Consider the following 57,671-nt stretch of genomic DNA (forward strand, 5'->3'; position numbering starts at 1 on the left):
TTCGCTCAAACAGTAGGAATTCATTGCTCATCAATCACAAAAAAGCGGTCAAAATTAGTTTTTGACCGCTTTTTTGTGATTTTAAAATTCGGGATTACTCATGTTTATTTCAAAACTCGGAATGATTCATCTTGTTTTAATGTCAATGAATACTTACTTCCCCAACTGACTAGCTATTTGCTTTAAAGTAATCTCTGCAATTTTGGCTGTGTAGCTTAAATTATTTAAGCGATAGCCAGAGTTTTCAAAACTTTGTTGTGCTTGTTTTACGTCGATGATAGTGGCTTGTCCTAATTGAAAACGTTGATTCATCAATTTCAATAATCTATCTGCCAACTCATAATTTTGTTTTTCGGCTTCAATCAATTGCAAAGTATTGCTATAAGCTTCCCAAGATTTTGCCGCAGTATTTTCAAAATTTTGAATAATTACTTCTTTCTGTAAACGAGCTGTTTCTGTATTAATTTTTGCTACTTGTACTTGGCGAGTATTAACTGTTCCTGCATAGATTGGAATACTGGCATTAATTCCTAAAAAAGGCCCATAAGTCTGGTTTAATAAAGTAAAACCTGCACCACTTTGGTTACGTCCGTAGTTATAACCAGTGTTCAAATTGACGGTTGGGTAACGTCTGGCATTGGCTTCTCTTTCTAACAAAAGATTCACATTGACTTGGGCTTCTGCTGATAAAATACTTGGATGTTTTTTGATATTAGTTTCTATGCTTTCCCATTGAAGGCTTTTATCTAACTCAATTGTATCTGTAATCGTAATTACTGTTTTGGGATTCAAAACCAAGCTACGAAGTAAATCTGCTTTGCTTTGTTCAATCACAATTTTTTGTGTTTGTAAAGCTTGCGTTTGTGCATTCAAATCTAAACTCGCCTGTAAGAATTCCGCTTCGTTGGATAAACCAACACTTTTACGAGCTTCAATCAATGAAAGTTTTTGTTTTGACACTTCTATGGATTGAAGTAAAGTAGTAACAAAATTTTGCTGTTGAACTACTGCAAAATACTTCAACATCACATCCGCAATGACATTCTGAACACTTGTATTAAGCTGTTCTTGACTTAGTTTTTGTAATTCTTCCAAACGCTTTTGAGTAGCCATTACTCTACCCCCATTATACAACATCATAGTAGCCGTAACACTCATATTGGTATTGTTCGACACTACGCCTGTTCTATTGGTACTTGTTCCATTACTTAATTCTTGGTTCAAACCAGTTACTTGCTCGTTGGTATTGAACGTACCTGTAACTGTTGGCAAGCCACCTGCCACACCAATGTAATTATTGATCGTACTGGCGTTAAGCGTATTCTTTGAAATCTGAATATCTAAATTGTTTTTTAAGGCAGTTTCAATGGCTTGGCTTAGTGTAATTTGTTGTTGAGCTACACTTGTACGAATGCCTGTAACCAACAAACAGCACGCTAAAGGAACAGTATATTTAAGAAAGATTCTCATGTTTTTTCGTTGATTTTCAAATTATGGGCTTAACAGTTTAAGCCTTTCTTGTAGTTAGATTAAGCTATTCCTTAATCTAACTCTTCTGCCAATTTTGATTCTTCCGTTTTGTAAGTTTTGCTAGAAATAAATGTGTAAACCGCTGGAATCACGATTAAAGTAAGGATTAAAGAGAATAAAATCCCTCCCACAACAACAGTTCCCAAAGGAATACGGCTTGTTGAGGCAGCACCTAAACTTAGAGCAATCGGTAATGCTCCTAATGAAGTAGCCAAACTTGTCATCAAAATCGGACGTAAACGTTGAGCCGAAGCTTCCACTACCGCATCAATTCTTGACAGTCCTTCGGCACGCTTATGGTTAGCAAATTCTACAATCAAAATACCATTTTTCGTTACCAAACCAATCAACATAATCATCCCGATTTGCGAGAAGATATTCAACGTTTGTCCGAACATCCAAAGACTACCTAACGCACCCGCTAAAGCCAAAGGTACAGTAATCATGATAGTGAATGGGTCTTTGAAACTTTCAAACTGAGCGGCTAATAACAAGTAAATCAAAGCCAAAGCTAAACCAAAAGCAAAAGCTGTGTTTGAAGAACTTTCAGAATAATCTCTTGAAGGTCCACTCAATGCTGTTTGGAAAGATTTATCTAATACTTTATCAGCAATGGCTTGCATCGCTTTTACACCATCACCAATTGTTTTTCCATCAGCTAATGAAGCCGAAACCGTAGCCGATTTCAAACGATTAAAGTGAAATAATGTAGAAGGATTACTACTCTCTTCCAATTTTACCACCGCACTCAAAGGAATTCTTTCACCACGAGCGTTAGTCACAAAAAGGTTTTCAATGTCTGTTGGTTCTTTTCTTTCTTTGCGTTCTACTTGTGCAATTACTTCGTATTGACGCCCATTCATCGTAAAATAAGCTAATCTTCTACCACTGAATGCACCTTGAACAGCACTTACAACATCTTGTGTGGTTAAACCTAAATCCTTGATTTTAATGCGGTCGAAAGTCATTAAAATTTCAGGTTTGTTGAATTTTAAGTTTACGTCAACATTTTGGAAAGTTTTATCATTACGAGCTTCCTCCAAAAACTTAGGAATCGCTTCTTTAATTTTCGCAAAATCAATGTTTTGTAATACGAATTGTACTGGTAAACTACCTCTCGAACCTAAGCCTACCGAAATAGTTTGTTCTTGAATTCCAAATACACGAGCGTTATTAAAACGGCTCATTTTTTTGTTCAATAACTTCGTCAATTCATCTTGGCTTCTTGTTCTTTGGTCTGGGTCAACCAAACCAATACGAGCAGCAGAAGAGTTTGTACCTCCGTTTCCGCCAAAACCTGGCACAGCATTAAACACGAAGTCTTTTTCAGGAATAGAATCATTCAAGAAATTAGTCACTTCATCTGAAACCTTCTGAGTAAATAAATAACTTGAACCTTCGGCAGTACTTACCGTAAAACGAATACTGCTTTTATCTTCCATTGGGGCAATTTCACTTTGTAGATTTTTACCAGCAAGCCAAATCAACACGCCACAAGCCACAACAATTATCCACGCAACCCAACGAACTTTCATGAAGCCTTTCAGAATGTTTTTGTAGCCACTTTCCATACCCGTAAAGAATGGTTCAGTTTTGTCGTAAAGCCAACCGTGTCCTGCTTTTTTACGAGTTAAATACACATTCAGTACTGGTGTAATCGTCAGGGAAACAAAAGCAGAAATCAATACCGCCGCAGCTACCACAATCCCAAATTCACGGAATAAGCTTCCTACGAAACCTTCTAAGAAAATAACAGGAAGAAATACCACCGCAAGTGTTAATGAAGTAGAAATTACGGCAAAGAAAATTTCTTTACTTCCTTCCAAAGCCGCTTTCCGAATAGGCAAACCTTGCTCTAATTTTCGGAAAATGTTTTCAGTAACAACAATCCCATCATCTACTACCAAACCTGTTGCCAGTACGATTCCGAGTAATGTCAAAACATTAATCGTAAATCCGCAAATGTACATGATAAAGAAAGTAGCAATCAGAGAGATTGGAATATCAATCAATGGACGAATGGCAATTAACCAATTTCGGAAGAAGAAGAAAATTACCAACACAACCAAACCAAATGAAATCACCAAAGTTTCTTCTACTTCTTTCAAAGAACGACGAACGTTTTTGGTGTTATCAATCAATAATTTAAACTGAATATCAGATTTGTTTTCCTTCTGAATTTCTTCTAAACGTTTATTGAACTCGTCGGCAATTTTAATATAATTCGCTCCAGGTTGGGGAACAACTGCCAAACCCACAGAGTAAACGCCATTATATTTCCAACTTTGTTCAAGTGTTTCAGGACCTAATTCTACATCTGCAATATCGCCCAAGCGAACAATTCCTGTATTACTTTCACGGATAATTAAATCACGAAATTGTTTTTCAGTGGTTAATCTTCCTATGGCACGAATCGTCATTTCGGTATTGCTACCATAAATTTTACCTGCTGGCAATTCTACGTTTTCACGTGCCAAAGCTGTTTGAATATCCGTAAACGATAAAGCATAAGCATTCATGCGGTCGGTTTTCAACCAGATACGCATGGCATAACGTTTCTGTCCTAAAATATTTACACCACTTACGTTATTGATGGTTTGGAAACGTTGCTGCAAAACGTTTTCGGCATAATCACTCAGTTCCAATAAACTTTTACTTCTACTTTGGATTGCCAAAAGCAAAATAAAATCACTGTTAGCATCTGCCTTAGAAACAACTGGCGGAGCGTCAATATCTTGAGGTAAACCTCTCACGGCTTGTGCTACTTTGTCACGCACATCACTGGCTGCCGCTTCTAAAGGTACATCCAAATTGAACTCCACCGTAATAGAGCTACTACCAAGCGTACTTGATGAAGTAATTGAACGAATACCCGGAATACCATTAATTTGTTTTTCGAGCGGTTCAGTAATTTGGTTTTCGATAATATCAGGGTTCGCACCAGTGTAGGAAGTCCTTACGGTAACAATGGGCGGGTCGATGGCAGGGTAATCTCGTACTGCCAAAAATGAAAATCCCACTACCCCAAAAAGGATAATCAAGACGTTCATCACCGTGGCAAATACGGGTCTTTTAAGAGATAATTCTGAAATATTCATGAATAATGCTGATTAAACTAATCTCGTCTCTACTAAAAGCTTGATTAATTTTATGAAATCTTTTGAATGATAATTTTGAATGAAGAAAGTAGAGTGCTTATTGTTTTCTTACACCTCTTACTTTAACAGGTTTATCTTGACGAGCAAATAAAACACCATCAACAACAACAGAATCACCTTCACTCAATCCACTCGTAATTTCAACAACATCTTCTTGTCTGAAACCCGTTTCTACTGTTACGTAGCTTGCCTTTCCATCTTTCACAACGACCAATTTTTTAGTTTTGTCATCTGGAATAATAGCATTTGTCGGAATCAAAATACTGTTTTGGGCAGCGCCAGCACTGAAATATACTTTAGCGAAAGTTCCCGGATTAGCAGTGCAATTTGATAACAAAGCACGCACCAATAAATTACGAGTAGTTTGGTTGATTTGTGGCTCACGAGCAATCACAACAGCTTTACAACGAGCATTCTTTTGTCCTTCCACTTCTACTTCCACAACTGTTCCTTTGCGGATAAGTTGCGTGTATTCTTCAGGAACAGTAAAATCAACTTTTAATTTATTGACTTGCTGAATGGTAGCAATAATGGTAGTAGGTGCAACATAAGCACCTTGACTGATTTGACGCAAACCCAATACGCCAGTAAACGGAGCTTTCAGTACTGTTTTTTCAATCAATACTTCTGTGTAGGCTAAATCTGCTTTTAAGCTATTTACTTGGTTCAAAGCAGTATCGTATTCACCTTGATTAATCCCATTAATTGATAAAAGTTTAGCCAAACGTTTTTCTGTTTTCTCGGCTAAATCAAGCTGAACTTTGGTTTTATTTAATTGAGCTTGTAAATCCGCATCGTTGATTCTTGCCAAAACTGTTCCTTGGTTTACAGTAGTACCTTCAGCAATATTCAAATAAGTAATTCTTCCGCTAACTTCAGTATGAAGTTCAACGAATTCATTAGCAACGATAGAACCATTGGCTTCAACATCCGAGCTAATGCTTTGTTTTTTGGCAATAACTACATCAACGATGGCAGGTTGTTCTTCCTTTTTATTAGTGTCTTGAGGTTTCTTACTATGGCAACTAGCCAAAGCTAAACAGATTGATGCTCCAACAGATACCATTGAGAGCGTATTTTTTTGGTTCATATTGTAAGTTTGTATGAATAATTTTCTTGCTAATTTTTTATAAAGGTACTTTATAAAGAATAACCTTTTGTCCAGATTTACTTCGTAATCTTAATATATTTCGACTAACTTATCATTTCCATAGATAAGTGAATTAAATATACCAATTAACTACCTAGTAATGAGTAATTCTTGTTTCATGAAGTTTTAAAATTGGAGGGATAAAAAGCAAATATATATAACTCTCCAATACTGAGTCTTAACTCACTAAAACTGCATTGTAACTCAGATTTTCTGTATTAGCTTACAGATTTATCGAGCTGGAATACGGAAAATCGGAGTTGAAGCTCGTCAAAACTGTATTGAAGCTCCCAAAATCTGAGTACCAGCTCACTCCTACTGAGTTAGTACTCAATAAATACGAGTTAAAGCTCTGTCAAACTGAGTTGATAGTCAGTTTGACTGTATTAGAACTCAATTTTTGTGTATTGGTAGATTTATGAACATTTTCGACGTTTTTTTCACCCGTGGCTGGTCTCCCGACCAGCCACCAAGCAACATTATTTTTTTGCAAATACTGCTCAGAATAGCGTTCAGGATAATCAATGTGGACTGGTCGGGAGACCAGCCACGGAAACAAAGTCCCCCAAAATCCATTTAAGCCTGCCGCAAACCATTCTTCACAAAACGGAATAATTTCATTAGGTTTTCTACAAATTTGGTTCATGAACTTAAACATCTGAGTTCATGAATCAACCAAAACATACACAAAAAAAATGGAAATCTCTATTACCACCGTTATCAGCATAGCAATTCCTTTGCTTTGTTTAGTTTTCTACAAATTTATTTTTCGTTTACTGGGTATTATCATTATTCCAGAAGACAAAATTGGTTTAGTCACGAAGAAGTTTGTACTCTTTGGCGAAAAAAAATCTCTCCCCGAAGGACGTATCATCGCCACCGAAGGCGAAGCGGGTTATCAAGCTAAACCTTTAGCACCGGGTATTTACTTTTGGTATTGGATTTGGCAATACGACATTACACTTCAGCCACTTACCATTATTCCAACGGGTAAAATTGGTTTAATCTTGGCAAAAGATGGGAAAGAACTTGAAACAGGTTCGATTTTAGCCAGAAAAATTGAATGTGATGGTTTTCAAGATACAGAATCTTTTTTAAAAAATGGCGGAAGAAAAGGACGACAAACAGCCGTCATTACTGCGGGTTCGTACAGAATTAATACTTTTTTGTTTGAAGTAGTGATTACTGATATTACCGAAATCCATGAAAATATGGTTGGGATTATTACCACGATGGACGGTGCTTCTATTGAAGCAGGACAAATTGCTGGTAAGTCAATTGACGGTCATAATAATTTTCAAGATGCTGATACTTTCTTGAATAAAGGAGGCAACAGAGGTTTACAGCAACAAGTAATTTTAGCAGGTTCGTATAACTTGAATCCTTGGTTTGTGAAAGTAGAAGAAATACACATGACTGAAATTCCGATTGGTAATGTAGGCGTTGTGATTTCTTATGTAGGCGAAGAAGGCGTAGATATAAGTGGTTCAGAATTCAAACACGGAAACATTGTTTCAAAAGGCTACAAAGGCGTTTGGGCAGAAGCTTTTGGACCGGGCAAATATCCAGTAAATACTTATGTTCAGAAAATAGAAGTTGTGCCTACAACCAATTTAGTATTGAACTGGGCAAGTGCAAGGTCGGAGTCGCATCAATTGGATAAAAACCTATCAACCATTACGGTTCGTTCAAAAGATGGTTTCCCATTCAATTTAGATGTTTCGCAGATTATTCACATTCCGAATTACGAAGCTCCAAAGGTAATTGCCCGTTTCGGGAATATGAACAATCTTGTCAGCCAAGTACTTGAGCCAACGATTGGTAATTACTTTAGAAACTCCGCTCAAGATTCAGACGTAATTTCTTTTTTGGGTTCAAGAAAGGAACGTCAGGAAACAGCCAGACGCTACATTGGAGAAGTACTTTCGCAATACAATGTAAACGCAGTGGATACTTTGATTGGTGATATTGTTCCGCCAGAATCATTAATGAAAACTTTGACTGATAGAAAATTAGCCGAAGAACAAAAGGTTACTTATGAAACCCAGAAAATGGCACAAGAAACTCGCCAAGCTTTGGAAAAAGAAACAGCGATTGCCGACATTCAAAAAGACATTGTAAAAGCCGACCAAGGTGTTGTGATTGCAGAAAGAGTAGCCGATGCTTCGGTGAAAAAAGCACAAGGTGAAGCACAAAGTTTGAAATTGCAAGCAGGGGCAGAAGCTGAAAGAGTAAGAGTACAAGCCAGTGCGGAGTCTGAAAGAATTAAGTTAATTGCCAATGCCGAAGCTGAAAAAATCAGTAAAACGGGTACTGCCGAAGCTGAGAAAATTTTAGCGATTGGTAAAGCTGACGCAGAAGCCTACAAATTGGCTGTTTCGGCAATGGGCGAAGGCAACTTTACACAATTGAAAATCACCGAAAGTATTGGTAAAGAGAAAATAAAAGTAATGCCTGATATTTTAATTACAGGTGGCTCGAACGACCAAAACGGAGCTTTGAGTGGTTTGTTAGGACTACGATTGATGGAAGAAGTAGGTAAAAAAGTAGAGAAAAATTCTGTTGGTGTTCAAACTGATAAAAAAGAGTAATCCGGAATCCTCATAGTTTTACCCAAAGGTTTTTTTTGTATTGCCTTTGGGTAAATTACCCCATCTAAAGCCATTACTTATGAATCTACGCAATGGTTGTTCTAAAAAGAAATAACTTAAAGCAGATACAATACATAAACATAAAAGGTACGAATAAAATCCGTCTGGAATTCCCATGCGTTTACAAATTGCTGGAGAATAGACAATTACTGGATATTGAAGAATGTAAATACCATAACTAATTTCTCCTAAAAAAATAGAAAGCTTACTTGTAAGTATTGGCATTGACTTTTCAACTAACGATAGAGAAAGGATAATTGGCACAAATAATATTGCAAGTAAGCCATTGTGGAAATTTACTGGCGGGGGATACTTTAATAATAAGTAAAGCAAAATCAGTAAAAAAATCAATAATAAGTGATAAAAATCAGAGTGCCGTTTTTTTTCTACTAGATATAAATAAAAAATACCTGTTGCATTGCCAACAAGAAAGCTACTCAAGTGCATAGAGGGAAAATAAAAAAGTAAATCGTGACTAAAAGATGAATCACTCTTATAATAGGTATTTAAACTGTAATGAAAAAATAACTGCGTTACGAGCCAAACAAGAATCACACTTATAAGGATTTCTTTCTTATGAAACTTTTGATAAAAGTAATGTAGTAGGATTGGAAAGCACAAATAGAAAAAAACTTCTACAGAAAGAGACCAACCTGTAAAATTAAAACTTGTAGCATAACCTGGAAACCATGCCTGTATAGCAAATACATTTAATAAAAAAGCCCTCCAATTAATTGGGAAATGATGAACAATTTGAAAAAAGAGAATGAGTAGCAAAGAAAAAAAGTACGCAGGAAATATTCTTGCAAATCGGTTAAGGTAGTACTGTTTAAAATCTATTTTTTTGTGTGAATAAGCAATCATCATAACAAAACCAGAAAGAATGAAGAAATAACTTACTCCAAGGTTTGCTTGCTTAACAATAGGGGCGGTGATATTACTAGAAGCTAAAATTGTATTATTCCCAAAATGAAAAAATACAATTAAGATGGCTGCAATGAATCTAGTAAACGTCAATTGGTTTAATTTCATCCTTAGGTTAAGAATCTTATTAATTAATAACAATGTAAAAATATTTACAAAGGTATTTTAAAACATGCTATTATTCCAATCTATCTGATTGGAATAATGTTAATTAATTGGTAATTCTAAAAGATTAATTAAGGAATAACCTATTAAATTATATGCTTTCTTATAAACAATCATCTTTTCACAAATATCATGAACTATTCTAAAGTATTTTTTCGTTATATTTTTCCCCATCTAAAAACTAATGAAAATATACCGAATAAACTGATATGCAGAAACTTAATTTAACAATCACCCTCGAAACATACAATAACGACACTGAGCTGTCGGTATTAGAAAATAAATTATTAAACGAAGCTCGCAAAGCTACTTACAAATCGTATGCGCCTTACTCTAATTTCCATGTGGGTGCTGCCATTTTATTAGACAATAACGAAATCATTACTGCTAATAACCAAGAAAATGCGGCTTTCCCTTCGGGTTCTTGTGCTGAACAATCAGCAATTTTTTGGGTCGGGGCAAATCATCCTGAACGAATCATTAAAGCGATTGCAGTAATTGCTCGTCCCGGGAAAGAAGATATTTTCAGAGGTGTTCCGCCTTGTGGAGCTTGCCGACAAGCGATGTTGGAGTATGAAGTCAGACAAAAATCACCAATTCGTTTTATTATGGTGGGAGCAAATCAGCAAATTTTGATTACCGAATCTGTGGGCGATTTACTCCCAATTAAATTCACTGATTTCTAAGTTTTTTGTAGAATGCTGTTACGGCTTCTATCTTTGTAAAATGTTAGATTTCCTCCAGAAAAATACTTTTTCAATAGTTTATACTTTTTTTTTAGGCTTGATGCCCATTTTTGCTAGCTCCAGTATAAGCTATTGGCTCATTATGCACGAGCAGGAAGTCCAACATTTTAAAATACTTCAATGGGTTTTGGTTTACGTGGCTTCATGTTTTAGCATGGCATTTGCTCTTACTCCTACTACTTTTATTGCATTATTGAGTGGCTATTTCTTGGCTTGGAATGCCTTCGCTCCTATTGCTATTAGTTATTGGGTAGCTTCATACTTGGGTTTTAAAGTAGCGAAATTGATAGACGGTGGAAGATTCCTAAACAAACTTTCAGAAAAACCTAAAGTAAAACAAGTATTGGATAATCTTCAAAAAGACGAATTCAAGATTATTTTATTGGCTCGTCTTTCGCCTGTTTTGCCTTTTGCCGTTACCAATGTGTTGTTTTCCTTCTCTGGAACAAAGCTAAAAAACTTTCTAACCGCAGGTTTTATCGGAATGCTTCCAAGAACTATTCTATCAATTTGGTTAGGAACTCAAGCACAAGAAATCCGTAAACTGATAGAACACCCAAGTCAAGGCAGTGGCATTCAGTTTTTTGTTTTTGGTTTGATTCTAGTGTCGATGTTGGGATTGGGATATTTTATTAAGAAAGCTTTTTAGGTTTCGGCTATCGGACTTCGGATGTCAGATGAAAAAATCAGCGTCAATCTTCGGTTTTAAATTTCCACAAATCAGTGGCTAAAAACAAAAAATGGTGATATTGGAAATCTCCAAAGCCACCATTTCAAATTATTCTATTTTAAGTATTCTACTCTATATCAATCACAACGCCAGCCGTTTTAGGATGCGCCACACAAGTAAGAATATAACCTTGTTGTAATTCTTTATCGGTAAGTCCGTCTTCTTCGTCCATGTGTACTTTTCCAGAAATACATTTTCCTAAACAAGCAGTACACATCCCTGCCTGACAAGAATAAGGTAAATCAATATCCTCACGTAAAGCCGCTTCTAAAATTGTTTCATGCGGTTTTACTAACACTTCGTACTCGTTGCCTTCGTATTGAATCGTTACAGTTTGTGGTTTGATAGAATCATCTTCGTCTTCTACAAGAATTTCACTTGATGTACTTCCGCCAAAATGTTCTTTATGAATATTGTCCGTAGAAACATTAAACATTTTCAAAGCAGTTTCTACTTGTTCCATCATTCCTTCTGGTCCACATAAATAATACTCTGCTTTAGCAATATCAATCGCAAAATCTTGTTTCAAGAAAATTACTGCTGAAGCTTGATTGATACGAGTTTTGTAGCCCGTCCAAGTATAAGAAGGTTGTGTCAGTACGTGCAATACTTTAAAACGGCCTTCATATTTTAACTCTAATTCAGTTAACTGTTTCTTGAAAATTATATCTTCTTCACTTCTTGAACCATACACTAAACATACTTTTGTACCTTGTTCAACGGGTAAAACAGACTTTAAAATAGACATTAAAGGAGTAATTCCTGAACCACCACCAAATAAAACGATAGTACGTTCTTTCATTGGGTTGGGTTCAATGATAAAATGCCCCATCGGTTCCATTACTTCGATGGCATCACCAACTTTAACCGAATCACACAAATAATTAGATACTAATCCGTTTGGTACTCTTTTTACAGTTACAGCAATGGAAGCATCTTTATTAGGCGAGCTTGACATTGAATAACTTCTACGCACTTTTTGTCCGTTGATTTCTGGAATTAAGGTAAGAAATTGACCAGCTTTATAACTTACAGATTGATGTACTGGATGCCAAAAAGTAAATGTTTTAGTATCGTGCGTTTCGTCGATGATTTCTTTTACTGTGAGATGAAAATATTTTACAGACATTTTATGATTACGAAATATTTTATGGAATGATATAAATCTAATTAGATAACGAAAAATAAGCCTTAGGGTTTTCCGAAGACTTGGTTATAGCGACACAAAGGTAATGAAGAAAATACTTTTGGACACGTTTCGAGCTGATAATCACACAAAACAATAAATCTTATTTTATGATTTTGATGTAAAAAAAAACCGTACTTTTCGACGTTTTCATGAATCATATCCTTATTTCCCGTTTAAATTTTTGATACTTATGATGCGTATTATTACTCCTTTCTTGTTTTTGGTGACACTTGTCCTTTCATCTTGCAATACCAATAAAGTATCGTTGAAATCTGCGGCTAAATTAATTCAGCAATCAACAACTTTTGCTCAGAACCAAACTGGAATTGTTTTTTATGATATTTCCGAACAAAAAACGATTTTTGAACAAGAGGCAAATCGCTATTTCATGCCCGCATCCAATACAAAATTATTTACTTTCTATGCGAGCTTGAAAACTTTGGGCGATTCTATTCCTGCTTTTCATTATCAAGTATTAGGTGATTCATTGATTTTGTGGGGAACTGGCGACCCGTCTTTTCTTAATCCAGATTTAGCAACAAGTAAAGTATATGATTTTTTGAAAAATAGTTCTGAAAAAATCTATTTTTCAAATGATAATTTCACAGGAACTTTCTTCGGGCAAGGTTGGGCTTGGGACGATTATAATGATTATTATGCCGCTGAAATTTCAGGATTTCCAATTCATGGAAATGTGGTTAGATTCAAAGCAAATTCCCCAAAAGGCTTGACTGTTACACCTAAACTTTTCGAGAATAAAGTTTACGATTGGTCGAATGAAAATACTTTTTCCATTCAGCGGGATTTAGGAGCGAATTTATTTAGCCATCCGAGCACTCAAAAAATGAAAGCAAATTTTGTACAAGATGTTCCCTTCAAAACTGGCGTAGAAATTACCGTTGCTTTATTAAGCGATACTTTGAAAAAAGAAGTAACGATGATTAACAAAGCACTGGATAAATCAGCCAAAGTATTTTATAGTTTGCCAGCAGACAGTTTATATAAAAGAATGTTGCACGTCAGCGATAACATGATTGCCGAACATTTAATGTTATTAAATGCCGATATTTTAACGGGCGAATTGAATGTTAGTAAAGGAATTGAAGCAGCAAAAAAACAATTGATGAGTGATTTACCAGATGCTTCAAGATGGGTAGATGGCTCTGGACTTTCACGCTATAATTTATTTACGCCAAGAAGTATCGTGAAACTTTTGCAAAATATTTACCAAACAGTTCCACAAGAAAGACTATTTAAACTACTTCCTGCTGCTGGAAAATCGGGAACTTTGAAGAGTTTACCATCCAACGAAGAACCTTTTATTTTTGCCAAATCAGGTTCTTTTAGTAATAATTATAACCTGAGCGGTTACTTAATTACTAAAAAAGGGAAAGTATTAATTTTCAGCATCATGAATAATAGTTTCTTGAAACCAATGTCAGAAATCAGAAAAGAAGTAACGAAGATTCTGACTGAAGTACATGAGAAAAATTAATCACTTCAATTCATATACAATTTCAGAGTATCGTCTGGCTACAGGAATCACAAAATCGCTTTCGTTCAAGTGTAATTTATAGCCTTGTGCATTGCCTGTTACTTTGTCAACTTTATTAAGATTAACGATAAACGAGCGGTGACAACGAACAATTTGTGTTTGAGAAATCTGATTTTCAAGTCTTGTTAAACTACTTCTGATTAATTCTTTTTGAAAAACATTTTCATTCAGAAATACAACGGTCGAATAATTATCGCTTGATTCTATGTAGAAAAATGAATCAGGCTTTAACATAATGCTGTCTTTTCCGTTCTCGGCAATTAATATTATTTCGTTATTTGTAGATACTTCTTCAAGATGTTTTTCTGGAAGATGACTTGGCTGAGGAGGTTTACTGTACTGTTTTAAGTAAAAAATATAGTTGATTAAAATTATGCCTGTAGCTGGAAATACGCCCAACACGAGCGTATAAATTACCATTGAAACCAGATTCAGCATATTAAAACCATTCGAGATATAATATTGTGTATAAAGTACATTGATTGTCATGATTGAAAGTACATTCAAGGCAACCATTCCTATTTCTCTGCCAACCGTCCATTGTTCTTCCTTAAAGTAATTTGGAAAAAGACTTTGAACACCAAAATAAATAAAAAGCATGGTGTCAGAAGTAATTATTCCAAAACCCATTAAGATGTAAACCTTGGCATCATCGTGCCAATTCGCAATGTCAAAAGGTTGAAAAAATAATAAAAAAGCACTGATAAAAATACCCGCAGCGAATGAAAGAAAGAGTTTTCGACGTGTAGAGTCGTTGTGTGGATATGGTTGTTGAAGTACTTTTAGCATTTATGATAAGCCAATGTTATTTAGAAACCAATCATTGGATTACACGAAATTAATAAGAAGACTGCCAAAACAAGAAAATGGTGAAAGATTAATCAAAAAAATCCCCAACATAATTTTATGCTGGGGACTCATTTAAGCGATTGGATATTCCTTTAATACTTCTCTGGCAATTACAATTTTCTGAATTTCAGAAGTACCTTCGCCGATGGTACAAAGTTTTGCATCTCGGTAAAATTTTTCAACGGGGAAATCTTTGGTATAACCATATCCTCCAAAAATCTGAACAGCATCCGTTGCTACTTCTACCGCTACTTCCGACGCATAATATTTTGCCATCGCAGCTTCTTTTGTGAGATGCGTTCCTTCCATTTTAAGGTCAGCAGCGTGAAGTGTCATCAATTCAGCTCCATGAATTTTGGTCGCCATTTCAGCCAATTTAAAGCTGATTCCTTGAAAATTAGCGATTGCTTGTCCAAATTGATGACGTTCTTGTGCATAACGAGCGGCGGCTTTCATCGCACCTTTGGCAATTCCTAAAGAAAGTGCTGCGATGGAAATACGTCCACCATCCAAAATTTTCATGGCTTGTTTAAAGCCTTCTCCTTCATTTCCTAAACGAGCCGAAAGTGGTACAACACAATCTTCTAAAATTACTTCTGCCGTTTCAGAAGCACGCATTCCTAATTTATTTTCTTTTTTACCAAATTTCAAACCAGTATTTGAACGTTCTACAATAAAAGCTGTAGCATTATCTCTTGTTCCTAATTCGCCAGTTCTTGTCATTATCACCAAAACATCGCTTGATTTTCCATGAGTAATCCAGCATTTTGAACCATTAATGACATAATTATCGCCTTCTCGACGAGCAATGCACTGCATTCTGGCAGAATCTGAACCTGTATTGGCTTCGGTCAAAGCCCATGCTCCGATAGAATTACCTGAGGCTAATTGTGGCAAATATTGTTGTTTTTGGTTTTCTGAACCAAATTGTAAAATATGGTTGGTACACAAAGAGTTATGTGCCGCCACCGATAAACCGATTGAACCACAAACCTGAGCGATTTCATCGATAATTGCCACGTATTCATGATAGCCTAAGCCTGCTCCGCCATATTCTTCTGGTACGAGTACGCCTAGAAAGCCTTGTTCGCCTAATTGTTTCATTAAATCAATCGGGAAAATTTGGGCTTCGTCCCATTCCATGATATGTGGACGAATTTTACGTTCTGCAAACTCTTTAGCACTTTGTCGGACTAAAGTTAATTGTTCTGATTTGTACATTTTCAAGTTGAATTGTTTGTTGAGATTGTTTAATTTACGACAATGGCATCATATTTTTCTTTTCAAATGAGCCATTTATAATAGCGTACATTTTATATTATTCTATTAATTATTTGTAATTTAATGTTATTAAAATAAAAATAGTACTGTTATATATAAAAATAATTTTATTATGGAGAATAAAAAAGAACATTCCATTCAAACGATATTGAATAATGAAGGTGTGGCAAGGTTAATATTTGGAAATCCGCCTACCAACTCAATGTCTATTGTACTTTTGGAAGAATTGGCATTGACCATACAAAAATTAGGAGAACAAGAAGAAGTACGAATCATTATTTTGCAAAGTGAGGGAGATAGAACTTTTTGTTCGGGAGCAGATTTTACAGAATTGATGGCGATTGATGATGAAGAGTCTGGAAGAATCTTTTTTTCGGGTTTTGCCAAAGTAATAAATGCTTGTCGAAAATCTCCCAAAATAATACTTGGCCGCATTCAAGGAAAGGCTGTTGGCGGTGGTGTAGGCTTGGCTGCCGCCACTGATTATTGTTTTGCAACCCAATTTGCTGCTATTAAATTAAGCGAACTAAGTATCGGAATTATTCCCGCAGTAATTGAACCTGCCGTGGAACGTAAAGTTGGACTTTCCTCATTTTCGATACTTGCTTTAAAAGCAACAGAATTTTTTTCTGCGGATTGGGCAAAAGAAAAAGGTTTGTACATGGATGTATTTGAAACAGCTACAGAAATGGATGAAGCTATTCTTAGTTTGGCAAGAAGGTTATCAAAATATAATCCAGAAGGATTGAAAGAACTTAAAAGAATACTCTGGAAAAACACAGATCATTGGGAAGAACTCTTACTTGAAAGAGCAGAAATCAGTGGAAAGCTTGTACTAAGTAATTTTACTAAAGAAACTTTACAAGCTTTTAAAGCCAAGAATGGATAGATGTTTATTTCAAATTGCAACATTTTCAGTTTGAATTGAGCATTTTTGATTTTACAAAGTAATATATAACCGAAAAGTATTTACAGTCATTAATTATCTCAGTTTTATACTTAGTGCCTATTTTTGAAGATGAGAAATATTACTCATGAGCATCTTTTGTATTTTGTAAAAATAATTACTTAAATCCATCTTGCATCTTAGTGGAAAATTTGTAATATTAGAAGAAAGAGTATGACTTCCTAGTCGTCAATAACAGCAGATTCTTTCTATCGTAATAGAGTTTTAAGGAGCTTTTTTTGTAAAAAAATAATTGAATTGACGAAAATCCCCTAAAACTCCAAATATTAAATTTTCAAAAAAAAATCTACCAAATTTTCAATTCTTAGGATATTACAATAAATTTGAATGGCGGAAGTATTTTGCCCTTAAATAATTATATAACACTTTTTTACATTTAATTTTGGAATTTTACATGGATTTATTAGTTTTGTCCAAAATTAAATGCTCTATAATTCCAATTACCCAAATTTCGATGCAAAATGGAAGATTATAATAAGATAATTGAATCGCTAGGCGTGAAGTTTATCAAGTCACGTAACATTAGAATATTACAACCTATCCGTATCAAAAACTTTTATGATGTAGAAAATACACTCTTGATTTTGTACAACGGAGAGGTTTCTTTTGGAGAAGAGGCTGTTCATGCAGAGGTTGGTGATATGCTTTTTATCCCTGGTGGTAAAATGCTTTCAATAACCTATGGTAATGCTGACAAGCCAAAAGCTATATCAAATGAGGAATTTATGACTCACAGAGAGTCTTATTTTGAATATAACCTTGAGCCTTCAAGAATCGGGCAAATGGAGAATTCATTTGGTATGGTTGCTTTTGAGGCAAAAGTTTTTGATTCGGTAAACTTCTTTACTTCTTTAGATATTCCACCATTCTTAATCAAAAGAGACGACAAACTAGCACACATGCTAGCGGAGATTTTGAAAGAAGATATGACGGATATTCTTGGTAAAGGTCGTGTCATCAAAATTAAAACGGAAGAGATTGTTATCGAAATTATTCGTTATATCATCAAAAACCGTTTGTTTGTTGAACAATTAGCTACCAACAGTACTTATTTCAAAGATCCACGTTTGATTGATATTTTTGCTTATATCAAAGATAATATCGGTGGAGACTTATCAAATAAAGTATTAGCGAACGTAGCAAACGTTTCTGAAGACTACGTTGGTCAGTACTTCAAAATGTTGACAGGTATTAATCCACAAGATTATATCGAATACCAAAGAATGGAAGCGGCTGTAGGTTTGTTAAGAACTTCTAAGAAATCTATCCGTGCCATTGGTGCTGATGTAGGTTATAAAGATACTGCGTACTTCTGCCGTCGTTTCAAAATGATGTTTGGTATTCCTGCAGGAAAAATGAGACGCAGAGAGTCGTTGATGAATTTGTAATTAGTAGCTGTTAGCTTTGAGCGACGAGCTTCGAGATTATGTTTATAAAATTGTTTTGATATTAGAAAAGCCGCTGAATTTCAGTGGCTTTTTTGATTTTTGTCTATTTTATCGCCAAATGAATGTTTATTCGACCGAAAAACAAATAAAAAAGCTCCGCAGAAATAAATTCCACGAAGCTTTTTTACAATTTTGTAAATGATAACAGAGTAACTTGAGAATAAAGCTGAAAGCTTAAAGCCGACATCCGAAGTCTGAAAGCTATCTATTTAAAAAACTTCAACTTCACCACTTCTCTTTCTGACAAGAAACGCCAAGTACCTCTTGGTAAATCCTTTTTGTTTAAGCCAGCAAAAGTAGTTCTATCTAGTTTTAATACTTCGTATCCTAATGATTCAAAAATACGTCTAACAATTCTGTTACGACCCGAGTGAATTTTGATACCAATTACCATTCCATCTGGAGTAACCATTCCTAGTTCATCAGCTTTGATTTCACCGTCTTCTAAAGTAACGCCCGCTTTGATTTTCTCGAAATGTTCTTCTGTCAAAGGTTTATCCAATTCTACTTGGTATAACTTTTCGATTTCGTTAGAAGGGTGAGTCAATTTATCCGCTAATTCACCATCGTTCGTCAATAATAAAAGACCTGTCGTGTTTCTGTCCAAACGACCTACTGGATAGATACGTTCTTCACAAGCATTTTTCACTAAATCCATTACTGTTTTACGGTCGTTCGGGTCTTCAGTCGTGGTGATAAAATCTTTTGGTTTGTTCACCAAAACATACACCATTTTCTCACGATTCAATTTCTTAGTACCATACTTAACAATGTCACCAGGTTTTACTTGATAACCCATTTCAGTAACAACTTCGCCATTTACTTTAATTGCACCCGCTTTGATTAAATCATCTGCTTCACGACGAGAACAAACGCCTGAATTAGCAATATAGCGGTTCAAACGTACTTCTGAAGTAGATTTATGCTCAGATTTTTCAATCAATTTCTGAACTTTTCTTGGGGCAGTATCTTTGTACTTATCAAGTTTGTAGTTCGGTGTCCATTTATCAGACTGTTCTACTGGTCTGTGGGCTTTGAAAAGATTATCTCCTCCGAAATTTGCTTTGGCAGAACCAAAAGTTTTTTCGGGTCTATCGTCTCTACTTTTTTTTTCAAAACTTCCTGCATCTGGACGAGGTTTGTTAAAGTCTCCTTTATCAAATCTCTTGCCAAGAGGCTTTCTTTTATCTACAAACTCTTTGCGTTCAAAAGCTGGCTTATCACCTTGTGGTTTAAAGTCACGACGCTCTGAGTTAAATTCTCTTCTTTCTCCTTGAGGTTTGAAATCACGACGTTCTGAGTTAAATTCTCTTCTTTCTCCTTGAGGTTTGAACTCACGACGTTCTGAGTTGAATTCTCTTCTTTCTCCTTGTGGTTTGAACTCACGACGTTCTGAGTTGAATTCTCTTCTTTCGCCTTGTGGTTTGAACTCACGACGTTCTGAGTTAAATTCTCTTCTTTCTCCTTGAGGTTTGAACTCACGACGTTCTGAATTGAACTCTCTTCTTTCACCTTGTGGTTTGAAATCACGACGTTCACCTGAGTTAAATTCTCTTCTTTCGCCTTGTGGTTTGAACTCACGACGTTCTCCTGAGTTGAATTCTCTTCTTTCGCCTTGAGGTTTAAATTCACGACGTTCACCTGAATTGAATTCTCTTCTTTCTCCTTGAGGTTTGAACTCACGACGCTCTCCCGAATTAAATTCTCTTCTTTCTCCTTGTGGTTTGAAATCACGACGTTCGCCAGCGTTGAATTCTCTTCTTTCGCCCTGTGGTTTGAAATCACGACGTTCACCTGAGTTAAATTCTCTTCTTTCTCCTTGAGGTTTGAACTCACGACGTTCGCCAGCGTTGAATTCTCTTCTTTCTCCTTGAGGTTTGAACTCACGACGTTCGCCTGAGTTGAATTCTCTTCTTTCGCCTTGAGGTTTGAACTCACGACGTTCACCTGAATTGAACTCTCTTCTTTCTCCTTGAGGTCTCTCGCCTCCGAAAGGCTTTCTTGCAGGCACTTCACGTCCTAATTCACGGCTTAACTCGTCTTTTCTGTCACGAGTTTGTTGTCTTCTCTCGAAGCCCAAATCTTCTTTTTCGATTCGCTTTCTCATTGTTAATTTTATCAACGATTCTAGAAATTATCTGTTCATAAATCGCAGATGTCTTAGTTAAAATATTGCAACATCACTGCTGTAAAATATTTTTCTCAAATTTCTGATTGAATAAATAAAATATTTAAAATTTGAAAATAAGTTATTCACTTTCAGAAACTTAAAAAAATCCTTTTAATAAAAGGCTCGCAAAGGTACGATAAAATTTATATTTAAAATACTTATTAAAGTACAAATTTTGAAATATTTTTTTACCGTATTTTTTTGTAAAATTTTACTCATTTGAAGCCACGTTTATTTCAACAAAACCAGCCATCAAAAATTGTATGAGTCATTGATTTTATCTTCCTGAGGTTTTAAGCCTAAATTAAAATCTATCAAGTACAATCATTTTAGGCAAAAACACGTTTATAAAATGGTTATATTTACCGTATCTGAGCAAAAAATATTCTTTTTATGATTTCAATAAAATTTTAAAGAATACACTTTCAAGTTTCTCAGATTAATCAAATCAATTCTCTTAAAGAAAACTATGCAAAAATTTCGTCAACTTATAGCTCTTTTTGCAGCGATTATCTTGTTGAATAGTTGTAATTCAGCACTTCAATCGTTTAAAAAAGGACAGAAAAAATTTGACAATGGTGAATTTGAATTAGCCATTAAAGAATTAAAAAAGGCATCTGCTGCAAATTATGAATTGGCTAAAACAAGTTATTTAATAGCAGAGTCATATCGTTTATCGAATCGAAGCATTCTGGCGGGAGAGTATTATGAAAAAGCATTGGCTGCTGGAAGCAGAGAGAACGATTTGCGTTATCATTTAGCGACCACCCAAAAAATGCAAGGAAAGTATCAAGAAGCTGCCAAAAATTTGGAAAAGTATCTTTCTGGCGTACCAAGTAAATTGTTCAAAAGCAAAGCTCAAGCTGAAATCGACCAATTAGAAGAAGTGGAAGCTTTAGCCAATAAAAAAACGTACATCGAATTAAAACCTTTGAATATTAATTCTACTGGGGCTGAATTTGCACCAATTATTCAAGGAAACGATTTGATTTTTACAGCTTCACGCAAAGATATTGTCTATAAAAATAATGGTTTGCCTTACTTGGGTTTATACAGAGCGGCTTTGAATAGCCCAACAGAATTGGGGAATCCAACACTTTTCAGCACAACAATCTTTAAAAGTAATGCTAACGAAGGCACGCCAACCTTTTCGAAAGATGGGAAAATGATGGTTTTTGCAAGAGGAAATGCGGGAAAACGTTCAGATGAATCTCCAGATGTAGATTTATACATTTCAAGAAATATTGACGGCGTTTGGACAGAACCTGAAATGATTTCAGTATCAGATTCATTGGCTTGGGATGGTTGTCCATCTTTTTCGGCAGATAATAAAACACTCTACTTTGGTTCAAATCGCTTGGGTGGAAAAGGTGGAATAGATTTGTATCGTGCTAATATTGACAATGCTGGCAGATTTGGCAGAGCTATTAATTTAGGAGCAGACATTAATACTGCTGGCGATGAAATGTTTCCTTATGTTTCGGCAGATGGAAAATTATATTTTTCTTCGGATGGACACGCAGGTTTAGGAGGGTTAGATTTATTTGTGGCAACTCGTAAGAATGGTGAAATTTCAGTAGAACATTTAGGTATTCCATTAAATTCTCGTTTTGATGATTTTGGTCTGGTTGCGATAGATTCTACCAAAGGATATTTTGCTTCCAATCGTGATTCAGGAAAAGGAGATGACGATATTTATTATTTCGAGAATACTCAGCCAGATAAAAAGTACGATGTACCAGTAATTGCTAAAGAAACGCCAAAAAAGAAAATTATTCGTTATTTCTTAGCTGGAAGTATTACTGATATGAACAATCAGCCATTGGATGAAGTAAAAGTGGCAATTATTGATAATTCAACGAACCAAGCCATTGAGGAAATTTACACAAAATCGGAAGGCACTTTTGGCAAAGTAAAAATGGAAGAAGATAAATCTTATACGATTGTCACTGAAAAAAATGGTTACTTCACCAAACGTGAACCTTTTACGATGCTTGGGAAATCGGTACCATTAGAGCTTCTCACAAAAGCAGAAACAGATACTACTTTTTATGCAAGTATTAAATTAGATAAACCAGAAGTAGGGAAAGAAATCACAAAAATCTTTCAAATCGCTCCAATTTATTATGATTTAGATAAAGCTGATATTAGAAGCGATGCTTCGCCAGAATTGGATAAAATCGTTCAGATTTTGAATGATAATCCAACCATTAGGTTAGAATTAGGTTCACATACCGATTCAAGAGCGACGACAGAGTATAATGCCAAATTATCACAAAGAAGAGCAGATGCGGCAGTTGCTTATATTATCTCAAAAGGAATTGCTGCTGCTAGAATTGTAGCAAAAGGTTATGGTGAAAGTCAATTAGTAAACAAATGTGCTGACGGAGTAAATTGTACAGAAGAAGAACATCAGCTAAATCGTAGAACAGAGTTTAAAGTATTATCGGTGAAGTAAGTAACTGAGTAAACAACATAAACATGAGTCATCCCGAATTTTCTCTTGAAAAAGTGAATTTTAAAAGATTTCAATGTTTTTTGGATTGGTTCTCGTCCTTACTTTTTGCCTTGATGCAAAAAGTAACAAAAAAATCAAGAATTCCTAAACTCGCTTCGCTCAAACAGTAGGAATTCGTTGTTCATCAATCACAAAAAAGCGGTCGAAATTAGTTTTTCGACCGCTTTTTTGTGATTTTAAAATTCGGGATGACTCATGTTTATGACTAATTTAAAATTGCTTCTCGCTTATCTTCAGGAAAAATAAAATTGATTGGCTTTGAAACCTTTTCTTCCATCAAGGCAATTTTCAGTACTTCATCTACCATATCTACATAATGGAAAGTAAGATCTGAAATATAAGACGGCGTGATTTCTTCGATGTCTTTTCTGTTTTTATGACACAAAATAATCTCTTGAATTCCTGCACGTTTAGCCGCTAAAATCTTTTCTTTGATACCGCCAACTGGCAATACTTTTCCACGTAAGGTTACTTCGCCAGTCATAGCTAAATTAGGCTTTACTTTACGCTGTGTTAAAGCTGAAGCGATAGACGTTGTCATCGTTATACCTGCCGAAGGGCCATCTTTAGGAACTGCTCCAGCTGGTACGTGAATATGAAGGTTATAATAATCGAAAATACGATAGTCAATATCATATTCTTCTGCATGAGCTCTCAAATATGAAAGTGCAGCCATCGCTGATTCTTTCATTACATCACCTAACTGACCCGATAAAGTAACGCCACCTTTTCCACGATTCAAGATTGATTCAATGAATAAAATATCGCCCCCAACGGGAGTCCAAGCCAAACCTGTAACAACACCAGCAGTATCATTTGTTTCGTATAAATCTTTATCGAAATACTCTTGTCCAAGCAATTTCACCACTTCCTCTGGTTTAATCACCTTTGGATATTCTTCTTGCATGGCAATTGATTTCGTTACTTTTCTAATCAATTTACCGACTTGCTGTTCCAGTTTTCTAACGCCAGATTCACGAGTGTAGCCTTCAATTAATTTTTGTAAAGCGGCATCCGTAATATTCAAAGTTTTATTTTCTAAACCATGTTCTTCTTTTTGTTTTGGAACAAGGTGTTTTTTGGCAATCTGTACTTTCTCCTCCATCGTATAACCGCTGATGTCAATGATTTCCATACGGTCACGAAGAGCTGGATGAATACTATCTAAAGAGTTTGCAGTAGCAATAAACAATACTTTAGAAAGGTCATATTCAACCTCCAAGTAATTATCCATGAACGCATTGTTTTGCTCTGGGTCAAGTACTTCTAATAAAGCTGAAGACGGGTCTCCACGATGGTCTGAACCAACTTTATCAATTTCGTCCAAAATAAAAACTGGATTTGCAGAACCTGCTTTTTTAATATTTTGGATTAATTTTCCCGGCATAGCACCGATATAAGTTTTACGATGTCCTCTGATTTCAGATTCATCATGCAAACCGCCCAATGCCATTCTTACATATTTTCTACCTAAAGCTTTCGCAACAGATTTCCCTAATGAAGTTTTTCCAACACCTGGAGGGCCGTATAAACATAAAATTGGGGCTTTCATATTGCCTTTCATTTTTAATACGGCTAAGTATTCTATGATTCTTTCTTTTACTTTTTCTAGTCCGAAATGGTCAGAATCAAGTACTTTTTGGGCTTTCTTGAGGTCGAAATTATCTTTTGTAATTTCGTTCCAAGGTAAATCAACCAATAATTCAACATAATTCATCAACATCGGATATTCTGCCGACATCGAATTAGTACGTTGTAATTTGGCTAATTCTTTTTGGAAATGATCACTGATTTCTTTGCTCCACTTCTTATTCGCTCCTTTTGCTCTGATTTTATCAAGTTCTGCTTCTGGACTATCAACGCCCAATTCTTCTTGCAAAACTTTAATTTGCTGACGCAAATAATAATCACGCTGTTGTTGGTCAATATCGCTACTTGCCTTACTTTGAATTTCACGCTTGATTTCCAATAAATCAATATCGGTCATCATCAATTCAAGTAATTTTCTAGCCTGCTCAAGTCCATTAATTGTTTCTAACAATTGCTGTTTTTCAGCTAATTCAGCATTGACATTGGCAGAAAGGAAGTGAATCAGAAAGCTTGGAGATTCAATATTATCTAAAGCGATTTGTGCTTCACGAGGAATTTCTGGGTTCAAGAATAAAATTCTTGTAGCCATTTCTCGCAAAGACTGAATCAAGGCTTTGTTTTCTTTATTGAGTTTAGCAGGTAAATTATCTTCTAAATACTTTACTTTCGCAATAAGATTTGGCTCTGTTTTGATGTAATTCTCTACTTCAAAACGCTTACGTCCTTGAACAATAATTGTTGTATTTCCACCCGGTAATACAATCATTTTGATGATATGTGCTACCGTTCCAACTTTATACAAGTCTTCGCCAACGGGTTCTTCTTTATTCGGATTAGCTTGTGTGATTACACCAATGGTTCTATTTCCTTTGTAAGCTTTTTTGACAAGTCTAACAGATTTTTGTCTTCCAACAGTAATTGGAATTACCATTCCCGGGAATAAAATAACATTTCGAATAGGTAATATTGGTAATTCGTCAGTAAGTTTTCCAAGTTTTTCATCATCAACTCCTTCTGAACCAAGAGGAATCAATTCAATGCCATCGAAATCAGAAATTTCGGCAAGCTTAAGGTTATTTAAAAAGTTTTTATCTAGACTCATATTATGTATTATGCAAATTTGGAAATATGTAATGTGATGATGTAGCCAAAGCTTATCAAATACTATTTAATTTAAGTGGAGAATAGTTTAAAATTGTGTGCCGACTATTTCCAAATTCAAATGAAATGTTCTGCCACAATGACAGAAGTTATAAAATTACACTTAAAAATTATACAAACAAATTTCATTTATTAAACGGTCAAACCTTATGCCAATTGACATATTGGCATGGGTTTAATAGGATGTACAAAGGTTTTTATACTCTTTTACTGCTTTTTGTTAAAAATTATGCTGAAAGACTAAAGCCAAAATCCTTTCGTTATGATTGAAACAAAAAACAATCATTTAAAATCTCATATTGATTATTTTAAATTAGCGATAAAGTAGTGGTTTTATGTGGAACCTCTTATGCTATTTATGATGAAGATGATTTTGAAATGTTTGGGATTCGATTCATTTGAAATAATTACCTGACCACTTTTACAAAATCCCGATTCAGCAATGGACGGGATTTTTGTTTTTCATCAGAAAAAGGCTATGTTTAATGAGTAATTCGGTACTTCAAAAACAATCTAAAATCATTGTTGATAATTCAATAATGAACCTTAAAACATGAAAAAGATTAAACTGATAGAATGCCCACGAGATGCCATGCAAGGCTGGGAAAGGCAAATTCCAACTGAACAAAAAATTACTTATCTCAAGCAATTATTACAAGTTGGTTTTGATACACTTGATTTCGGCAGTTTTGTTTCACCCAAAGCCATTCCTCAAATGGCAGATACAGAGTTAGTGTATCGTGCTTTGGAAGAAAGTAATTCTCCGACAAAATTACTGGCAATCATCGCAAATTTACGTGGAGCAGAAAAAGCTGTTACATTTGAAAAAATCAAATACTTAGGTTTTCCATTTTCTATTTCAGAAACCTTCCAACAACGCAACACGAATATTTCTGTTGAAGAAGCTTTTAAAACTGTAGAAGCCATTCAAGCACTTTGTTTGAAGAATAATAAAGAATTGGTTGTATATTTTTCAATGGCTTTTGGGAATCCTTATCAAGATGCTTATGATGTTGAAATTGTAACGAATTGGGCGGAAAAGATGGCAAATATTGGTATTAAAATTATTGCACTTTCGGATACCGTAGGCTTGGCAAATGCTGAAATTATTTCATCAATTTTCAATACTTTAATTCCTGCCTATCCGAATATTGAATTTGGCGGACATTTTCATGCCCGTGCTGATGCTTGGTTACCCAAAATACAAGCGGCTTATGAAGCAGGTTGTACTCGTTTTGATGGAGCCATTGGCGGTTTTGGCGGTTGTCCGATGGCGGAAGATGAATTAGTTGGTAATATCAACACTCAAAACTTGATTGACTTTTTCGAAAATCAACAAATTGATATGGGACTAAATCTATCAGCTTTTAAGAAAGCTGTTCAAGAAAGCTGGCGTATTTTTGTTTGAGATTTTGGAAATCTACAACATGATAATTACCTTGTTTACATTATTTTTCTATAACAATTTATACATACCTTTCTATGAAAAAGCTACTATTTATTCTACTACTTTTACAAAGTACATTTTCTTTTTCCCAAAAATTTGGAGCAAGAATTGGATTGAGTTTTTCTGACCAAATTATTAGTTTGCCCAACATCGGTTTTTTGTATGAAATACCACTATCAAACAAATTATCACTTAGTACTGAGTTAAATAGAACTGTGAGAGGGCATATTGTTAAGGTAACCTATTTAGATGGTATAGGTAGGGCTTTAGCTTATGGAGATGAAGGAATAGTTAATTCCTTTGTTGAATTGCCATTACATTTGAAGCTTCATCTTAACAAAAACAATAACCCGAACACTGGCTTTTCATTAAAAGCAGGTCCATATATTGGTTATTCACTAAAAAGAACGCTTTTTTTAAAAAGTGGTATAATGGATAGTGACTGGTTGAGGGATAGAGCAAAAGAATTTGATGGTTCTACGATTGGTGCCTCAAAAATTGACTATGGAATAAATCTGGGATTAGTATATGGCTTAAAGAAAATTTCGTTAAATTTTGAATTGAGATATTACAAAGGCTTTTCTAAACAAGAGCGACAAAATTTGTATTTTTATGATAAGTTTCAACCAAATGACCCTTTTGACAATGGTTTGAAAGATTATGTTGATGGACCCAAAATAAATGATATTGGTGGCTTTGAATGGGCTGTAGGATACAGGTTTTAATGTATATCCTAACATTCCGTCGCACTCAAAGCTAAACCAGCTTCTGAAGTTTCTTTGTATTTTTTAGACATATCTTTTCCAGTTGCTTTCATTACTTTAATCACGCTGTCTAAAGAAATTTTCTGTAAAGAACTATCGCCAGCAGTTGCCAGTAAAAAAGCATTATAAGACTTTACGGCTCCCATCGCATTGCGTTCGATACAAGGAATCTGGACATAACCACCGATTGGGTCGCAAGTCATGCCTAAATGGTGTTCAATACCAATTTCAGCAGCCGATTCCATAGCGTTAATATCTTTTGTCGCACAATAAGTCAACATCGCTGCAGCCATTGCCGATGCCGAACCGATTTCTCCCATGCAACCCATTTCCGCACCTGAAATACTGGCATTATGTTTTACCAAAAAACCAACTGCCGCCGCCGCCCACATGCCATCACGCATTAAGGAAGGAGCATAATGAAAATGATTTTTAATCAAATAAGTAATGCCGGGAATTACACCAGATGCACCAGAAGTTGGTGCGGTAACCACAATATTTCCAGCCGCATTTTCTTCGGAAGCTGCCAGACAATAGGCATTTAAAAAAATCAAAAAACTATCGCTCGTAATTGCTAAATTCTTGGCTCTTTGATAAAGTAAAGGAGCTTTCCTACGTAATTTGATCGTACCGGGTAATACTCGATTATCCTTCAAACCACGTTTTACAGCTTTGTGCATAAAATCTAAAATGGTATCAATCTTTTGTTCAATTTCTTTTTTTGAAGCACCTGTCAAAGCCATTTCATTCGCTAACATGAGTTCCGTTAAAGTAATTTTTTCACGACTTAAATGTGATTTTAATTCCTTCATACTGGTGTATGGAAAAGGAAGTATTACAGTACTTTTTGTATTTTGTTTCTCTCCTTTTCGATAAATAAATCCGCCACCGATTGAATAATATTCATGCTCAAGTATCAATTGCTCTTCATCTTTCAATTTTAAGACCATCGTATTAGCATGAGGAGAATCGTATTTTTCTTTGTGAAAGAAAAAACTATCGGCATTTACTTCAATAATATATTCATGGAATTTGACTGGATATTTTTCAGTAGGATTTTTCAGAATTTTCAGAAATTTAATTGGGTCGCAAGCATCTGGCTTCCAGCCCAATAATCCCGCAACGATGGCTCTGTCGGTGCCATGTCCTTTACCTGTAGCACTTAGCGAGCCGTATAAATGAATTTCTATCGTAAGGTTTTCGGAAGATATTGGTGCTGATAAAAGATTGATTTCTTTCAGGAAATCGAAAGATGCTTTCATCGGCCCAATTGTATGTGAGCTTGATGGCCCAGGGCCAACTTTGAATAAATCAAAAATGGAAGTAGTAATCGCTTGAGAAGACATAAGTTTGTTGAAGTATTGAATTTTGATGTTAAATATACATCTTTTTAATAATCCAGATACTTATTCATCAACTAGGTTTATTAATTGCTCAGAAAGAGTAACACAAAAAAAACATTCAAACAAATAGAACCCAAAAAGTTAAGTTGCATCGTGTGTTTGTAATCAGCTAATTGTTCATTTTTTAATACTTTCAAAAACCAAACATTGAAGAAAATTAAGACCGGAGACATTACAAGTAAATAAACAATAAAAGCAGAGAAGTCAAAGATTTCCTTTTCCTGAAAAAAGAAGAAAAAACCAGCAGTAACCAATAAAAAAATACCTGCAGTGAATAGAAACGTACCTCTGATTCCCAGTAACCTACTCATTGTTAAATCACCTCGTTTGGCATCTTCTTCGTGTTGGTAAATTTGTGTCATTGGGTAAAATCCTAATAAATTAAAGCTACTTAACACAGCAGGAAACAAGTATTTTTCTTGCATTAAATCTCTTAACGAAACATTATCTAAGGCTTGAATAACGGTTAAATAAGTAAAAGCTCCTTGAAAAATACCGACAGTAATCCAGCTTAGAATGGGATATTTTTTGAGTCTGATTTTATCGTTAGAATAAGCTTTTGAAATACTGCTGTAAATAAACAAAGCCAAAGCTAAAATCCAACCAGAAAGAAAGTAGGCAATAATTATCGCCAAAATATCCAAAGCCCAAGCTACATAAAAAAGTTCTTTGCTGACAGGCGGCGGATTTTCTAAACCACCAATTGAGCCTTCATCTTTATCGTAATAACTGTTGTAAGCGTTTGAAGCTGGATAAATCAGTAAATGCAAAAGGATGAAAACGCCAATGCTAATTCCTGTATTTGCATGATTTGTTTGGCTTAAAGCAAACCAATAAACGGGCATGAGGAAAAAAGAAAATGGAATCCTGAGATGCAAAAGAATATTTTTCATACTTTGATTATTGCGTGATTGAGCGAGTTAGTGAATGAGTGATTTTAATATTCCAGCTGAGCATAATCTGTAAATTCCTTGATTCTCGTCGACAACCGAGATGATTACTAAAAATTTTATAATCACTCCGAAATCAGAAATCGAACATCATCAAGTGTTTTTCCAGAAATTACGACTATAGATTCGCTCAAAAGTCCAGCCTTTGGCTTTTAAGCCAGCTGGAATGTAGGCAAAAGTCTCTTTTGGAGAAATATGTTCATAATACAAATCATCGTCAGTCAAGATAAGTGATTCGTATTTTTCTCCCGTTTTTACCGTAATATCAGCAAATGGCAATTCTTTAACATGTTGCTGATTGTATTTGGCAATCTGTTCTTTCAATAACCAATTTGCTTGATAATTGGTTGAAGAAAATGGTTTCGGTTTATAGTTTCCTTCCGACACCGATAAAGCATATTCTAAATAGCTTTTCAATAATTTTGGTCCTTCGTTGAGCGTATCGCCAACATTTAATTGATGTGGCAAAATACTGCTGACAATCAATATTTTTTCTTTGGCACGAGTAATCGCCACATTCAAACGGTTTTCGCCTCCTTGCTGATTCAGTGAACCAAATTGCATACTCATTTTTCCGTTCACGTCAGGTGCATAAGCAATTGAAAAAATGATAATGTCTCGTTCATCGCCTTGTACATTTTCGATGTTTTTTACAAAAATTGGTGCAATATCATCAGCTGAATAATTCAACGTAAAAGCCTTTGTTTCTAATAAATCCTGAATTAAACCTTGTTGTTTAAAATTAAAAGTAACAATGCCAATTGATTTTTGTGGAAAATCATTTTTGAGGTTTTCAACCAAATTAATAATCGTTTCGGCTTCTTCAAGATTACTGTTATTTTCCCAAATACCATTTACTTTTAAGTATCGAATCGCAGGTTCTGCTTTGTTGATTTCATGAAAATCTGGCAAAAGTTGGAGTGTATTGTTATAAAAATACTCATTTGAAAAATCAATTAAATCCAACGAACGACTACGATAATGCCCACGCAACTGCGTTTGTGGCAAGTACTGACAAGCCAAATCTAACAAAGAGTCAATTTCTAAAGCTGGCGAATCATCCGTGTCATTTTCAAACTTTAGTCTGTATAAATCATTCGGTTGTAATTGTTTTGAATCGCCCGCAATCACTACTTGTTTCCCTCTGAAAAGTGCAGGAATTCCTTGTTCGGCAAAACATTGTGAGGCTTCGTCAAAAATGATTAAATCGAAAAATGGTTTTTCAGTTTCCATCGGGAAAATAGCTGAAACTGTTTCGGGAGAAGCCAACCAACAAGGAACTAATCTGAAAATTTCATCTGAATAAGCCGTAATTAGTTTTCGAATCGCCCAAAGTTTACGTTTCTTCGCTACTTGATGTTTCAACTCTCGATAAGTAACTACATTTTGTAATCGATTTTTTTCTAAATTCTGATAGCTGAGTGTGCGTAATTTGAGTAATAAAATCTCTTTACTCAACTGCTGTTTTTGAAGTACAGCATCTTGTAATTGACTTTCTAATTGGCCAATTTTCAAAGAACTTACTCCTCTTAAAATCGGATTTTTAATTTCAATATCTTTAATCCAAGCCAGTTTTAAACTATTTAGAAAACACTCCAATGGATTTTCCTCATCAACAAATAAGTGAATAACCGCTAATTCTGTATGGCCGCAATCGGCTTTCAAAGCGTCCAATTCTTGCATATCGTCAAAATGTTCTTGCAAGTATTTTATCACCAAAGTTCCTTGCTGTAAATGAGCTAATTCATTGATTTGAATCTGTGATAAATTTACTTGCCAAAGTACTTGCTGTTCTTCTAATTGATTTGATTTTTCAATCAAGAATTTTACTTTTTGCTGAAAATCTGACCATGAAAAACTCGTCCATTCATTCAGCGGAACATTTTTGATACTTCTAAAAATCGTTTCTGCTTTGGCTACTTGATACAACATTTGAAAATGACGTTCAAACCAACGATAACCTTTTCTGAGCCAAGTAACTTCTTCGCTACTCTCTGCATTTTTTGAAAAGTCATTTCCGAATAAATACGCCCATTCCTTCCACCATTTTTCTAAACCTATTCTATTTTGAATTCTTTCTTGCAGTTTTTTCAAATCATCTAGCCCAATACTTAACCCGTTGGCGATGGCAAGATGCTGAATGTCTTTTTTTTCTTTTGAAAATATCGACCAATAAATACTTTCAAAAGTATTGCTTTTGGCATGGATGGCTTTGCTTATTTTTCCAGAAAACGTCAATAAATCTGCACTTGGCAAAGTGATTTCTATGCCTTGTCCCGCAAAAAGTTGGGCAACTTCTGCTTCTAAACTTGAAATTTTAGTCGTATTGATCTTGATTTTCTGCGACAAATTTCTGCGAAGAAGTTGATATACTTTGTCTGTTGAAATACCATTTAACAGATTTTGTAGTTTTACTTTTTCCAGTGAAATGTTTTGCAGTGATTCAAAGGATAAATTTATATCAAACTGCTTCTTCGCTTGGAGTTCGAATTCTTGCACAAAAGTTACTAAATCCTGAATCGTCTTAATGATTAAAGAAATATCTGAAGGCTGACGATGCTGAAATGAAAGGCGATTTTGCCAAAAAAGACTAACATCATTATTTCCCAACTTTTCTTGATAAGCGAAGTACAACTTAAATTTCTCAACAAAATCTTTGATTTCGGTGAAATTGAAATATTTGTAATAAGCTTCTAAATCAACAAAAGTATCGTTTGGAGCACTTGTTAGATACAATTCTTTGACAGAAATGCCACATTCATTTACGGCAAATAAAGCGTCTTTAAAAGTCTGTAATTCTTCTGAAGTTTTATCAATTTGTTTACTCTGCTGGCTGAAATTTCTTTCAATAAAAATAGCATCTAAGCTCTGATTTTGCTTTTGATATGTATCGACTTGCTCAATCTGATGCAAAATTTGTTCATAAAGTGCTTTTCTGTCATTTTTAAAATCATGAACATTGCCAACAAAAGCACGCATTCCAACTTTTGCGAGGCGTTCCTGCACAACATCCAAAGCGGCTCGTTTCTGACAAACCACCAAAACCTTTTTGCCACGAGCCGTAAAATCCGCAACGAGATTGCAGATTAATTGAGATTTCCCCGTTCCCGGAGGACCTTGAACGACTAAAGATTGTCCAGCTTTTACTTCTCGCAAAGCTTTTTCCTGAGAAATATCAATTTCGAAAGGCGTTAGCAATTGTTCTTCTCTAATCTGAATTACTTCTTCAAAAGCATTAGGAAAAAGATTTTCAACAGTTTTATTTTCACTTTGGGCAAAAGTATCTATCAAAAATTGATAATCTGGCACTAAAAAAGAACCCGCTTGCGGGAAAATTCCTAAAACAGCTTGGGGAAATAAAGTAAGTTCACCATTGCGTTCGGTACTTTCTAAAGTCGTTTTAGCAATCTTTTCAAAATGCGTTAATTGATTGGTAAAATTATCTTTGTTGAAATTGATTTTCAGGGGAGAGTTTTTCAAATACTCATACAATTGTGTTCTAAATTCAAGTGCATTTTTTGAAAAATCTTCTAAAGTATTATCCAAAAATTCATCTTGAATCTGTATTTCATTGAAATAAGAGTATGCCAGCAAAAAACTACGATTAATCGCAAGCGGTTCATCTCGCTGTTTAATTTGCCAAAACTCACTGAGTGATTCATCTGTTCCAGCATTTTTCTGAGGAAGCAACACACAATCAAGATGAACTGGAAAAAAGAGTAAAGGACAACGAACCACAGTTCCATCAGAAAACTTACCTTTTACAATCGGATAACCAATGTATAAATCTTCCGAACCACGCTCTTCTTCAATCAGTTTTTCATGCCTTGAAATCTTACGTAATTTCTTACTGATTTCATTTACTTTTTCAAAACGTGGGTCATGTTTTTCGCAAAGCGTAATGGTATTTTTTTGAGCAATTAGCTGCTCAATAAGTTGAAAAGAAGGAGTATTTTGCAGAAAATCAAGTTCGTGAATATCCAAAAATTGCTCAGTAGCCGACAAAAGCAACAAAGATTTATTCCTAGTACTCAGGTTAGTAAGTCTTTTTTGATATGATTTCAGGATAGAATGTAAAGTATTTTCTTCCACGATGCTTATTAGATGAACAGATTTATTCAAATTTACAGGAAAATCTGGAAATTAATATGAAAACAGCGATAATCATCGGTGCTACTGGCTTGGTAGGTAGTACATTGGTCAAACAAATACTTGATAACCCCAATTACTCAAAAGTAACGTTGCTACTTCGCAAACCATTGGATATTCAACATCCAAAATTGCAACAAGAAATCGTCGATTTCGATAAACCTGATGCCACAAAAATAGTTGGCGACGATTTGTTTTGTGCAATGGGAACAACTTTAAGTAAAGCTGGTTCAAAAGAAGCACAATACAAAATTGACTGTACTTATCCTTATGAATTTGGAAAAATTGCTAAATCTAATGGCGTAAAACAGTACATTTTGGTTTCATCCATTGGCTCGGATGCCAATTCAAATACTTTTTATTTGAGAACAAAAGGAGATTTAGAACAGAAAATTAAAGCACTCGACTTTGAAAGTTTCATCAGCGTTCGACCATCTTTTATTTTGGGTGATAGACAAGAATTTCGTTTAGGCGAAAAAATTGGCATTGTGTTAGCCAAAGCAATTTCACCACTTTTAATTGGAAGTTTGAAAAAATACAGAGGAATTGAAGCCACACAAATTGCCAAAGCGATGCAAATATTAGCTAATAACAATTTAAAAGCTGTACATTTTTTTGAATCGGATGAGCTACAAGCATTCTAAGCTTTTGAAGATGTTCAAAGCTCATTGAGTATCTTTGTGAAAAAATATTGTTTATGACACCACTCGAAACTTTTCAATCTCGAAAAATTCATTTCCAAAACCTTGCCGAGCAATTCCAAAAACAGTACAATCAATGGGCTGTTTTTAGGGCTATTGTGTTTGTGGCAGTTGCTTCAATTGGCTATTTCTGCTACGAGTTTTACGATATTGCTTACACGCTTTTAGTACTCATTATTGGCATTGCTTTATTTTTATTTTCTGTAACAAAACATTTAAAAATAAAGCATTTAAGAGATAAAAATAGAATTTTAAGTACGCTGAATGAAGACGAAATCCAGCGTTCAGAAAACCGTTTTACTCGTACAGAAACAGGAGAAATATTTGCAGAAGAGAATCATTTTTATGCAAGTGATTTAGATATTTTCGGGAAGCAATCTCTCTATAAATTACTAAATCGTACGCATACTTTTGGTGGGGCGAAAATATTGGCAAATTGGCTTTTGCATCCAGCAGAAACGAATGAAATTATCAATCGACAAAAAGCTATACAAGAATTATCGGAGAAAATAGATTGGCGACAAGATTTAGAAGCCTCCGCCATGTTGATTGAAGAAATATCCGAACCAACTCATCAATTACTGGCTTGGAACGATGCACCAGCCAATCAAAAAATCCAACAATCTTTATTTCAAATTGCTCGCTTTCTGCCATATATCACCATTCCTGTGGTATTGGCTTGGATTTTGGGATTTGTGCCTATTTACATCGTGTTGGTTTTGATGGGAATTCATGGTTTGATTTTAAAACAAATATTTAATGAAGTAAGCGTTGCACTCGACCAAACAACTCGTATTGCTGGAGCGATGAAAGCCTATTCAGCTTTATCAGAATTGATTGTTAGTGAAGATTTTCAAGAAGAAAAACTACAAAACCTAAAAAGTAAAATAGCCGAAGCTAGCACTGCAATTCTTGCTTTAGAAGATATTCTAAACAAAATGGCAAATAGAGTAAATCCTTTTTTCGCTTTCGTGGTGGGCATTCCAACTTTGTGGGATATTCAGTATTTTATCAAATTAGAAAATTGGAAAGAAAAACACCGAAAAAATTTGCCTACTTGGTTGGCTGTTATTGCCGAATTTGAGACCTTGAATAGTTTGGCGGGCTATCATTTTGCTAATCCCACCTTTATTCAACCAAGTGTAATATCGGGTGGAGTATTCCTAAAAGCAAAAGCATTGGGGCATCCGATGATTCGCCACAACAAAAGAGTTTCAAACGATATTGAACTGATTGGCGGAGGAAAAACCATTATCATTACAGGGTCGAATATGTCGGGTAAAAGTACTTTCCAAAGAACGGTTGCGATTAATGTTGTTTTGGCACTAACGGGAGCTGTTGTTTGTGCTGAAAGCTTTCAATGTTCGCCTCTCCAAGTATTTACCAGTATGCGAAGCAATGATTCTTTGGAAGAAGGGACTTCGTCTTTTTATGCTGAACTAAAACGCTTGAAACAATTAATTGATGAAGTAGGAAAAGATGATAAGAATACCACTTCGATACTCTACTTTTTAGATGAGATTCTGAAAGGAACAAACTCAAAAGACCGCCATGAAGGAGCTAGAGCTTTGATGTTACAATTGCACAAAACCTCAGCATCTGGTTTTATTTCTACACACGACGTAGCATTAGGAGATGAATTTGATGAACAAGATTTTGTAAAGAATTATAGCTTTTCATCCGAAGTAATCAACGATGATTTAGTATTCGATTATAAACTCCGCCAAGGCGTTTGTCATAGTTTCAATGCGAGCGAGTTGATGAAGAGAATTGGGATTGAGATGTGAGGGGAAGGTATTACTTCACATCCCCCATCTTCATAAAAACAGGAAAATTCACCTTGAAAATATCTGAACTTTTATAGATAGCTTTTAAACTTTCTATAAAATCATCTACAGGATTTTTATGGTGAATTTTGATGTACTTCTGTACACTCGACCAAGTATTCAAATATCCTTCCAATTCAGCAAGCGTCCATTGATAGTTCATCGCAAATGTTGGACTTTCTTTCATCTCAAAAGGGAAAGGAATACTTCTGTATTCTTCATCAATAAACCTACGTTCCGCATCCCAATATTCACCAATTTGTTCTTGATAAAAATCCTGAAACAGCACATTGGCTTTTTCATTATCTATCGTCAAAGTACCATAACCCCAAGCCGCAAAAATAGCTTCTGGCTTAGCAACACGATGTACTTCTTGGAAAAATCGCTCAAAATCAAACCAATGAATGGCTTGTCCGACAGTAATTAAATCAAAAGTATTATCTGGGAAATCTGTCTTCTCTGCCTGAGCAATCGAATAATGAATATTATCCGCCTGATGAGCATTATCTAACTGCTTTTGCGAAATATCCGTCGCAAAAACTTCTTGAAATATTGTTGATAAATGCGAAGCCACTTGTCCATTTCCCGTGGCACAATCCCAAGCAGTTTCAAAGCTTTTCACCTTTGTCAAAACAAAGTCATATAATTCAGCAGGATATTTAGGACGAAATTTAGCATAAAGTGCTGCTTGTGTCGAGAAATTATCTTTAGGCATAATGCTTATTGTTTAGGTTTAAGCTGTTTATGATTAGAATTGATTGGATAAAAGTGTTTCTATACTGTTTTATGTAGGAAATGATTAGATACAAATGTTTCTATGCCGTTTTATGTAGGAAATGATTAGATACAGATGTTTCTATACTGTTTTATGTAGGAAATGATTAGATACAAATGTTTCTATGCTGTTTTATGTAGGAAATGATTAGATACAAATGTTTCTATACTGTTTCATATAGGAAATGATTAGATACAGATGTTTCTGTAGTGTTTCTTACAGTAATTTATTGGATACAAAAAATACTGTGTTCCACCACATTGAAGGAAGGTGCTAGCTTCATCAAACTTGCAAAAAACCTTTGAAAAATCTTTTGTAAGCTACATACTTTCAATCATTCTGCATAAATGTGAATTCTATACATAGTTAATTCCCCTCGTATTTTTCTAAAATCAACAATATACCAGCATCATTCATTGTTGTTTCTTCTATTAATGATTTTAATTCAGGCTTACTTTTTGTAATTTGTTTGAGCTTATTTCTGTAACTATTAAATTCTCCCATCTTAACTTCTTCACCCAATTCATTTTTGAGGTAATCGGTATTTATTTTTGAATAATTGTATTGATAAGATTCTCTAAGCCAAGTTATTTTACCATTATACTTCAGTTCTGCCAACTTACCTGAGTTTTGCACAAAGGTTCTTTTTTTTCCATTGAGGTCAACAAACTTCATTTGTTTTATGAAATCGGCATCTATTTTATGTTTATTCCCATCTCCGTCCAAAATACGAACGGATTTATAGAAATTAAGCTCATTATTAAAAAAACCATTATCTATCACCGTTGCGTAAATTCTAATTTTTGTCCTGAGGGTATCATTGCTAGTTAGAATAATTTCTGTATCAAGTGTTTTTTGAGCATAAGAAATAAAAGAATAGGTAAAACTTAGGATAATAAACAATGTTTTTGTTTTCATGGGGTGATTATTTTATAATTCGGATATAAGGACTTTAATATTTATAATTGATTACAAAATTCTAAAGACTTCATGATTTTTTCAAGTTTAACACTTTTTATTTAAAAATAATCTCTGAACCTTTTTTTGTCGCATATCCGTCTTCAACTAAAATAGCTCCAAGTATATAGGCAATCTGACTTGTTTTTAAGTTTTTTATAATCCATTCTCCCACACTCCCCATTGGCGGTTTATCAAGACTCGTTCCTATTGGAACCGTTTTCCCCTTAAACTCTTTAATCAGTTTTTCATAATCTTTTTTAGAAAGTTCAACTTTCCACTTTAAATCAGTACCATAATAAATGCTAATTTTTGAACTATCAGAATCCTCATATTCAAAGAAGGTTCTTTTCCCCCAAGTTTTAAGTCTTTTCATATTAGATTTTAGGCTTTACAATATATCAGCTAAAAAGTATCTATTCAAAAATTACCGCATTTCCATTTGTCCTTAAAAACTGACCAAATGCAAAAAAAGCTTCATCAACATTTTTTAAATTATAACCTGTTAATCCATCTACAAACTCTAAATAAGTACCAAAGTAAAATTGCTCTTTTTCTTTACCTGAAATTGTATTTGATATTGTGTAGTAATCAAGTTCACAAATAAAATTATATGCTCGGTGTACATGTTGATCATAAATTGGATATCGATTTGGCTTGATTATGTGAAGTAAAAATATTTTCCAAACTGCTGATACATTATTAAAACTTTCTCTGAAATTTACAATATTAACTTCATTGCTACTTTTAAGAGTATTTATAAGATTCAACTTACTTTTAATTTTATTATCAAGAGAATTTTGTTTTAACTGACTTAACTCCATTCCATTTTTCCATGTAAAAAGTTGTTGTAAGTCTGCTTCGTTAAATTGTTCTTTATAAATAATATCCTTATACAGATTTTCTGATGGATAAGAGTATAATCTTGACCAAAAGTCAACAAAACTTCTAAAATCACTGGTTTCTATTCTAAGTATCGGAAATTGTTTCATGTCATTTACTATTATTGATTCATCATTTACTGTATATCCACGCTACAAAAGTTCACAGATAAGTTCTTGTGAAATTCCTCTAATTTCCTCAAAACACCAAAGAAACAGCCTTATCTTTTTAGAAAAATTATTATCTGGTAAAAGCATCATTTTGATGAGATTTAATGAATAAAGTATTTCTTAAAACTCTAATCATTTATTATTAAATTTGAATCAATAAGACCAATAATGATATGGAAGCAGCATCAAAACTTAATTCAATGCAACTCTTCATGCTGAAAATATTTGAAAGACCTATCAGTAATCAGCAAGAAGAAGATATTAAACAATTGTTGGTAGATTACTTTGCCAGACAAATTGATATAGAGATGGAAAGAATTTGGGATGAAAAAGCAATGACTCTGGAAGACTTAGATAAAGCATTAGTTACTCATAAAAGAACTAAATATCAGTAATGCGATTAGTCATTGATACCAATTGCTTAATGGTGAGCATTCCAAAATCATCAAAAACAAGGTGGTTATTTGAAGCAATGATTGCTGGATTGTTTGAGGTAGGGATTACCACTGAAATATTAGAAGAGTATGAAGAGATAATAGGTGATTTTTACAGTCCTACTTTAGCAAGTAACGTACTTGAGTTACTACCCAATTTGAAAAATACTATTTGGGTAACAACTTATTATCATTGGGAATTAATGCTTAATGATGTTGATGATAATAAGTTTGTTGATTGTGCTATTGCTTGTCAGGCTGATTATATCGTTACTCATGATAAGCATTTCAAAATTTTAGAGAATATCCCTTTTCCTAAAGTACGAGTAATTAGCATGGATGCTCTAAAACAGCTTTTATGAAATTGTAAAGTAACATATTTCATTTGTCACAATAACTTTTCAAAGACCAACAAAACCAAAAATCAATTTCTATCAGTAAAAATTTAACAATATTTTTTGAATCTAATTTTTTAATACTAAGTTTGTACAAATAAAAATCAGACAATGACAACAAATTTCAAAAATACTTCATGGTGGTGGCAACTGACGAACGTCCGTTGAACAGAATCATAATGTATTTTCGATAAAGATATATTTCTTCACGAAGAGGCTTACTGTTCAACCAGTAAGCCTTTTTCTTTGCTCTTTAAAATCACTAAAAATAAGCATGACTTTTTCAGTAAAAACCACCCAAAAGAAACGTTTAGCCGATACCATTACGCCCGTTGGAATCTTTCTGAAATTGCGTAATAAATTCAAAAATTCGGTCATTTTAGAAAGTGCCGATTATCACGGAAAGGAACATGGTTATAGCCATATCGCCTGCGACCCTGTGGCAAGTATTATCATTGATAATGATATTGTTACACAGACTTTTCCTGATGGAAGTATCGAAACTTTTACACTGGCACATCGAAAAGATGCCGTAAAAGCTTTGATGGATTTCGCCAAACGCTTTGAGTGGGAACGTCAGCCTGATTATGCTCCGATGGCAAACGGAATGTTTGGTCATATTGCTTATGATGCCGTTGAGTATTTTGAAGACATCGAAATTCAAGAGAAAAACGAAAACACAGAAATGCCTTCTATCATTTACTATGTGTATCGTTATGTGATTGCCATCAATCATTTCAAAGATGAAATGTACTTGTACGAGCATCAGTATAGTGGAGAAAAAGAAAAAGAATCTGACAAAGTAAAAGGCTTAGAAGTGCTTGAGATGTTGTTGGATATGCCACATTATGCTACGAAATCTTTCAAACTGACGGACGAAGAAGCGACAAATTATACGGATGATGAAATGCGAGTAATTATTCAGGAATGTATCAAACATTGTTTGCGTGGTGATGTTTTCCAGATTGTACCTTCTCGTCGTTTTAGTCGTACTTTTGAAGGCGACGATTTCCAAGTCTATCGTGCTTTGCGTTCTATCAATCCATCGCCTTATATGTTCTATTTCGATTACGAAAATTATAGAATATTTGGTGCTTCGCCTGAAAAACAAATCGGAATCAAGAACGGAATGGCTGAAATTCATCCTATTGCTGGTACTTTCAGAAGAACTGGCGATGATGAAAAAGATGCAGAATTGGCTCGTGAACTCTTGGCTGACCCAAAAGAATCAGCTGAACACGTGATGTTGGTTGACTTAGCCAGAAACGATTTGTCAAGAAGTTCGGATGTGGTAAAAGTGGAGACGTTTAAAGAAGTACAGTTTTATTCACACGTAATTCACTTGGTTTCTAAAGTAACAGGAAAAATGACGGCAGGAACAAATCCGCTACAATTGGTGGCTGATACTTTCCCTGCTGGAACGCTTTCGGGTTCGCCAAAACACAATGCGATGAGTATCATCAACCGTTTAGAAAACGTAAATCGTCATATTTACGGCGGAGCAATTGGCTACATGGATTTTGTCGGAAACTTCAATCATGCCATTGCTATTCGTACTTTTATGAGTAAAAACAATACGCTTTATTACCAAGCAGGTATGGGCGTAGTAGCCAAATCGGTGATTGAAAACGAAATGCAAGAAATCAAATTGAAATTAGGTGCATTAAGAAAAGCCTTGGATATGGCAGAAAGCATTTAGCCGATAGCTATCAGCTTTGAGCTGAGGATTATCAACATTCTGTCAAATTAAAATATAAATGATTAATAAAGCTCAAGGCTCATTGCTCAAAGCTGACAGCTCAATACAACCATGAAAATATTAGTCCTTGATAATTACGATTCATTCGTGTATAATTTAGTCTATATCTTGAAAGATTTAGGCAACGATGTGGATGTATTCCGCAACGATAAAATTTCATTAGAAGCCGTAGGGAAGTATGATAAAATCTTGCTTTCGCCTGGCCCAGGAATTCCAGAAGAAGCAGGTGTTTTATTAGATGTAATTCGTGAATATGCTCCTACAAAATCTATCTTTGGGGTATGTCTGGGTCATCAAGCCATTGGTGAAGCCTTCGGAGCGAAATTGCACAACATGGGCGATGTATTGCATGGCGTAACGACGAAATGTATCATCACCAACCCAACAGAAGTACTTTTTCAAGGCGTACCCAATGAAGTAAATGTCTGCCGTTATCACTCGTGGACAGTTGTAAAAGATACGATGCCCGCTGAATTGAAAGTAACCGCTCTCGACGAACAAGGTTATGTAATGGCAGAAGCACATAGTAAATATGATGTAAGAGGTGTTCAGTTTCATCCAGAAGCCTATTTAACAGAGTACGGTGTGAAAATGGTAGAAAACTGGGTTAAAATCTAGTAGCAACAAAAACACTACTTACCGAACACAAAAATGAAAAATTACTTACAAAAAAGAACCGAAGGTAATTCCCTGACGCAAGAAGAAGCCCAAGCAGCATTGGGAATCATTGCCAGAGGAGAAGCCAATAATAGTCATATCGCAGCATTTCTAACAACCTATATGATGAAGCCGATTACTTCGGAAGAATTAGCTGGTTTCCGAGACGCTATGTTGGATTTAGCCTTAATTATCGACCTTTCTGCCTACGACCCAATGGATGTTTGCGGAACAGGTGGCGACGGCAAAGATACTTTCAATATCTCTACAACATCCTCTTTTGTAGTGGCTGGTGCTGGACAAAGAATTGCCAAACACGGAAATCATGGTGTTTCTTCGTCGGTGGGTTCTTCAACTGTTTTGGAGTACTTGGGCGTAAAATTCAGAAATGAAGAAGATTACCTTCGTCAGAAAATAGAAACTTCTGGAATATGTTTTTTACACGCTCCGCTGTTTCATCCTGCTATGCGTTTTGTAGGGCCAATTCGTAAAGAATTGGGCATGAAAACTTTTTTCAATATGTTGGGGCCAATTCTGAATCCTGCTAAAGTTGAAAAACAAATTACAGGTGTATATAATCAGGATGTTTTGAAACTTTACGGAGAATTATTACAGAAATCGTACAAAAATTTTGGTGTAGTTTACGCTTTAGACGGCTACGATGAAATTTCGCTTACTTCTGATTTTAAACTGATTACTGCCAAAGGAGAAGAAACGTATTCGCCAGAACAATTAGGCTTTACAAGGTGTAAACAAGAAGATTTACATGGCGGAAGTACCGTAGAAGAATCAGCGAAAATCTTATTTAATATTCTTGAAAACAAAGGAACACAAGCCCAAACACAAGCAGTTTTGGCGAATGCAGCCGTGGCATTGTATTGTGCCGACGATACTTTAAGTTTGTCGGATGCCGTTTTGAAAGCCAAAGAGTCTTTAGAAAGTGGTAAGGCATTAGCAGGTTTCAAGCAATTTATTCAGTAAAATACTTAAAGAGAAATGACAATTTTAGATAAAATCATTGCCCATAAAGCACAAGAAGTCGCCCAACGCAAAGAGCAAGTTTCTGTAAAGGAATTAGAAAAAAGTGGCTTTTTTGCTAAAACAAACAATTCACTAAAGACAAGTTTACTGAATCCTGCTTCTTCTGGAATCATTGCTGAATTTAAAAGAAAATCGCCTTCAAAAGGCATCATCAACGGAAATGTAACGGTAGAAGAAGTAACGGCGGGTTATGTAAAAGCTGGTGCAGCTTGTCTTTCAGTACTGACGGATTTTGAGTTTTTTGGTGGTACAAGTGAAGATTTTCTAAAGGCTCGTCGCACCAATCCAACGATTCCGATGATTCGTAAAGATTTTATGATTGATGAGTACCAAATCATTGAAGCTAAATCTTTGGGAGCAGACGTAATTTTATTAATTGCTGCCAATTTAACACCACAACGCATCAAGGATTTAGGCAAACTCACTAAAGAGTTAGGCATGGAAACATTGTTAGAAATCCATGACGAAGAAGAGTTGAATCGTAGTTTGAATCAGTACATTGACGTTGTGGGCGTGAACAATCGTAACTTGAAAAACTTTGCTGAACAAAATGTAGATGCTTCTTTAGAATTAGCTGAAAAAATTCCAGCAGAATGTATCAAAATTTCAGAAAGCTGTATTTCTCAAGCAGCAACGATTAAATTATTAAAGTCAGTTGGCTACAAAGGCTTTTTAATCGGTGAAACCTTTATGAAAACCGAAAATCCTGCGGAGGCTTTGAAGAATTTTATTGATGAGGTTAGGAAATAGCTATTTAAACATAGATGAAGTACTTTAGTATAGGTAAAGTTTTATTAGGAGTCTAAATATACAGAAAATGATTACAAGAGTCTTAATTAATAATTTTAAGAAATTAGAAAATGTAGAGTTTCCTTTGTCTCAGTCATTAGTAATTATTGGTCCCAATAATTCTGGAAAATCTACAATCTTTCAAGCTTTATGCTTGTGGGAAATCGGTGTCACTAATTATATTATTGCACATAAGAAAAATGATTTAGACAGACGTGGTTTTGTTGTTATCAATAGGAAAGATTTATTGAATAGCCCCATTTCAGATGCCAGATTTCTGTGGAAAAATAAAAAAGTAACTGAGCATTTAGATAAAAAAACTCAGCATATCAAATTAGAGATAGAACTTCAAGGTGAAAATGATGGGGCAAAATGGAACTGTAAAGTTGAGTTTACATTTACTAACGCAGAGTCTTTTACTTGTAGAATTGTATCTGGTCTCAAAGAAATTACGAATTTATACGAAAATGATAAAGGTATCCATTTTGGTTTTTTACAACCGATGTCAGGAATTTCTTCTGTTGAAGATAAACTCCCTCAAGGAGCCATTGACAGAAGATTAGGAGAAGGCAAAACCGCTGAAGTTCTTAGAAATATTTGTTATGAGGTGCTATACCCAGAAATAAACAAATTGGATTCTGAAGGTAACTGGAAAAAACTTTGTAGTGCTATTAAAACAATGTTTGGAGCTGAACTCCAAAGACCTGAGTTTATAAAAGTAAATGGAACTATACAATTAGAATATGTAGAAAATGGTATCCGTTATGATATTTCTTCAGGGGGAAGGGGCTTTCAGCAGATGTTACTTTTGTTAGCCTACATGTTCGCTTCTCCAAATACTATTCTTTTACTTGATGAACCTGATGCTCATTTAGAAGTAATTAGACAAAGACAGGCATTTCAATTGATAAATGAGTTGGCACATAAAAACAACACACAAATTGTAATTGCCTCACATTCAGAAGTAGTGTTGGACGAGGCTGCTGATGCCTCGAAAGTTATTGCATTAATTGAAAATCAAGCTATTGAATTAAATACAGCCACCAATTCTCAATCTCTACGATATATCAAAAAGGCTCTTACAGAAATTGGCTGGGAAAAGTATTATTTAGCAAAACAGAAAAAGCATATTTTGTACGTTGAAGGCTCTACCGACCTCCAAATGATTCTACAATTTGCTAATAAATTAAATCATAAAGTTGAACCCATTTTAAGGTTAGCAAATGTACAATATACTGGCGATAATGTACCTAATACAGCCGTACAAAACTTCAAAGCTTTAAAAGAGTTTTTCCCACATTTAAAAGGACTTGCTTTGTTTGATAGAATAGAAAAAAATACTGATGATATAAAGACGTTAAAAATTTATTACTGGAAAAGAAGAGAAATTGAAAATTATTTTGCAAATCCGAGTACTCTATTAAAACATGCAAGTTTGTTAAATCATCAACACACACATCTCAAAAGTACTTTTTTAAAAAAGACAATGCAAGACTGTATTGAATTGTGTACTTTACCTTTATATTTAAATGATTTGAATCATAAGTGGTGGAAAGATGCTAAACTAAGTAGTGATTGGCTTGATTTAATATTTCCAGAATTTTATAAACGACTTGATTTACCTCAAGATTTTTACAAAAGAGATTATTACCAACTTATTAACCTAATATCAATAGATGATATTGATAATGAAATTACTGAAAATCTAGATTTAATTTATGAAATAATAAAATAAAACTGGTTATAAAATTCCTGTAACCAGTTTTTATTTCTTAAAATAACTCTCCATTCCGATACTTCGGAACAATTCCTAAATGAACGTAGGCACGTTCTGTGGCTTCTCGTCCACGAGAAGTACGTTTTAAAAATCCTTCCTGAATCAAAAATGGTTCATATACTTCTTCAATCGTTTCAGCTTCTTCTCCACAAGCTGTTGCAATGGTTGATAAGCCGACTGGGCCACCTTTGAATTTTTCTACAATGGTCGTAAGAATACGAATATCCATTTCGTCTAAACCATTTTGATCAACATCCAAAGCCAACAAAGCCATTTCTGCAATTTCGATTGTGATGACTCCTTTTCCTTTTACTTGTGCAAAATCACGAGTTCTTCGCAAAAGATTATTGGCAATACGAGGTGTTCCTCTACTTCTACGTGCAATTTCAAAAGCACCTGCGTCGTCAATTGGCGTGTTCAAAATCTGAGCGGAACGTTTTACTATACTTGTCAACAATTTTGCATCATAATATTCCAAACGACAATTAATCCCAAATCTCGCTCTTAAAGGCGAAGTCAGCATTCCTGCACGGGTCGTTGCACCAATTAACGTAAAAGGATTTAGTGAAATTTGAACACTTCGGGCATTTGGTCCCGAATCTAATAAAATATCAATTTTGTAATCTTCCATTGCTGAATATAAATACTCTTCAACGATGGGATTCAATCGGTGAATTTCATCAATAAACAACACATCAAAAGGCTGTAAGTTCGTAAGTAAACCAGCCAAATCAGAAGGTTTATCTAGTACTGGGCCAGAAGTAATTTTGATATTTGCTTTTAATTCATTGGCTACAATGTTTGAAAGCGTAGTTTTACCAAGTCCTGGAGGACCATGCAAAAGTACATGGTCGAGAGCTTCCTCTCGTAACCTTGCCGCTGTTACGAATACTTGTAAATTTTCTAATACTTTATCTTGCCCAGCAAAATCATCGAATGAGAGCGGTCTGAGTGCTCTTTCAATTTCCTTTTCTACCGGTGAAAGTGTTTCTTTATTTCCTTTTAAATAATCTTCTCGCATATTTTAATGAAAATTAATTGAAATGTGGAATTTGTATCAAATCCATTTTCAATATCATTTCTTTTTGATTCGTTCTGAATGTTCAAAAATACGCCATTTTCTAGTCTGATAAAAACATTCTGAAAAGGCTTTCGCTTTTAACATTTCTACAACATTATATTTAGAAAATTTGCTTTAATTTGTACAATTAAATCTTAATAAAAAACTATTAAACGATTAAATACCTAACCAACTATGAATTCAGCGCTATTAGGCGAGTTTGTCGGCACGGCAGTATTGATTTTTTTAGGCAATGGCGTCGTTGCTACTGTATTATTAAAAGGCTCAAAGGGAGAAAATGGTGGTTGGATTTCCATTACCGCAGGTTGGGCTTTTGCTGTTATGATGGGTATTTTTGTTGCTACCAAATTTGGAAGCCCAGCAGCACATTTGAATCCAGCCGTTACGATTGCTGAAGCTGTAAAATCAGGAGATTGGTCAAATGCTTTAGGGTTTATTCTTGCTCAAATTTTGGGAGCGGCACTCGGTGGAACACTTGTATGGTTGCAATATTTGCCACATTGGGCAATTACAGAGGATAAAGGGCTAAAATTAGCGTGCTTTAGTACTGCTCCAGCCATTAGAAACCCTTTTGCCAATGTACTTGCCGAATTACTTGCCACAGCTATTGCCATTATTGCATTGGGTTCATTTGGGAGTATTGAAACAGGTTTAGGCCCTTTTGTTGTTGGAATTTTGGTTTGGTCGGTCGGGCTTTCTTTGGGGGGAGCAACGGGTTATGCTATCAATCCTGCGAGAGATTTAGGGCCAAGAATTGCCCATGCTATTTTACCAATTGCAGGCAAAGGTACTTCTGATTGGTCTTATGCTTGGGTTCCTATTGTTGGGCCAATTTTGGGTGCAGTTTTAGGAGCATTGGTTTTAAATGCCATTCAATAAAATCAAAGTATTTTAAGCAAGTTAGGATGATTTGTGATTTAGAAGTAATTTTAGATAAGATAAAATCTTGCTAAGATAGTAGATAACTCATTCCAAATTCTATCTTTTTTTTGTCGTGATAACTCATTTTTGTTCAAGATTCATAAAAAAGTACTAACTTACTGTATGAAATTTTCTATAGAAATACTACATCATATATCTTGCGTATTCAAATGAAAATTTACTTGGGGAAATATCGCTTTCTGCATTTGGTTCTCTGTTTTCAACATCAACTAATATCCTTTAGAAAGTAAAAAAGCCCTTATCGCCTAAAGGTCATTCACGCAAGTCTCTCTAAAATGAAAAATATGTTAAAAAAAGAAGTACAAAGCAATGATATTAAAGGGGTTTCTTTTGAAGATGGTTTTGGTCGTCTTACAAATTTGGCATCTCTACTTTGCGATGTGCCATTAACATATATTTCACTTTTAGATGAAAACTTAAAATGGGTTGCAACAATTCCGTTTTTAGAAGATTTGGTATTTGTTAACAAGTTATCATTACTTGCTCAAGAAGTAATCAATTCAAAGTCAATTGTAATTATTGATGATATTTCAAGAGAGCAAATATTCAAACCTTATACTTCTTTCCTTACAGAACATTCCTTTCTTTTTTATGCTGGATTTCCTTTGGTTAATACCGCTGGAGAAACTCTAGGTGTACTTTCATTATTAGGCAATGAAGTCAAAACGCTAAAACCGAAAGAAATTAATGCTTTAGAAAATGTAGTGGCTGAAATTGCGGATAAACTTTCTGCTAAAAAAGCGTTGCAAGCCTTTGTAAAAGACTTTAATAAATTACAACAAATAACAGTAAGTGTATCAAGATTTACTGAAATGTTAGAGGAAATCAACAGTGTAGCTCGTGTTGGTGGATGGGAAATAGATTTAGTAAAGAAAACTTTCTTTTGGTCGGATGTTACTCGTGAATTGCATGAAGTACCGAATGACTTTAACCCAAGTTTCAAGGAAGCTTTACATTTTTTTAGAGATGGAAAAAGTAGAAACGCTGTTATAAGAGCAATTCTGGATGCTATGAAATCTGGAAAATCATTCGATATAGAAGTGCAAATTCTTACCTATCAAGGACTCAAAAAATGGGTAAGAGTAACAGGGAAAACAACGTTTGAACAACAGAAATGTGTGCGATTCTATGGTACTTTTCAGGATATTCACGAGAAAAGGACTAAAGACAAACAGATTTCTTTAAGCGAAGAAAGATTCAGACAAACTTTTGATAATGCAGCAACAGGAATGTTTATTGCCCAGCTTTCATCGGGCTTTTTTATAGAAGTAAATGAAGTCTTTGCCGCAATTACTCAGTACGATAAAACAGCACTTTTATCTTTAAGTCTTAGGGATTTAATCCATCCAGAAGATTTAAAAATGAGTGACGATTACTTTTTTAAGTTAATAACAGGAGGCTCATCTGTCATAACGGTTCAGAATCGATATATCACTAAAAATAATACAGAAGTTTGGGTTGAATTGGTCGCAACCATCGTTAGAGACCATAAAGGAAAACCTTTAAATGTAATCGGTCAAGTTCAAGATGTTACTGCCAAAAGAACTTGGGAAAGAAAACTATTATTAAGCGAAGAAAAGCACAGAGGTTTTTTTGAAAACTCGCAAGGTTTGATGTGTACGCACGACCTTGAAGGGAATTTTCTGACGGTAAACCCTGCTGGAGCAGCTTTACTTGGTTATACAACCGAAGAATTTTTATCAAAAAATCTCTTTGATATTACTCCTCAAAGAATACAAGATAAAATGACCACTTATCTTGAGGCGATTTCCAAATATGGTTCTTATAAAGGTTTGGTAAAAGTTGTTCATAAAAATGGTTCGTTTAGAACGTGGCTTTCGAACAGCGTACTTTCTGAATTATTGGATGGCAGAAAGTATGTAATTGGCAATGCCGTAGATATGACGGAACGCATCAAGATGGAGCGGGAATTAATCAGTGCCAAAGTATTAGCTGAACGAAACGCCCACGCTAAGGATGTGTTTTTGGCAAATATGAGCCATGAAATCCGCACACCGATGAATGCGATTACGGGTTTTGCCAATTTATTAAAAGAAACCAAATTAGATTCCGAACAAAAGGAGTTTGTTTCTAATATCAATACTGCAGCTGAAAATCTACTAGGAATTATTAATGATATTCTTGACCTTTCTAAAATAGAGTCAGGACATTTGGTGATAGAATCTGTACCTTTTAGTTTGTATGAAGTTATCAAAAATATAACATCGGTACTTACTTACAAAGCTCTCAGTAAAAATCTGGAACTTGATTATCAAATTCCAAATGCTATTCCTCATACTGTACTGGGAGACCCGACTCGCTTAACCCAAATTTTATTAAACCTCACCAATAATGCAATCAAGTTTACAGAAACAGGCTCTGTGAAAATTGTACTTGATTTACAAAGTGAGAATGATGACGAATATGCTATTTTATTCAAAATTATTGACACAGGAGTAGGTATTCCACAAGATAAATTAACCGTTATTTTTGACCGTTTTGCACAAGCAAATTCAGATACAACTCGAAAATTTGGCGGAACAGGTTTGGGTTTAAGTATTTCAAAATTATTAATTGAATTACAACATGGAAATATTTTTGTAGAAAGTGAAGAACATGTAGGCTCTACTTTCTATTTTAATCTATTATTTAAAAAAGTAAAAGAAGAAGTAGTTCAAAAACAAGAAACCCATCTTTTACCAATTGACCCACACAAAAAAGTAAGAATATTATTGGCTGAAGATAATCCTTTAAACCAAAAGCTTGCCATGAAAGTATTAGAGCGATTTGGTTTTTTCCCAGAGCTTGCAGAAAATGGAAGAATAGCAGTATTGAAAGTACAGGAAAAAGAATTTGATGTTATTTTGATGGACTTACAAATGCCTGAAATGGATGGTTATCAAGCTACACAGTTTATCAGGACAAAACTTAACAATAATACGCCAATTATTGCTCTGACGGCACATTCATTAATTGGAGAAAAAGAAAAATGTATCGCTGTAGGAATGAATGATTATATCACTAAGCCTTTTTCGCCCAAAGATTTGTTTAATAAAATAGCGAGTTTTATTAATATACCAGTTGCTGAAAACGTACAAATTGTAGAGGTTTTGAAATAGAAAGTACAACGAAATGATATTTAGATTTTATAAGTAGAAATAGACAATCAATTTTTAGCTAATTTTTACATAAAAACAATGATGAATGTTTCGTTTTCCCCTGTAAAATTCTTTGATGAATACTAAGTCATTAACTGGAATTGTTATTACTTTTGAGTAATTGTTACTAAGTTTTGATACTTGTCGATTTGTGAAATCTATAATTGGCAGCTCCTTATTTATTTTAATATACTTCAATCATGGAGAAAAAAAAATTACCAATACCAGAGAATGAAGACTTGCGGTTAAAAGTTTTAGAAGAGTATAATATACTTGATACTTTACCAGAGGAAGAATTCGACAGGCTAACAAAATTGGCTTCAGTTATATGCGGTGTGCCAATTTCTTTGATTTCATTGATTGATAAAGACAGACAATGGTTTAAATCTAGTGTAGGTTTAGATACCAATCAAACAGCTAGAGATATTTCATTTTGCCAATATACCATCATAGGAAAAGATATTTTTGAAGTAGAAGATGCAACAACAGATGAAAGATTTAAACATAATCCATTAGTTGAGAGTCTCCCTGAAATACGATTTTATGCAGGATTTCCCCTTATTGATCCAGATGGCTTTGCATTAGGTTCTCTTTGTGTGATTGATACCAAAGCAAAAAAACTAGATGCAAATCAGCAATTAGCATTAAGAATTTTAGGGAAAGAAGTTGCAGCACAAATCGTAGCTCGCAAAGAAAGAGCGGTACTAAAGAACTATGAAAAACTGTTCTTAGAATCAAAAGATATGATTTGTATTGCAAAAACTGATGGACTTTTCAAAAAGATAAATCCAGCATTTTGCAAGACTTTGGGTTGGGAAGAAAACGATTTAATTGATAAGTCTTTTTACGAATTTTTACATCCAGATGACTTCAAAGAAACTAAAAAAGAAGTTGAGCGTCTTGATAATAATGCACATTCTTTAAATTTTACCCATCGTTTCAGAACAAAATCGGGTGAGTTTAAATTTTTGGAATGGGTTGCCACTCCTGATTTTTCAACAGGAACACTTTATGCGATTGCCAGAGACATTACAGATTACAAACGCCTAAAAGTAGAAGTAGAAAAACTTTCGGAGATTCAAAATATCATTTTGAACGGAACAGATTATTCAATTATTTCAGTTGATACCAACAGTGTCATAAAAACCTTTAATCGTGGTGCAGAAAAAATGTTGGGCTATTCAGCAGATGAAGTAGTAGGAAAAGTAACACCTGAAATTGTTCATGATAAAGAAGAAGTTGTAAAAAGAGCAGCAGTATTATCTCAAGAATTAGGAATCGTTCTTGAACCAGGACACGAAGTGTTTCATGCAAAAGCTAGACTAGGCGTTGCAGATAGTAATGAGTGGACTTATATCAGAAAAGACAAATCAAAATTAACCGTAGAACTTTCTGTTACTTCCTTGAGAAATGACGATAATGTTATTACTGGTTTTATGGGAATTGCCAAGGATATAACCGAGAAAAAGGTTTGGGAGAATCAATTGCTAATTAGTGAAAATAGACATAGAGGCTTTTTTGAAAATACACAAGGGTTAATGTGTACGCATGATATTTATGGTAATTTTTTGACAATTAACCCTGCTGGAGCTGAACTGGTGGGTTATAGCAAAGAAGAGATTTTACAAAGAAGTTTGTTTGATATTGTTTCAGAGTCGTCTGTTCAAGGAGTAAAAGCATATCTTGATGAAATCCTCCATACGGGCAGAAGTAAAGGGTTGATAAGGGTACTCCATAAAAATGGTACATCCAGAACTTGGATGTACAATAACGTTCTATCAGAACTAATAGATGGGCAACAATACATAATTGGTAATGCTGTAGATATAACCGACAGAATATTGATGGAAAAGGAATTGATAAAAGCAAAAGAAAATGCAGAGAAGAACGCTCTTGCAAAGGATACTTTTTTGGCGAACATGAGCCACGAAATCCGTACTCCGATGAATGCTATTATTGGTTTCTCTAATTTATTAAAAGATACAGAACTAGAAGAAGAACAGCGTGATTATGTATCAAATATCAATATTGCTTCTGAAAATTTATTGGGGATTATTAATGATATTTTAGATATTTCAAAAATTGAATCAGGACATATAGTCATCGAAAAAATCGCATTCAATATTAAAGACTTATTGAAAAATGCAAAAGCTGTTTTAAATCACAAAGCACAAGAGAAAGGCTTGGAATTGAGCAGTGTTGTAGATGAAAATATTCCAACATTTGTTATCGGTGACCCTACTCGTTTAAATCAAATTTTACTTAACCTGACTAATAATGCCATTAAATTTACAGAGAAAGGAAGAGTAAAAATTTTGGTTGAACTCGTTAAAGAATCATCAACAGAGTGTACAATTTTGTTTAGTGTAATGGACACAGGGATTGGTATTGCTACCGATAAATTAGATTCTGTCTTTGATAGATTTACACAGGCAGATAGCGATACTACTAGAAAATATGGAGGAACTGGTTTAGGGTTAAGTATTTCAAAATCTTTAGCAGAACTCCAAAACGGTAACTTGTGGGTAGAAAGCACCATAGGAAGAGGTTCTACTTTTTATGTGAGCTTGCCTTTTGGCATTGATGTAAAGGATAAAAATAATGAAAGTGACGCTAAAAATTTGCTAGCATTAAAAAGTGAGCGTGAAATAAAAGTGCTTTTAGTTGAGGATAATCCATTAAATCAGAAATTAGCCTTAAAAGTTCTTAGTAAATTTGGCTTCGCAGCTGATTTAGCTGAAAACGGAAGAGTTGCCATAGAGAAAGTTCAGAAGAACCAATATGAAGTAATTTTGATGGATTTACAAATGCCTGAAATGGATGGTTATCAGTCAACAATATATATCAGAGGAACATTAAAAATTGACACGCCAATTATTGCTATGACAGCACATTCATTGGTTGGTGAAAAGGAAAAATGTCTTACAATCGGGATGAACGATTATATACCAAAGCCTTTTGTACCTCAAGAATTATTTGATAAAATAATCACTTATGCAGAAATAAATGGTCAAAACAACGAAAATAATATGGAAGAGAACCTAGAAGAAATCGTAGATTTAACCTATTTGAGGGAATTATCTGACGGAAATAAGGAGTTTGAACAGGAAATTATTGAATTATATTTGAGCCAAATGCCTATTGATATTGACATACTCAGAAAGGCAATAGATACTATTGATTATGTACAAACGAAATCAACAGCCCATAAGTTGAAGTCTTCATTTTCGTCAATGGGTGTTAATGAAAATGGATTGTTAAAATCAATTGAAGATAAAGCGAAAGAAATGGTTGATATTTCAATTATCAAAGCTGAATTCACTAAGTTAGAAGTAATAGCAGACTATTCAGTAAAAGTATTGCAAAGAGTACTTGAAGAAGAGTAATAAAAATGGAGGCGTAAAAGCCTCCATTTTTATTTTAAAATTTCTCTGGCAATCACCATTTTCTGAATCTCAGAAGTACCTTCATAAATCTGCGTAATTTTAGCATCTCGCATCATTCTTTCTACGTGAAATTCTTTCACAAAACCGTAACCTCCATGAATTTGTACGGCTTCTATCGTAGTATCCATCGCTACTTGCGAACAAAATAATTTTGCCATCGCCGCCGACTGTACGTAACTTCTGTGTTGGTCTTTGTCGAAAGCCGCTTTAAAGCAAAGTAATCTGGCGGCTTCAATACTCGTTGCCATATCTGCTAATTTGAATTGTATCGCTTGATGTTCGGCAATGGCTTTTCCGAAAGTTTTTCGTTCTTGAGCATACTTTAGCGATAATTCGTAAGCACCAGAAGCAATGCCCAAAGCTTGTGCTGCTATGCCAATTCTGCCACCATTTAAAGTGGACATGGCGAATTTGAAACCAAAACCGTCCGCCCCGATTCTGTTTTCTTTCGGTACTTTTACATCGGTAAACATCAAAGAGTGTGTATCTGAGCCACGAATACCCAATTTTCGCTCTTTCTTTCCGATTTGAAAACCTTCCATGCCACGTTCTACAATCAGGCAATTAATGCCTTTATGACCCAATTCTGGATGCGTTTGTGCCATTACCAAATATACACTGGCTCTTCCGCCGTTGGTAATCCAGTTTTTTGTGCCATTCAATAAGTAATAATCGCCCATATCTTCGGCAGTGGTATGCTGAGAAGTAGCATCCGAACCCGCTTCGGGTTCAGACAAAGCAAAAGCCCCAATTATTTCGCCTTTTGCCAAAGGCACAAGGTATTTTTGTTTTTGCTCTTCCGTTCCGTAAGCTTCTAAACCATAACAAACCAAAGAATTATTGACAGAAACCATTACCGAAGCAGAAGCATCAACTTTTGATAATTCTTCCATCGCCAGCACGTAAGAAACAGTATCCATGCCTCCGCCACCATATTCTGGCGAAACCATCATGCCCAGAAAACCCATTTCGCCCATTTTGCGAACTAATTCTTCTGGAAAAAATTCTTTTTCATCACGGTCAATTACTTCTGGAAGTAATTCTGTTTGAGCAAAATCACGAGCTGCTTGTTGTACGGCAAGATGTTCTTCACTTAACTGAAAATTTAAGCCTTGAAATATTTGATTACTCATAGTAGATACGATTTTTAGTTTTTTGAGATTAATACTCAAATATATAAAAATAGTATGCGTGCATAACAATTTTGTGAAATTATTTTCTATTCAATAAAAAAGGAGGCTCTTGCGAAGCCTCCTTGTAAGGTTTTGTTTAGTTCTTTGGGAAAGATTGTGGAAATTTCTGATGTCGGATATAAGGTTTTTTAAAAAGCCATTATAGCCAAATTCCGAAATTTCAAATGGTATATAATCTTTCCTACCCTTACTTGACGTAGTAAAAAAAACAGGTATCTGGTTTCTATTTTAAAACAGTGCTTTTATCAAAAATATGAAGCGTATTATCTCCATCTAGTTGATATAAACTATTGCCATGAATTTGCGGAGTATCGGTTAGAGGCAACCCATTTTTACTCCCTTCTATTTGGATTCTTTGAATAACGTTTAGTGTGGCTTTATCTAATAATAAAATAGCATTGTCGTAATGCGAGGTTATGGCTATTAAATCCTCTGTAATACATGGACGTGTTAGCCTGTAATCTCTAAAATTATTTTGAGCAAAAATTTCTTTATAACTTTGTTGCCTTAACAGCTTGCCTGTAACTCCATCAATTTCATAATAAAACTCAGCAAAGCCATAAAATATTCCCTTATATAAAGTTGGTTTAATTGGTTCAATATCTTTGTTCACTTGCCAAAGGATTTCACCTGTTTCTGCCGATACACCAGCAATTCCTTTTTGAGCAAATTCAATTACAATGATTTCTTTATTAATACTATAAAGTTCATTGATAATACCATTCCTTTTCGAGCCATCATAAGCGATCCACATTCCGATTTCTGAATAATCAAAATGCCACTTTTCTCGACCTTCATTCGTTTGAAAACAGTAAATATTATTATTTCGAAACAAAATGGAATTATAAAAAAAAACTTTAGACAAAATAAAGTCTTCTAAACTCCATTTAATTGATAACTTGAAATCATTTGTATCGACTTCAGCAAAATAGTAATTATTCTCATTATCTCTGAAGTGGCAATAAATGGTGTCATCACATTTCATAATGGGTCTAATCCAGCCATTTATAGTTGAAATAATTTTACCATTTGTTAAATCTACTTTCTTAACGCATTTTCCTAAGTCATAAGGGAAAATATAATTCAATCCAAGGTAAACAAGATGTTGTGTTTCAAATTTTTCAGACCACAAAGTTTCCATACTTGATATATCTGTGAGATATGAAACGGATTTTGAATCAAAATAAAATATG

The 57,671-nt window shown here is 34.6% G+C and carries 41 protein-coding genes (1 of these 41 running past the window's edge); 21 read left to right on the forward strand and 20 right to left on the reverse strand.

All coding sequences use genetic code 11. The features are described from left to right. Positions 1–153: 153 nt before the first annotated feature. From HNP25_RS16440 to HNP25_RS16455, 4 genes are all read right to left on the reverse strand, one after another. Positions 154–1,470, reverse strand: a complete 1,317-nt coding sequence (locus tag HNP25_RS16440; protein WP_184135869.1) for a TolC family protein — start codon at positions 1,468–1,470, stop codon at positions 154–156. Positions 1,471–1,541: 71 nt separating this feature from the next. Next, entirely contained in the window at positions 1,542–4,628 is a 3,087-nt protein-coding gene (locus HNP25_RS16445) for an efflux RND transporter permease subunit (protein WP_184135871.1), read from the reverse strand. A 97-nt stretch (positions 4,629–4,725) separates the two neighbouring features. After that, complete coding sequence (locus HNP25_RS16450; protein WP_184135873.1) at positions 4,726–5,778, reverse strand: efflux RND transporter periplasmic adaptor subunit; 1,053 nt, start codon at positions 5,776–5,778, stop codon at positions 4,726–4,728. Between the two features lie 415 nt (positions 5,779–6,193). Next, complete coding sequence (locus tag HNP25_RS16455; protein WP_184135875.1) at positions 6,194–6,484, reverse strand: hypothetical protein; 291 nt, start codon at positions 6,482–6,484, stop codon at positions 6,194–6,196. A 49-nt stretch (positions 6,485–6,533) separates the two neighbouring features. Here HNP25_RS16455 and HNP25_RS16460 point away from each other — a divergent pair, with 49 nt between their 5' ends. Next, positions 6,534–8,429, forward strand: a complete 1,896-nt coding sequence (locus tag HNP25_RS16460; RefSeq protein WP_184135877.1) for an SPFH domain-containing protein — start codon at positions 6,534–6,536, stop codon at positions 8,427–8,429. An 18-nt stretch (positions 8,430–8,447) separates the two neighbouring features. On the opposite strand, the gene HNP25_RS16465 is transcribed toward HNP25_RS16460, so the two are convergent. Further along, complete coding sequence (locus HNP25_RS16465; RefSeq protein WP_221432493.1) at positions 8,448–9,554, reverse strand: acyltransferase family protein; 1,107 nt, start codon at positions 9,552–9,554, stop codon at positions 8,448–8,450. 233 nt (positions 9,555–9,787) lie between these two features. Between HNP25_RS16465 and HNP25_RS16470 the strand changes: the two genes are divergently transcribed. Then, a complete protein-coding gene (locus tag HNP25_RS16470) occupies positions 9,788–10,264 on the forward strand; it encodes a cytidine deaminase (RefSeq protein WP_184135881.1) in 477 nt (158 codons plus the stop codon). A gap of 40 nt (positions 10,265–10,304) precedes the next feature. After that, positions 10,305–10,973: a TVP38/TMEM64 family protein gene (locus HNP25_RS16475; protein WP_184135883.1), complete on the forward strand. Its 669-nt coding sequence runs from the start codon at positions 10,305–10,307 to the stop codon at positions 10,971–10,973. Positions 10,974–11,121: 148 nt separating this feature from the next. Here HNP25_RS16475 and HNP25_RS16480 read toward each other — a convergent pair whose 3' ends face one another. After that, a complete protein-coding gene (locus HNP25_RS16480; RefSeq protein ID WP_184135885.1) occupies positions 11,122–12,183 on the reverse strand; it encodes a ferredoxin--NADP reductase in 1,062 nt (353 codons plus the stop codon). A gap of 250 nt (positions 12,184–12,433) precedes the next feature. Here HNP25_RS16480 and dacB point away from each other — a divergent pair, with 250 nt between their 5' ends. Next, a complete protein-coding gene (gene dacB, locus HNP25_RS16485; RefSeq protein WP_229202893.1) occupies positions 12,434–13,738 on the forward strand; it encodes a D-alanyl-D-alanine carboxypeptidase/D-alanyl-D-alanine endopeptidase in 1,305 nt (434 codons plus the stop codon). On the opposite strand, the gene HNP25_RS16490 is transcribed toward dacB, so the two are convergent. Both HNP25_RS16490 and HNP25_RS16495 read right to left on the reverse strand, forming a co-directional pair. Then, on the reverse strand, positions 13,739–14,587 hold the full coding sequence (locus HNP25_RS16490) for a LytR/AlgR family response regulator transcription factor (RefSeq protein ID WP_184135887.1): 849 nt from the start codon (positions 14,585–14,587) through the stop codon (positions 13,739–13,741). Positions 14,588–14,719: 132 nt separating this feature from the next. Beyond that, on the reverse strand, positions 14,720–15,868 hold the full coding sequence (locus HNP25_RS16495; protein WP_184135889.1) for an acyl-CoA dehydrogenase family protein: 1,149 nt from the start codon (positions 15,866–15,868) through the stop codon (positions 14,720–14,722). 172 nt (positions 15,869–16,040) lie between these two features. Here HNP25_RS16495 and HNP25_RS16500 point away from each other — a divergent pair, with 172 nt between their 5' ends. After that, a complete protein-coding gene (locus HNP25_RS16500) occupies positions 16,041–16,817 on the forward strand; it encodes an enoyl-CoA hydratase/isomerase family protein (protein WP_184135891.1) in 777 nt (258 codons plus the stop codon). A gap of 539 nt (positions 16,818–17,356) precedes the next feature. Continuing rightward, entirely contained in the window at positions 17,357–18,283 is a 927-nt protein-coding gene (locus tag HNP25_RS16505; protein ID WP_184135893.1) for a helix-turn-helix domain-containing protein, read from the forward strand. 265 nt (positions 18,284–18,548) lie between these two features. Here HNP25_RS16505 and HNP25_RS16510 read toward each other — a convergent pair whose 3' ends face one another. Then, the gene (locus HNP25_RS16510; protein ID WP_184135894.1) at positions 18,549–20,450 is read right to left on the reverse strand and encodes a pseudouridine synthase; all 1,902 of its coding nucleotides are present in this window, start codon (positions 20,448–20,450) and stop codon (positions 18,549–18,551) included. 532 nt (positions 20,451–20,982) lie between these two features. Between HNP25_RS16510 and HNP25_RS16515 the strand changes: the two genes are divergently transcribed. Then, positions 20,983–22,971 carry a CHU_0125 family OmpA-like outer membrane integrity protein gene (locus tag HNP25_RS16515; protein ID WP_184135896.1) on the forward strand — a complete coding sequence of 663 codons (1,989 nt, stop codon included), beginning with the start codon at positions 20,983–20,985 and terminating at the stop codon, positions 22,969–22,971. Positions 22,972–23,236: 265 nt separating this feature from the next. On the opposite strand, the gene lon is transcribed toward HNP25_RS16515, so the two are convergent. Next, positions 23,237–25,723 carry an endopeptidase La gene (gene lon, locus HNP25_RS16520; RefSeq protein WP_184135898.1) on the reverse strand — a complete coding sequence of 829 codons (2,487 nt, stop codon included), beginning with the start codon at positions 25,721–25,723 and terminating at the stop codon, positions 23,237–23,239. A gap of 612 nt (positions 25,724–26,335) precedes the next feature. Between lon and HNP25_RS16525 the strand changes: the two genes are divergently transcribed. Beyond that, complete coding sequence (locus HNP25_RS16525) at positions 26,336–27,190, forward strand: hydroxymethylglutaryl-CoA lyase (protein ID WP_184135900.1); 855 nt, start codon at positions 26,336–26,338, stop codon at positions 27,188–27,190. A 74-nt stretch (positions 27,191–27,264) separates the two neighbouring features. Further along, complete coding sequence (locus HNP25_RS16530) at positions 27,265–27,954, forward strand: outer membrane beta-barrel protein (RefSeq protein ID WP_184135902.1); 690 nt, start codon at positions 27,265–27,267, stop codon at positions 27,952–27,954. Between the two features lie 8 nt (positions 27,955–27,962). Here the strand turns inward: HNP25_RS16530 and HNP25_RS16535 are convergent, their stop codons facing one another. From HNP25_RS16535 to HNP25_RS16545, 3 genes are all read right to left on the reverse strand, one after another. After that, complete coding sequence (locus HNP25_RS16535; RefSeq protein WP_184135904.1) at positions 27,963–29,339, reverse strand: L-serine ammonia-lyase; 1,377 nt, start codon at positions 29,337–29,339, stop codon at positions 27,963–27,965. An 80-nt stretch (positions 29,340–29,419) separates the two neighbouring features. After that, the gene (locus HNP25_RS16540) at positions 29,420–30,289 is read right to left on the reverse strand and encodes a UbiA family prenyltransferase (RefSeq protein WP_184135906.1); all 870 of its coding nucleotides are present in this window, start codon (positions 30,287–30,289) and stop codon (positions 29,420–29,422) included. A 150-nt stretch (positions 30,290–30,439) separates the two neighbouring features. Next, positions 30,440–34,438 carry an AAA domain-containing protein gene (locus HNP25_RS16545; protein WP_184135908.1) on the reverse strand — a complete coding sequence of 1,333 codons (3,999 nt, stop codon included), beginning with the start codon at positions 34,436–34,438 and terminating at the stop codon, positions 30,440–30,442. Between the two features lie 56 nt (positions 34,439–34,494). Here HNP25_RS16545 and HNP25_RS16550 point away from each other — a divergent pair, with 56 nt between their 5' ends. Beyond that, positions 34,495–35,139, forward strand: a complete 645-nt coding sequence (locus HNP25_RS16550) for an oxidoreductase (protein ID WP_184135909.1) — start codon at positions 34,495–34,497, stop codon at positions 35,137–35,139. A 53-nt stretch (positions 35,140–35,192) separates the two neighbouring features. Then, a complete protein-coding gene (locus HNP25_RS16555) occupies positions 35,193–36,983 on the forward strand; it encodes a MutS-related protein (RefSeq protein ID WP_184135911.1) in 1,791 nt (596 codons plus the stop codon). A gap of 10 nt (positions 36,984–36,993) precedes the next feature. Here the strand turns inward: HNP25_RS16555 and HNP25_RS16560 are convergent, their stop codons facing one another. From HNP25_RS16560 to HNP25_RS16575, 4 genes are all read right to left on the reverse strand, one after another. Beyond that, entirely contained in the window at positions 36,994–37,737 is a 744-nt protein-coding gene (locus tag HNP25_RS16560) for a class I SAM-dependent methyltransferase (protein ID WP_184135913.1), read from the reverse strand. Positions 37,738–38,163: 426 nt separating this feature from the next. After that, a complete protein-coding gene (locus HNP25_RS16565; protein ID WP_184135914.1) occupies positions 38,164–38,715 on the reverse strand; it encodes a hypothetical protein in 552 nt (183 codons plus the stop codon). A gap of 97 nt (positions 38,716–38,812) precedes the next feature. Beyond that, the gene (locus tag HNP25_RS16570; protein ID WP_184135916.1) at positions 38,813–39,130 is read right to left on the reverse strand and encodes a hypothetical protein; all 318 of its coding nucleotides are present in this window, start codon (positions 39,128–39,130) and stop codon (positions 38,813–38,815) included. Between the two features lie 40 nt (positions 39,131–39,170). Then, positions 39,171–39,746 (reverse strand): hypothetical protein, encoded by a 576-nt coding sequence (locus HNP25_RS16575; protein ID WP_184135918.1) that lies wholly within the window; start codon positions 39,744–39,746, stop codon positions 39,171–39,173. A 272-nt stretch (positions 39,747–40,018) separates the two neighbouring features. On the opposite strand from HNP25_RS16575, the gene HNP25_RS16580 reads away from it, so the two are divergent. The 7 genes from HNP25_RS16580 (at position 40,019) to HNP25_RS16610 (ending at position 46,616) form a co-directional block, all read left to right on the forward strand. Then, the gene (locus HNP25_RS16580; RefSeq protein WP_184135920.1) at positions 40,019–40,201 is read left to right on the forward strand and encodes a hypothetical protein; all 183 of its coding nucleotides are present in this window, start codon (positions 40,019–40,021) and stop codon (positions 40,199–40,201) included. Beyond that, a complete protein-coding gene (locus HNP25_RS16585) occupies positions 40,201–40,602 on the forward strand; it encodes a putative toxin-antitoxin system toxin component, PIN family (RefSeq protein WP_221432494.1) in 402 nt (133 codons plus the stop codon). The genes HNP25_RS16580 and HNP25_RS16585 overlap by 1 nt, the downstream gene beginning before the upstream one ends. 307 nt (positions 40,603–40,909) lie before the next feature. Beyond that, a complete protein-coding gene (locus HNP25_RS16590; RefSeq protein WP_184135922.1) occupies positions 40,910–42,334 on the forward strand; it encodes an anthranilate synthase component I family protein in 1,425 nt (474 codons plus the stop codon). A 111-nt stretch (positions 42,335–42,445) separates the two neighbouring features. Further along, entirely contained in the window at positions 42,446–43,012 is a 567-nt protein-coding gene (locus HNP25_RS16595; protein ID WP_184135924.1) for an anthranilate synthase component II, read from the forward strand. 33 nt (positions 43,013–43,045) lie between these two features. Then, positions 43,046–44,032: an anthranilate phosphoribosyltransferase gene (gene trpD / locus HNP25_RS16600; RefSeq protein WP_184135926.1), complete on the forward strand. Its 987-nt coding sequence runs from the start codon at positions 43,046–43,048 to the stop codon at positions 44,030–44,032. A gap of 15 nt (positions 44,033–44,047) precedes the next feature. Then, positions 44,048–44,842: an indole-3-glycerol phosphate synthase TrpC gene (trpC, locus tag HNP25_RS16605; RefSeq protein ID WP_184135928.1), complete on the forward strand. Its 795-nt coding sequence runs from the start codon at positions 44,048–44,050 to the stop codon at positions 44,840–44,842. Between the two features lie 67 nt (positions 44,843–44,909). Beyond that, a complete protein-coding gene (locus HNP25_RS16610) occupies positions 44,910–46,616 on the forward strand; it encodes an ATP-dependent nuclease (RefSeq protein ID WP_184135930.1) in 1,707 nt (568 codons plus the stop codon). A 37-nt stretch (positions 46,617–46,653) separates the two neighbouring features. Here the strand turns inward: HNP25_RS16610 and ruvB are convergent, their stop codons facing one another. Continuing rightward, the gene (ruvB, locus tag HNP25_RS16615; RefSeq protein ID WP_184135932.1) at positions 46,654–47,679 is read right to left on the reverse strand and encodes a Holliday junction branch migration DNA helicase RuvB; all 1,026 of its coding nucleotides are present in this window, start codon (positions 47,677–47,679) and stop codon (positions 46,654–46,656) included. Positions 47,680–47,913: 234 nt separating this feature from the next. Here ruvB and HNP25_RS16620 point away from each other — a divergent pair, with 234 nt between their 5' ends. The 3 genes from HNP25_RS16620 (at position 47,914) to HNP25_RS16630 (ending at position 55,225) form a co-directional block, all read left to right on the forward strand. Further along, positions 47,914–48,618, forward strand: a complete 705-nt coding sequence (locus tag HNP25_RS16620) for an MIP/aquaporin family protein (RefSeq protein WP_184135934.1) — start codon at positions 47,914–47,916, stop codon at positions 48,616–48,618. A gap of 338 nt (positions 48,619–48,956) precedes the next feature. Next, positions 48,957–51,800 carry a PAS domain S-box protein gene (locus tag HNP25_RS16625; protein WP_184135936.1) on the forward strand — a complete coding sequence of 948 codons (2,844 nt, stop codon included), beginning with the start codon at positions 48,957–48,959 and terminating at the stop codon, positions 51,798–51,800. A gap of 239 nt (positions 51,801–52,039) precedes the next feature. Beyond that, a complete protein-coding gene (locus HNP25_RS16630) occupies positions 52,040–55,225 on the forward strand; it encodes a PAS domain S-box protein (RefSeq protein ID WP_184135938.1) in 3,186 nt (1,061 codons plus the stop codon). Positions 55,226–55,254: 29 nt separating this feature from the next. Here the strand turns inward: HNP25_RS16630 and HNP25_RS16635 are convergent, their stop codons facing one another. Then, the gene (locus HNP25_RS16635) at positions 55,255–56,418 is read right to left on the reverse strand and encodes an acyl-CoA dehydrogenase (protein ID WP_184135940.1); all 1,164 of its coding nucleotides are present in this window, start codon (positions 56,416–56,418) and stop codon (positions 55,255–55,257) included. Positions 56,419–56,701: 283 nt separating this feature from the next. Beyond that, on the reverse strand, positions 56,702–57,671 hold the 3' portion of the coding sequence (locus HNP25_RS16640) for a hypothetical protein (protein WP_184135942.1). It continues 74 nt past the right edge of the window; only the last 970 of its 1,044 coding nucleotides appear in the window; the start codon falls outside the window, past its right edge — the gene reads right to left on this strand; it ends in the stop codon at positions 56,702–56,704.

The organism is Arcicella rosea, assembly GCF_014204325.1.
GTDB classification, from domain to species: domain Bacteria; phylum Bacteroidota; class Bacteroidia; order Cytophagales; family Spirosomataceae; genus Arcicella; species Arcicella rosea_A.

Bases quoted from the DNA above. Each gene is read 5' to 3' on its own strand.
- HNP25_RS16535 (WP_184135904.1), bottom strand. From the start codon at position 29,339: ATGTCTTCTCAAGCGATTACTACTTCCATTTTTGATTTATTCAAAGTT.
- HNP25_RS16455 (WP_184135875.1), bottom strand. From the start codon at position 6,484: ATGAACCAAATTTGTAGAAAACCTAATGAAATTATTCCGTTTTGTGAA.
- trpC (WP_184135928.1), top strand. From the start codon at position 44,048: ATGACAATTTTAGATAAAATCATTGCCCATAAAGCACAAGAAGTCGCC.
- HNP25_RS16555 (WP_184135911.1), top strand. From the start codon at position 35,193: ATGACACCACTCGAAACTTTTCAATCTCGAAAAATTCATTTCCAAAAC.
- lon (WP_184135898.1), bottom strand. From the start codon at position 25,723: ATGAGTCTAGATAAAAACTTTTTAAATAACCTTAAGCTTGCCGAAATT.
- HNP25_RS16620 (WP_184135934.1), top strand. From the start codon at position 47,914: ATGAATTCAGCGCTATTAGGCGAGTTTGTCGGCACGGCAGTATTGATT.
- HNP25_RS16610 (WP_184135930.1), top strand. From the start codon at position 44,910: ATGATTACAAGAGTCTTAATTAATAATTTTAAGAAATTAGAAAATGTA.
- dacB (WP_229202893.1), top strand. From the start codon at position 12,434: ATGATGCGTATTATTACTCCTTTCTTGTTTTTGGTGACACTTGTCCTT.
- HNP25_RS16550 (WP_184135909.1), top strand. From the start codon at position 34,495: ATGAAAACAGCGATAATCATCGGTGCTACTGGCTTGGTAGGTAGTACA.
- HNP25_RS16475 (WP_184135883.1), top strand. From the start codon at position 10,305: ATGTTAGATTTCCTCCAGAAAAATACTTTTTCAATAGTTTATACTTTT.
- HNP25_RS16480 (WP_184135885.1), bottom strand. From the start codon at position 12,183: ATGTCTGTAAAATATTTTCATCTCACAGTAAAAGAAATCATCGACGAA.
- HNP25_RS16530 (WP_184135902.1), top strand. From the start codon at position 27,265: ATGAAAAAGCTACTATTTATTCTACTACTTTTACAAAGTACATTTTCT.
- HNP25_RS16495 (WP_184135889.1), bottom strand. From the start codon at position 15,868: ATGTACAAATCAGAACAATTAACTTTAGTCCGACAAAGTGCTAAAGAG.
- HNP25_RS16540 (WP_184135906.1), bottom strand. From the start codon at position 30,289: ATGAAAAATATTCTTTTGCATCTCAGGATTCCATTTTCTTTTTTCCTC.
- HNP25_RS16630 (WP_184135938.1), top strand. From the start codon at position 52,040: ATGGAGAAAAAAAAATTACCAATACCAGAGAATGAAGACTTGCGGTTA.
- HNP25_RS16595 (WP_184135924.1), top strand. From the start codon at position 42,446: ATGAAAATATTAGTCCTTGATAATTACGATTCATTCGTGTATAATTTA.
- ruvB (WP_184135932.1), bottom strand. From the start codon at position 47,679: ATGCGAGAAGATTATTTAAAAGGAAATAAAGAAACACTTTCACCGGTA.
- HNP25_RS16560 (WP_184135913.1), bottom strand. From the start codon at position 37,737: ATGCCTAAAGATAATTTCTCGACACAAGCAGCACTTTATGCTAAATTT.
- HNP25_RS16445 (WP_184135871.1), bottom strand. From the start codon at position 4,628: ATGAATATTTCAGAATTATCTCTTAAAAGACCCGTATTTGCCACGGTG.
- HNP25_RS16575 (WP_184135918.1), bottom strand. From the start codon at position 39,746: ATGAAACAATTTCCGATACTTAGAATAGAAACCAGTGATTTTAGAAGT.
- HNP25_RS16505 (WP_184135893.1), top strand. From the start codon at position 17,357: ATGGAAGATTATAATAAGATAATTGAATCGCTAGGCGTGAAGTTTATC.
- HNP25_RS16585 (WP_221432494.1), top strand. From the start codon at position 40,201: ATGCGATTAGTCATTGATACCAATTGCTTAATGGTGAGCATTCCAAAA.
- trpD (WP_184135926.1), top strand. From the start codon at position 43,046: ATGAAAAATTACTTACAAAAAAGAACCGAAGGTAATTCCCTGACGCAA.
- HNP25_RS16590 (WP_184135922.1), top strand. From the start codon at position 40,910: ATGACTTTTTCAGTAAAAACCACCCAAAAGAAACGTTTAGCCGATACC.
- HNP25_RS16450 (WP_184135873.1), bottom strand. From the start codon at position 5,778: ATGAACCAAAAAAATACGCTCTCAATGGTATCTGTTGGAGCATCAATC.
- HNP25_RS16500 (WP_184135891.1), top strand. From the start codon at position 16,041: ATGGAGAATAAAAAAGAACATTCCATTCAAACGATATTGAATAATGAA.
- HNP25_RS16470 (WP_184135881.1), top strand. From the start codon at position 9,788: ATGCAGAAACTTAATTTAACAATCACCCTCGAAACATACAATAACGAC.
- HNP25_RS16580 (WP_184135920.1), top strand. From the start codon at position 40,019: ATGCTGAAAATATTTGAAAGACCTATCAGTAATCAGCAAGAAGAAGAT.
- HNP25_RS16565 (WP_184135914.1), bottom strand. From the start codon at position 38,715: ATGAAAACAAAAACATTGTTTATTATCCTAAGTTTTACCTATTCTTTT.
- HNP25_RS16460 (WP_184135877.1), top strand. From the start codon at position 6,534: ATGGAAATCTCTATTACCACCGTTATCAGCATAGCAATTCCTTTGCTT.
- HNP25_RS16510 (WP_184135894.1), bottom strand. From the start codon at position 20,450: ATGAGAAAGCGAATCGAAAAAGAAGATTTGGGCTTCGAGAGAAGACAA.
- HNP25_RS16440 (WP_184135869.1), bottom strand. From the start codon at position 1,470: ATGAGAATCTTTCTTAAATATACTGTTCCTTTAGCGTGCTGTTTGTTG.
- HNP25_RS16635 (WP_184135940.1), bottom strand. From the start codon at position 56,418: ATGAGTAATCAAATATTTCAAGGCTTAAATTTTCAGTTAAGTGAAGAA.
- HNP25_RS16625 (WP_184135936.1), top strand. From the start codon at position 48,957: ATGAAAAATATGTTAAAAAAAGAAGTACAAAGCAATGATATTAAAGGG.
- HNP25_RS16570 (WP_184135916.1), bottom strand. From the start codon at position 39,130: ATGAAAAGACTTAAAACTTGGGGGAAAAGAACCTTCTTTGAATATGAG.
- HNP25_RS16515 (WP_184135896.1), top strand. From the start codon at position 20,983: ATGCAAAAATTTCGTCAACTTATAGCTCTTTTTGCAGCGATTATCTTG.
- HNP25_RS16490 (WP_184135887.1), bottom strand. From the start codon at position 14,587: ATGCTAAAAGTACTTCAACAACCATATCCACACAACGACTCTACACGT.
- HNP25_RS16525 (WP_184135900.1), top strand. From the start codon at position 26,336: ATGAAAAAGATTAAACTGATAGAATGCCCACGAGATGCCATGCAAGGC.